This window comes from Legionella sp. 39-23, assembly GCF_001897665.1.
Classification (GTDB): domain Bacteria; phylum Pseudomonadota; class Gammaproteobacteria; order Legionellales; family Legionellaceae; genus Legionella; species Legionella steelei.
This window is the reverse complement of record NZ_MKTO01000045.1, coordinates 1-51,269: the sequence shown is the minus strand read 5'-3', so window position 1 is coordinate 51,269 and position 51,269 is coordinate 1. Positions and strand designations below refer to the sequence as shown.

Here is a 51,269-nt window from a genome sequence, read left to right as displayed (position 1 = left end):
AACTCATGTGTCAAGGATGTCCCCGAACAGTGTCAGGGATGTCCCCGGCTATACAACAGCCCAGCCTACGTCTGTCCTTTTTGTCAGCGAATTAGCTAACCTCTACAATGACAGCAGTTTCATAGACCCCGGATTATGCTGCGCTAACCCAGGCACAAAGCTCAGCTACGTGCCCGACGAACATTTGCTTTTTGACGTCGTTTCTCTTTAGGATCCAAAACCAATGGCCTGTATAGTTCTACCCGGTCACCATCCTGTAAAACCTGTTCCCAAGAAACTTGCTTTGCATAAATACCCACGCACATATCTCGCGTTTCTGGATGAGTATCATAGATTTTGGAGGCATGGAGTGCATCAAGAACGGTTGCTCCGTGTTGAAGATCTAGAGTCATATGAACGACAGCCTTTTCTGCAGTCACGTAAACTAACTCAACTTTAACCATAAATGGCCTTGGCTCTATCGCAAAATGAATCAACCATCTTATCCGTTACTTGTTCAAATACAGGACCAAGCAACATAGAAAACATACGCCCTGCAAATTCAAATTCCAGGTCAAAAGAAACTTTGCATCCATCATCGACTTCATCAAAGCGCCAGAACCCTTCTAAGTGGCTGAAAGGGCCATCAACAAGGCGAATCTCTATCATTTTATTACTTTGAAGTCTGTTGCGTGTAGTAAATGACTTGCTCATACCCGCCGCACCAATAACTAAAGTTGCCTGTACCTCATCTTCATCGCGATGGTGTACTAAGCTTTCTGAGCAATAAGGTAGAAACTCTGCATAACGCTCTACTTCATTCACCAACGAAAACATTTGCTCGCAGCTATAATTAACAGTACGTGACTTTTTCACTATGGGCATTATGCCTCTCCCCGAATTTTATTCTTTAACCAAAGACTCAGATCTTTAATTTCCTCAAAACAAATTGAATGCTCCATAGGATACTTATAATACGAAATGAGGTCATATCCTTTATTCAATAGCCAATCCTTACTTGATTCAGTCCATTGAGGTAATACTAAGGGGTCAAATTGCCCTGCCCCCATGAAAAAAGGTGTACTTTTATCCAGCTTTGCTCTGGTATGTGCTGCTAAGGGTAAATAAGCAGATAAAGCAACCACTCCTGCCAAGCGAGCGGTTGTATGCAGAGCAGTGTGCAATGCCATAGCTCCGCCTTGCGAAAATCCTGCTAAAAAAATCTGATTGTAGGCAAACCCATCGTTTAGCTGTTCATCCATGACTTTACGAATCACTAATTCAGATTGCTCAATACCTTCTTTATCTTCCCTATCAATTAGTTTCATACCTACAATATCATACCAAGCAGGCATAACCATCCCACCATTCAGGGTCACTGGACGCTGGGGGGCATTAATAAACACGTGGCGTAACGCAACATCAGAAACTGTTAGCTGATCGGCTAAGCCCATCATATCGGAAGCATCAGCACCTAGTCCATGCATCCAAATAACGCACGCCTGGGCTGGAGCCTGTGACTCATTTATAAATACATTCAAAACAAATCCCCCACAGACAAAAAAGAGAAATTATCGCTAATGCATTAACACAGTGCAAGTTATACGTTCTCGATATTTTATAGAATCGACACATCAAAAAATAAAACGACACCAATTTGAGCAATTATAAAACAAAAGCACCGCCAAACCTATTTTATTATTAGCCAACATGAATTATAGTGCGCTACTATGGCTTAATTAGCGGCAAAAGCATGATTGAAATTGAAAAAGTAGATTCTAAATCATTTACCCTGACAATGTTGGGGACAGACACATTTTATACGCCTACTTTAAAAAACAAGAAAAAAGTACCGTTACAAGCAGGGGAGAAAATACAAGAGTATTATCCTAAGGGAGAAACTCTAAGTCTTGTTTCTACATTGATTAAAACAGAAAGACCTTTGATTAATAACAAACAACTTGTTCCCTATCAATCAATAGATGTCGCAGTTGTTAATGGGCCTAAGACCGAAGGGACCGATGTTGGCGAAAAAATTGGCATTGGACTTGGGCTTGCTTTAAATGCCATTGTTCGTGGGCAAACAGAACTGAATGATATTGCACACAGCAGAGGTGGGGTTGAATCAATTCTGATAGCCCATGAACTTAATGCGATAAAAGACACCATTAACTCTTGCGAAAATTTCGAACAATTAATCAAAGAGCTAACGCAACAACAAGCAAACAGGAAAAAAGGCCTGCCCTATAATAATACCCCTGACATTATTAAATCGCTGTTAACCCAACTACCGCAATCAGCAACAGACAAACAGTTATGGTTTAATGCTCTAAAAATTAATATTGCCAAGGCGTCAATGAATCTTTTTATTATTGATCCAGTTCCTGGCGACTGCTGGCCTATAACCTGGTACGACCAAAGATTTTATACGCTTCCTCCTATTGTTAAACATGCTGAATTCACCTATTACGAAAATGAACGCTCTGACTGGGGCTTTACACCAATCTATACCGAAGCGTCAACTCCAGAGCAAATAATAGTACGCAGCACCCTGCCTGGACATCATGGCACAGGTTCAGCCGGAACTAATGCATCGCAACAAAATTTTGCCGTTTCTCCTGAGAAAACAAAAGCGACGCATGTGCAAAAATTAATGATTTTCAAATTACTTAAATTTTTGTCATCACATGGAGTCGCCTTTAAAGATGCTCGAGAAATTTTTCATGAGCACACCGCTTTAGGTAGAAAATACATCTCCTTCCTAGAGGAAATGGGAGGCGATGGCTTTGATGTAGCAAAACTTGATTTCCCAACGATATTTCGTAAACTCTATGACAAAATTTATGCCAATAGAGCCGCATACGAAGCATTCAATGCGACGCACTACACATTTATGGGTGTAGCACCACAAAGAAAAATGCTCCGTACTGACCATAAATATGCCCTTTTAACTGAGGCCTTCCCTAAAAACATGGGATATGTGAATGAGGAACACAGTTTATTAATGAAGGAGTATTTCTTCAAAATCCTCCAAGTCGATGCCTATAAAGAGCAAACGATGGTAGAACTCATTCAATCAGCACAAACCGTATTATCTAAAAACATAAAAGCAATTACCAATTTGTCATCATCTCTTGTAGAACATTCAATTGCCCCCGCAGCAATACTTGATAGTGAAAATGCGCGTAAAGATGTTTTGAGTTCATTTGGTACCTTAATTCAAAGAGTAAGCCAACAATATCTTACCGATGACTGGAGTACTGAGGGCAAGCAAAAAGAAAAAGAAGAACTTTTTGCTGCAATCATTGGCATCTTTGCTGAGTTTGAAGAGTTATCAAAAATTGATAATCAAACCATCAAAGAGTTTGTGGCATCACTTATTGCTTTGAGTCTAAAAGGCATAATTCAAACCGTTGCGCAACAGCGTACCAATCTAGAAGAAGAGTTTGAGCGCCTACAAACACCAACTGATACAAACTTACAGTTCTTTTTTAGCAGCCTATTAGCACAGATCAATAAAGATGAAAGTTATACCGGTTCAGAAATAAACCCCGATATTGTCAGGATCTTTGAAAGTCCTGATTTTGCTCAGTTAGCGAATTACCCAATAAGAATAAAAATACAATACATTTGCCAACAACTAAAAGAAAAACTACCTCAAAGCGAAAGTGCAGACAGCCTGGTTTACCAACTGACACAACGATTTGCAGAACATTATGACAGCTCTTTTGAGGAATTTGAAAAACTGTATCGGCAAATCGAAATCTTTACTAATGATACGGCAGCACTAGGTCGACAATTTGTAAGTGAGGAAGCAGTATTCAACAAACATGAACTCTTTCTGCGAAAAAAAGCTGACGCCTTAATCGATGTCGCGGCACAAAAATTTTATCGAGACCGACCGAATGCATTACCTTCGCCCGCAGAAAAAGGAACTTTTCAAGAGTTAGTTGAACGTCACGCCATTAATCAATATGGTGTCGTTGATAGACTCAAACAAGCAAAAAACGCCTTAGAACAAGAAAAGGCGCAATTAGGTACACGCATCCACCAAATGGAACAACAAATAGCCGAGAAAGAGCAGCAAAAAAAACAAACGCTTGCCGCATTAGAAACAGAAAGAGCAAAAAAAACTGAATACCATGCTGCAATGAATGATAACAAAGAAGCAGAGTACTTACTGCTTATTAATAAAAAACTCATTCCATTAACCGAAGAATATTTGGCTTCACTCAGAGCAAAATTGTCCAATAGAGCGCCAGAAGAAGAACAAGATGATGAGATAAAACAAAGGGATGATAAGGTCAAAGCCAAAATCTTAAAAGCGACTAAATTGTACGATATTTTGCAAGATAAAAAGCAAAAACCACACCCTAAAGACCGTTTACGCTCATTTTATACCAAGCTGGATAAGTACGAAGATAAATTCGTAACGCATAATGATCCCGATTGGATACGCTATACCAGAAATACGGTAATTGCCGCAGGAATTCTTTTGAGTTTTATCTTTCCCGGAATAGTTGTACTTGCAATTTATACTCATGTAGGCCTTAGCTCTGTAAAATCATGTTTCTTTTGGCAATCCGCCGGACAAAATGCTGTGGAGTCCTTGAACGAACATAGGCCAGATTTTGCCCTAAGCGATGATGCGAATAGCGAGTCTGCTGAGAATGAACATTTAGCATTTAATGATGCCCTAATCATGTGATTCATTACTGTAGCCCGGGTTAGATATAGTTCATAATCCAGGCTACGTGCAGAAAACAATATCCATGACTTGAATTTTTACATAAATAAATGGATAGTTAGCGTTCTAAAACTTTTAACTACTATTCTAATGAAACAAATTTACTTTTTATTTATGGTTTGTATTGCCATACTCTTAGTAGGTTGTGGGCAAAAAGGTCCACTCTATTTGCCAGAATCAACAAAAAACACCGCAAGTTAGACAGGGCAATTATGAACATTAAATTTACCAAAATGCATGGCTTGGGTAATGATTTCATGGTGATTGATGGAGTGAATCAACAGATTACTCTAAGTCCGCAACAAATAATGACTATGGCTCAACGCAATACCGGCATTGGCTTCGACCAATGCTTGTTGATTGAATCAAGTGTGCAGGATGGTATTGACTTTAATTATCGGATTTTTAATGCCGATGGCCAGGAAGTAGGCCAATGTGGTAATGGAGCACGCTGTCTTGCCTTATTTGCAAAATACTATGGATTAACTGATAAAAATCACTTAACCGTGGCCACTCACACGACACAAATGAGTTTACACATCAACGCAGACTCTAGTGTTAGTGTCGATATGGGAATTCCCCGATTATCCCCATCTGATATCCCATTCATAGCAGAGCAGCAATCTGTTGAATACTCCTTAGAACTTCAACAAAACAAAACGGTTCACTTCAATGCATTAAGCGTGGGCAATCCACATGCAGTATTAGTGGTAGAAGATATAGATAAAGCACCGGTTCATACTTTAGGAAGCGAAATCAGTGTACATCCACGTTTTCCCGCGCAAGTAAATGTTGGCTTCATGCAAATTGTGACTCCAAACCATATCAAATTACGAGTCTATGAACGTGGCTGCGGAGAAACTCAAGCATGTGGAAGTGGTGCTGTTGCAGCAGCTGCTATTGGACGTTTATATCATCAATTGGACAAACAAATAAAAGTGACATTACCTGGTGGTGATTTATTTATTGATTGGCCAGCATTTAATGAATCGCTTATCCTGACTGGCCCCGCTGTTTTTGTTTATGAGGGCATCTTGTTTTAAGCACGGTTCAACCCCTATCCCTATGCAAAATTAACACAAGTATTGAATTTTCTTTACAAAGAGTTATCCTGAAAGAACGCCTCACACTCGCACCGCTCCAAATTTACACTAGACTTTTTTCGAAATTCACTGTGGCTAAGTGCGAAAAAAATGGAGCCTAGACTAAAATATACCCCCAAGTACATGAGGACTAGGTACCGTTTTAATGAAGAGTTCGCCGCTACAGTCGTGTTTCGAAAGAAGTCCATTAGGGAATTGGTGCTTGGCTAAAAGGAGAGAGTGCTATGACAGGAAGCAAAATACAAAGTTTTGAGTTATTCAAAGCGGCTATGGGAAACCAAGAGTATTTAACGGAAATCAATAAGGATATAGTAAGTCAGACGCAATTCTTAGTCACTCTTGAAGAAGGGAAATTAACAATCCCCAATATTCTTGACGCCATTCAAATCGTTAAAAACCTACAAGTAAAATCGCTCTTAATAATTTACTTATTAAGTAAAAAAGAATACTTGTCGTGCTTAAAAGGTGAATCATTATTAAATAGGTTAACCCAGCAAGATCATCATATCCCTTCGCGTCTTAACGCCCTAGTGTACCAATTAGACTTAAAAGTCCTCTCAAATCCATTAATAGGTAAATTAGAACCTGAGGCAGCAGTAAGTATTCTTTGCTCAGTTCCTCATTTTCATCAACTAACTAAAGCTCAAGTAGCGGCCCTGATTGAGCGATGCCCTCTCTATGACCGACACAATGTGATTGCTTATTGGATGAATCATTTTGCGTCAATGCCCAATGCTCATTATATCTTGGCTCATTTTATGGACATTGCAACACCCAATGTGATTGATGTATTAGGGAAAATGGAGCCAACTCGAAAAGAAGCTGCTGTTGTTAGTATCATTGAGAACTTAGGACTATTTCATAACATTCCGAATAAATTTCTCGAGCATGCGGGCAAAGAATCTCATTTGCTGTTGGCAATACGTCTTTATCTAAATGGTCATTATAATAAGGCCTATGCATCTTATATTAATCAATTAACTAAAAAATTATTGGATAAAAATCATTCCTTTTCATTAGCATCAATAGAACTCCTTTTTTTCTTGAATGATAAACTCGCATTTAAGGAGTTGGCCGCGAGAACGGCTTACTTAACCAATCGCTATTTAAGAAATAATGCATTAAAAGGAGATACATCATTATTTTATCAAAATAAGCGGCTCACTATTCAAAGAATGCTACAAGATATTCATTTAAATCTCCCTCTTCCTGGAACGCTAAAAGAACAAAGACAATCAGTGAATTCTAATGAAAGCTCTTTTATAGATGAGTTGATTAAACATGATAAAACAATTAATTGTTTTGAGTATTTTTTAATACATTATAGAGGCAGTCCGGCACCAATCCTTACATTGCTTGATGACTACATGGGCTATTATGAGCGTTCCGTAAATATCCTCATTCGCAACAAAGCAATACACCACCTTGGATTCATGTTAAAACGTTCAGAAGTAGACGGCACAGTAAAAGAAGCGATTTTTTCCGCATTATTAGCTCATCCTGCTTTTTTTGATGAGCAGATTAGTTATCAATTGTTTGTATTTGATGCAAAGAGAGTTATTCGCCATTTTGGCCTCCGAGGAGGAAAAGAAAATTATCAACGCGTTATCAATTTGTGTACCTTCGCACTAAAAAACCTTCATCCTGAAAAAAATCAAGAAATCATTCAAGTGGCGCATAAAGCGCTTAAGGAAGCACAACTTGAATTAAATTTTGCCAATGAACAAGGATTTTTTTCTGTTTTCATTAAATGGATTAAACGTTGTTGGATTTATGGATGGACCGGCTTTTTTAAACCTAACGCGCCCGAGTACATTGCCCCTGAATCATTAGCCCTGGTAGAAAACGATGAACCATCATCTTCAAAACAGACAAAAAGTTCCGGGCCAGTTCAAGAATCAGAACACGATCTGCTGGATTTGTTAAATAAAATGACCCTTCCCCTAACGCATGAAAAACTTGAGGAGATTATTAAAGCATTCGACAAATTCTCGTTACAGACAATTCCTAAAGATGAGTTCATTACACGACAAAAACTTCACCGGTTATATCATTATGCAATCAAGCATAGAGAAGAAAATGAACAAATTTACCATTGGTTAAAAGACAACCAAAACCCATTCATTGTGAATCAATTCCGTCTTTTAGAGCTGATGTTAAAAGAAAAATCTCGTGGTGAGATTGATTCATTGCTGGTACAGGTTGGGGAAGATTCCGATCAATTGCAATATGTTTCTGACGAGCTGGATAATCTCATGCCAGAACTTATAGTCACTCCCAGTAAAGAGCCTTCAAACAGCTCAGAAACAAGTGATTTTGTAGCAAGCGCAGGCAAAATGCTCTCCAAATATACATGCGAAGCAACTGTATATGCACAAAGCGCGTTGAGTTGGGCTGAGGGTTTTTTTACCAAAATGAAACAGCCCACACAAGAGGAGGAGGAAGAACCCTTTGAAGTGGAACATAATGCATCTTTTCAAAAGATAATAAACAGCAAAGGAACGATTACAACTTGAGTTTCCAGCGCTTATGCATCCAATTCCATTGTTCTGGATGGGCTAAAATAATACGCTCTAATGCTTGGTTATAAGCAAGCGTATTATAATAAAGAGACTCTTGAGCATTTTCATAGTCTTTCCATGGAATAGGCTCATAAAACTCTAAAACATGCTTTCCATTTGGCAATCTATATCCTGCAGCTGGAATTACAGGAACTCCCGTATAACGAGACAACGTTGCCAGGCTACGGTAAGTTCCTGCTTTCACCCCAAAAAACTCTACGGCAATCCCGTCACGGTTAACCAATGAGGCATGTTGATCAAGAACAAAAATAACGGCGTGATTTTTTTCCAGAGCAGCACAAACCTTATCCAAAGAGTTTTTTTTAGGGATAACATTCAAGCCAACTTGGTAGTACTGCTTGAATAAACTGCGCTCAATAAATTTAATTGACAAAGTCCGACGAATAAAATGAAACTGCCCTTGAAATTCTTGAAAATTTAAAACACCACCAATTGGTGCCACTTCCCAATTGCCAAAATGCCCTGTTAAAACTAAAACTCCTTTTTGTTGCGCCACAACCGACAACATGTTTTCATGGCCTCGCACCTCGACCATATTGCGTAAATTCTCTTCAGACATAAAACGCAGTTGCATTGCTTCTTTAAAGGATTTAAGTAAATGTGAGTAATATGAGATAGCAAGTCGTTTTTTTTGTGCACCATTCAGTTGCTCACCAAAAACACGATCAATATTTGCCATAACAACTTGTCGCTTATAGGGCAAAAATTTATGTACGAATCGCCCAAACATGCTTATTGGCAATTCATTAATTTTTCGTTCTAATTCAGTCACAAGCTTTGATCACTAAACACGCATTCATACTGGCAAATCCTCGATTGATCGTCAATGCATAAGGGCCTCTTTTTAAAGGTTGATGCTCCGCACTTACGGATAAACCTTTACAACCGGATGCTATATTTTGCAAATTCGCTATCCCAGGTACGCACTTAGATGAAAGTGCATAAGTTGTCATTACTGTGTCAATCAACCCGGAAGCACATATAGAATGCCCTACAGACCATTTAAATGCAGTGACAGGGATTTCCTGTTCAGGAAAAACATTTTGTATTGCCTGAGACTCACTATAGTCCGATTTACTATTACCATTGCCATGAGTCACAATAAAACCTAAATCATTAGGATTTACTTCTACACATTCCAAAGTACGTTGCATCAACTCAGCAAGTTGTTGGCCGCTGGCATCCAGAGAAAATAAGCCTTCAGCTTCAGTGCTTGATAAGCCACCAAGAATCTCACCATAGCACGTTGCTGAGCGCGCACGCATGCTGGCTTCACTTTCCAACACCAAAGCAGCGGCACCATCAGCTAAAATTGTGCCATTATGCGCTGCATCAAAAGGTTTTAAATGTTGATTACTTAATACCCCTAATTGCTCGTAGTAAAATAACGCTTGCGGTTCAACAGCTGCATCATAGGCAACAACTACCGCTCGCTCTGCCTGACCACTACGAATCGCATGGTATGCTTCCAATAATGCTTGTGTTCCACCTACAGCATGATTCGTTACATTATGATTTGGGCCTTTAAACTCATAAGTTATCCCAGTGTATGCAAGAACATTATTTGGCAATATACGTAACAACCACATCGGATGGACTGTTTCAAATAGGTGTTGCGCAAATTGCTGCATATCACCTTGAGTTTTGGCCAACAAAGGCAAAAAATCATATTGTTGAAAATATTTATTTCCTGGTGATCCTACAAAAACAGCAGTTTGCTCATTAAATAAACTAGAGTCGTCAAGCGTATCGCGATAGGCAATCATTTGGCTGTGCTCAATTGCCTGTACTGCAGCATGAATTCCCATCACGTCTTGTCGTGAAATAACTTTCATCAATTTGCGATCTGGTAGCATTTTTGCTGGACTAAATTCTTTTAACTCGCCGCCCAAGCGATACTGCCATTGCGATACATCCCATTGCGTTATTTCACCAATTCCACTCTGGCCAGAAAGAATCGCATCCCACGTTGCATCTGCAGTAGCGCCTGATGCAGTTAATGCGCTTCGCCCTGTAATAAATACTCTGTTGCTTTGACTCATAGCCCGGCTCCTTCAAACTCAGGATGCTTAAATAACAAGCAACTATTGGAGCCGCCAAATCCAAAAGAATTGGAAAGCACCACTCCTAAAGAGCGCTCGCGTGGTCCATCAACTACATAATCTAAATCACATTCTGGATCTGGAGTAGTTAAATTGGCTGTCTTGGGTATCTGTGCCTGCTCTATGGATTTAACTGATAATACAGCCTCAAGTGCTCCTGCCGCGGAAATCAAATGTCCGGTTTGACTTTTAGTCGCACTGACCGGCAAGTTTGCGACAGATTCGCCAAAAACTGCTTTAATTGCATTCGTTTCACTTAAGTCATTCATTTTAGTTGAGGTGCCATGTGCATTAATATAATCCACATCTGAAGCTTGGACTCCTGCATCTTGGAGAGCTCGTTCAATTGCCTGAATGGCACCATCACCATTTGGATGGGAATCAGTAATTCGATAAGAACTTAATGAATTACCTTCACCAGCTAATTCTGCATAAATACGCGCACCTCGAGCTTTGGCCTTATCCCATTCTTCTAGGATTAAAAAAGCAGCACCTTCACCTAAAACAAAACCATTCCGTGTTGCATCAAAAGGTCTGCTCGCTGTTTCGGGGGTACTGTTATAAGTAGATAAGGCGCCTAATAAGCAAAAGCTGGATAATCCCAACGGATTAATCATTGAATCAAAGCCTCCAGCCAGCATAAAATCCGCCTCTCCGCGACGAATTACTTGCATCGCGAGTCCTAAAGCCTGTCCACCTGATGCACAAGCGGTGTGGACGGAGGATGCATATCCTCTAATGTTAAATTGTTGAATCAATAAAGACAGACCAGAGTTTGTAGTTGTTTTACCAAAATCAGATAATTTATAAAATTCTTGTGTACTAGCCTGCAAACGTTCCCAATCTGCTTCACCATTTTGAGCACACGTTTGTTGAAATCGAGATAGATAGTCAAACTCAGAGGTCATCATACCGCTTCCGGTAACAACGCCCCACTGAGTCGCAGTTTGCTCCGTAGGCACGATGCCTGCATCATCAAAAGCTTGTTGGGCAGCTTCAAGTGCATATCGCGTAAAATTGACAGAAAAACGACTGCGTTTTGTGGTTAATTTAGGCGCAAGCGAAAAATTTTTCACCTCAGCTGCAATATAAGTTGGAAACGCACTGGCATCAAATTGCTTGATTTCAGCAATACCTGAACGTCCTTCCAATAAATTGGACCATATAGACTGAACGTCAAGCCCTAAAGGAGAAACGGCTCCCATACCTGTAATCGCAACTCGTCTTTTTTTCACTTTTATTTACCTCTGGGAATAAGCACTACATCCACAACACAAACACGTTTACCTGCAACCTCACTACGATAAGCTAGGATCAACTCGTCTTCCGTTTGCTTTTTGACGGTTACAGAACACTCAAGAATGTCGCCTGGATAGACAAACTCTTTCATTTTTATTTTGCGAAATTCGCTCACTTTATAATCGACTGGGTAGCCTGCACGTCGAATAAATTCCTTCGCCAAATTTAATTTACATTCCAATAATACCGTCAATGGTAATACCGGTTTTTTGGGAAAATGATCCGCAAAATAAAGGGCTGCACGTGATATTCTTTTTTCAGCAGTTAAACTAACTCCTGGTTCACTGGAGCAAATTCTGTCGAAGGTCATGGGCACTACCGGCAATTCCGAGCTCATAATCAAATCGTCATTCAATATTGGTGCACTCTTCTGACTCACAGCAAGCCAATCACCAGGACGATTAATTTCGGAAAATTGCTGTTTCACTTCATCTAAATCAATAAAATCATCCATAGGTAACAATGGACCTAAGGCGCCTTCAAGACTGAAGACACGCTCATTACCTACTCTCGCTTCACTATAGTATTGCATTACTGAATGATCTAAGTGCTCAATAAATGACTCAAGCAATAAAGTCTCACCTACATATGCTGGACGATGCAGGGCGGCACAGGCAACAATCCCGGCTACAGGTCTGTAGGCAAACTCTTGAAGCGCCATCACATTCCACGCAGCCAGTTGGCCTAGTGTTTCACCGATTAACGAAGGGATGAAGCAGGGCCGTCCCTGTTCATCAACTGTGAGGTATGTATCATTCGGGGTAATATGTTTAATTCCCCGGACCACCTGACCAGGAGATGACTCCACGATACGATCAACGAATAAAAATCTCATCAGTATTTATTTAGCCCTATTAACTTGATTTTAAATAACACCTAAATTAAGCCACAGATCCAGCAGTTTGTTGTTCTTTAACCGCAGCAACAACTAACTTGCAAAATGTTTCAATGGTAAATAGCATAGGTATTTCATTGACTTTCATATTCGGCTTGAACTGTTCTGCAGGAATTTCACTCAAATAATTTTGCAATGCCTGCAAACCTCTTTCGGTAATAACGCCACCTTTCTCAAATTCATCTTCTGCCAAATCACCTCGTGCATTTTTTTCTAATTGACCACGGGGAATTTTAATTTTGAATTCTTTTTCTAATTGGAATACCAAATCAAGAAAATCAATAGATTCTGCGCCTAGATCTGCTATCAAACGACTGTTAAGAGATACTTCTTCTACATCAATCACTAGCACATCAGCAACAATTTCCCTAACTTTAGGATAAACGTCTGCTACATTCATATTTTTTCCTCAGAGATAGCTAATTTACAAAGCCCGAAATTATATCATATATTTTTTTAAAGGCATAAAATTAAGAATGACAAGGTATTAACCCACCTGACTGTACCCTGCATCAACAAATAAAGTATGCCCATTAATCATGGCTGCTTCCGGCAAGCACAAGAGATAAATAGCATTGGCCACATCTTGAGTTGTCAATGGCCTATCAGCCAAAGAGTGGGCCTGATATTCATCAAGTAGCTGTTCCCTGTTAGGAAAATGTTTCAATGCATCGGTATCAACTACTCCAGCAGAAACAGTATTCACAGTAATTCCATCGACAGCCAACTCAAGACTCAAAGAACGGACTAAAGCTTCAAGAGCAGCCTTAGACGCGCCAATAAATGCATAGTTAGGAATCGCTCGAGATGCACCAAGGCTTGATAAGGCAACAATTCGGCTCCCTTTAGGCATCGATGAGCGCGCCTCTGTAGCCAAATGATTTAATGCCAAAGCATTTGTTTCTAAGCACCAGCGCCAATGTTTTGTTGACATCTTAAGTGCTGATTTTAAAACACCGCTTGCAGCATTACTAATTAAGAAATCAAGTCGGTTAAAATGCTCACGAAATTGCACAAACATTTCTTTTACCGACTGATGGTCGGCTACATTAGCTTGTAACGCAATCGCTTTGCGCCCCATAGCATGGATTTCTTCAACCAAAGTTTGAGCTTCATCAGAACTGTTGTAATAAACGATGGCAATATCACTTCCTGACTGAGCTAACTTTAATGCAGTCGCCTTACCGATACCTCGAGCACCGCCAGTAATTAATCCAACTTTACCTGCGAAAACCAAACTCATGAAATATTCCTCATTAACTTCATTTATTAAAAACTGTTGATACAATACGATAGTGACAACTCATGCGACACATGGAGCATAATAGCCTACTAGTACTTCTAAACTCAGAAGCATAAGTTGACATTTATTGACCAACAATTACAAAAAACTACATTTTCATTTTTATTGAGCAATAAAGCAATGTTTCATGCATTAAATTTTTAAATATCTTGTTTCTAGATGGCTAACTTTGTACTATCGGCACACAATAAAGATAAACATATATTAATGAATGAAGCATTCTTGGTCTAAAACTGTCTTTCCTATAGCCGCGATTTTTTCTTTCCGCATGTTAGGTTTGTTTTTGCTCATACCCGTATTTAGTATTTATGCAGAAAATTTACAAAACGCAACACCTGCACTAGTAGGGCTTGCTCTAGGAATTTATGGTCTTGCTCAAGGCCTCCTGCAAATGCCTTTTGGTATGCTTTCTGATAAGGTAGGAAGAAAACCCATGATAGCCATAGGGTTACTCCTTTTTGCTTTGGGTAGTTTACTTGGTGCTCTAACCAACTCTATTTATGGGATGATACTTGCAAGATCCTTGCAAGGCACTGGCGCAATTGGTAGTGTTTTAATCGCCTTGCTTGCAGATTTAACCCCTGAGGATCAACGTACTAAATCGATGGCGGTCATTGGCATGACTATAGGGACATCTTTTAGTCTTGCGATGGTTGTTAGTCCAGCCCTTACCCATCATTTTGGCCTATCTGGTATTTTTTACCTAACGACTCTATTAGCAATAGCTGGGATTATCTTGCTTTATTTGGTAATTCCCAAGCCTGTAAATGAACGTTTTCACATTGATAGTGAAACAAATCCTGCTTTATTGAAGAATGTTATTTCTAACGTCCAACTACAACTTCTTAATATCGGTATTTTCTGCCAGCATTTTATTCTCACCGCAACATTTTTTGCTATTCCTTTCATCCTAAAAAAACAAGTGGAACAAGGACATTTATCGCAACAGTGGCATTTTTATCTACCACTGATGATCATTTCATTTATTCTCATGATCCCATTCATTATTCTTGCCGAAAAGAAAAAGCGCATGAAAGGCGTATTTCTTTCATCAGTGCTTATCATGGCAATGGCACAATTATTATTAGCTTATACCTCACAACATTGGGTGAGTCTGTGTGTTCTCATGTTAATTTATTTTGTTGCGTTTAATATTCTAGAGGCGGCATTACCCTCTCTAGTATCTAAACAGGCAAATCCTCACAGTAAGGGGACGGCTATGGGGATTTATTCAACCAGCCAATTTTTAGGCCTTTTTATTGGTGGGGCACTCGCAGGTGTATTGTATCAATGGAATAGCAGCCAGGGTATTTTTGTTACTAATGCAATCATTGGTATTATATGGTTGCTTGTTTCATTTTCAATGAAATCGCAAGCCTCCTTTTCAACACTTGTTTTACCTGCCCCTTGGGCCGAAAAAAATGAGCCGATCATCAACAAATTATTGAATATTAAAGGGGTGATTGAAGTTGCATTTGCAGAAGATGAACGAGTAATTTATTTGCGTGTTGATAGGGAACGTTATCTTGCAGGCAGTGCGGAAAAAATTATTCATCATGGATAACCGTTAATCAAGGAGGCAGTAAATGAAAATTTCTTTGAAACATCAAACGACCGAACACAGTAATGCTCCATCCTGTAAAGTCAGTGAGCATCATCTGAATGATCCAATGATGGATTGTGCTATTGCAAAAATATCAGGCCGATATCCTGAAACGCGACGAGTAGTGAATTTACAATGCAATGAATTAGTTTATGTGTTCCAAGGCGAAGGCAAGGTCGTCGTCAATCATATGGAACATAAATTATCCGCTGGCGATGCAGTATTGATTGAAGCAGGTGAAAAATACTATTGGGAAGGCGATATGCAACTGTTTATTTCTTGCCGTCCGGCGTGGAGTATGGAGCAACATCAATTGGTTGATTAGTCTACATACTACTCGTAGCCTGGTTGAAACGAAGTGTAACCCGGGGTTTTTCTTGCAAAAAACCCGGCTACTCGACTGATATTATCGGCAATACCCAGTAAGTTACTGACGAACCAAGCGCAAATTTTTACCAACAAATGAGCTCTTCTCCGTAGAACGGTATGGATTGATATCTAATCCACCTCGGCGTGTATACCGGCCATATACGGTTAGTTGTTCTGGTTGGCAATAATTCATAATATCGACAAAAATTCGTTCAATACATTGCTCGTGAAATTCATTATGATTACGAAATGAAACAAGATATTTTAATAAACCTTCCCGATTAATTTTTTTACCTTTGTAAGCAATTTGCACGCTTCCCCAATCAGGCTGATTTGTCACCAGACAATTAGATTTCAACAGATTTGAATATAATGATTCTTCTACAAGCTCCTCGCTTACAAAAAGAAATGAAGGTTCTACATGATAAATTGAGCATTCTATATCAAGGTCGTCAAGCAAATCTCCCGCAAATGACGGTTGTATTGCAAACTGATTGGTAGAGTCTAAAAGATGTATGTTAACCCAAACTTCTGCACCAACACGCTCTTGTAAATCTCTTTTAATTGTATTTTCTAACTCACTCACACTGTGAATTCGCGTATTGTTAAATGAATTAAAATAAAGTTTTAACGATTTTGATTCAATTAAATTAGGTGAGTTACACTCATAAAACAACTCAGCAATCGCAACCATGGGTTTGCCTTTCGCATTAAGCCAAGAAACTTCATAATGATTCCAACAATCAAAGCCATAAAAAGGCAATTTTGATGGGTCCACACCAATTTCTTGTCGCTTCCCCGCCCTGGGGATAGGATATAATCGATTGGGATTATACGTATCATCGTAAGCAGATTTCTTACCTAATTCCGACTGCTCCGCTTCAGCTTGATATTTTTGCAAAACTTGATCATTCATTGTATTGAGCTCCAATATTTCTATTATTTTTGCAGTACTTTTCCAATTCACAGATTGATTCATTTCCAGTTGACTGGAAATATACGTAAGAAGAGATGCCGCCTCATTAATTCGCGCTGCTTTTTCAGTCAATTCGCGTGCTTGTATGCCAACGGAAGCCGCTACATCAAAACCTGGACTTTCTATAATCTTCTTTATAGTCGACAAAGAAAATCCCAAAAATTTTAGCGTGGTGATCTGCTGCAATCGAATTAAATCCCTTTCACAATAAAGTCGATAGCCACTGTCTGAACGCTTCGTAGGTTTTAATAAGCCAATTTCATCATAATATTGTAATGACCTAATTGTTAATGAAGTCATTTGGCTAATCTCTTTAATTTGGTAATATTTCATTCAACCCTCTCCTGTACATTGATTTTAAACTATCACGTAACGTGAGAGTCAAGAGAATATGCAATAAAATACACCAAAGGGATAATAAATTATGTCTAAGAAAGATTTAAGTTGGTTAAAATATCTTGCTGAAATTCAAGCAATCGCACAAAATGGACTGACCTATTCAAATAATGAGTTTGATAAAGAACGTTATTTAAGACTTCGCGAAATTGCCTCTGAATTTATGGCGAATTATTCAGACACGCCACTTGCTGAGATAAAACAGATTTTTTCATTAGAAGCAGGATATGCCACACCTAAAGTTGATGTTCGAGCGTTTATTTTAAAGGATAACAAGCTCTTATTGGTTAAGGAGCGTGCCGATGAATTGTGGACTCTACCTGGTGGTTGGGCAGAAACAAACGAGTCGGCCGCCGAATCCGTAATTAGGGAAACTAAGGAAGAAAGTGGATTTGATGTTTCTGTAATTAGGCTGCTCGCTCTATGGGACAAACAGAAGCATGATCATCCATTACAATGGCCTCATACCTATAAATGCTTTTTTCATTGTGAAATTATCTCTGGTGTGGCCAAGGAAAATCTAGAAATTTCTGCGATTGATTTTTTTGATTTAGCACATTTACCACCTCTTTCAACACCAAGAGTCACACAAAAGCAAATTGCGCGCTTATATGAACTTGTTAATAGTTCTGATAAAACTCTTTTTGACTGAGCATGTACTTGACGCAGTACTTACGTCATACTTGGCCGTTACCAACGAAAAGGAAATCGATGGAACAGCAGTGCAAGGGCTATATAAATTAGGTATACTCTTTTCTAACTTTCGCATACAGGAGATCAAAAAATGGCACGTGGTATAAATAAAGTCATCTTAATTGGCAATGTCGGTGTCGACCCTGACGTACGCTATTTACCAAATGGTAATGCTGTAACTACTCTCTCAATAGCAACCAGTGAATCATGGAAAGATAAAGTAACTGGTGAAAAGCAAGATCGTACAGAATGGCATCGCGTGGTGTGCTTTAATCGCTTGGGTGAAATTGCCGGTGAATATGTACGTAAAGGTTCTAAGCTTTATGTAGAAGGCAGCTTAAGAACCAGAAAATGGCAGGATCAACAAGGCCAAGACCGATATACCACTGAAATTGTTGCCAATGACATTCAAATGTTAGACAGCAAAGGGACTGCTTCATCCGGTTTTGATGAGATGCCACAAACCCAATTTTCGCCAAGCAATCAAAGTGCTCCAAGACAACAACCGACTCAAGTGCCACAAGATGCTTTTGATCAATTAGATGATGATGTCCCATTCTAATTTCAACTGAATAGTAGTCCTTACTTCTTACTTTATTGCCCTTACTAATAAGGGCTTTTTTTCATAACGAGTTGTTTTTTCTACTGCGGTGTAAATGCCGTGAAGCAAAACCTGGAGATACTGTATATCGAGGGCAACGCGAATGCTACTTCGCTACCCAAACTACCGACTCCACATTATCATTATTAATTGTGAACTGATATTTTATATACTTGATCATGAAGCAATATTTTCATTCATTAATCCAATTGAGGTTTGTATGGATACAATTAATTTAGTTGAGAAATTCAAACTTTTAGCGAGTATTGGTCACCACGTATTGTTGGAGAGCTTAATGGTCAATATGTCAAACTTGCAAAATTCAAGGGAGAGTTCATCTGGCATAGCCATGCTAATGAAGATGAATTATTTCTAGTTGTGAAGGGCATTCTAAACATTGAGTTCAGGCATAAAAAAATCACCTTAAATGAAGATGAATTTTATATTGTACCAAAAGGCGTAGAACATAAACCGGTTGCACACGAAGAGGTACATGTCCTCCTGTTAGAACCAAAATCTACAGAGCAGACAGGTGGTATTGCGAGTGATTTACTTGTAGAACAGCCGTGGATTTAATTTGTTGATAAAAACAAATAAATCGCTAGTTTAGACCTCATATTTTTTTCAGTAGTGGTAGAATTGAGTTTGTATCAAGTTCCTTTTGATGCATGCTACAGCAAGCACCATCACTTCAATGAAGGAGAAAGTCCCTCATGCTAAAAGTTGGACTAACATCCTAAAAATTCAAGAATTTATTTATATGATTTAGCATTATTTACAGTCAATATAGGCATTTAATGATCGAAAAATACAGCTTTTTTCCTTATCTCAAAAAGCAAAAGTACGTCGTTATATTTAATTATATTCATTATGATGGCATAGGTGATTTTAATCATCTTCTTGATTTTGCAAAAGAATTTTCTCCGCAGGCTGAAAAATTGGGGATAAAAATCATTCTTCTTGTTGTAAGTACTGCACATAGGGAAAAATTAGTAAAACAACGCCTACAAACTATATTACCAGCACTAAAAGCCCATGTCCTGGAGTTGGGGGAAAGCTCAGGAGATAAGGCAATTCAGGAGTTTTCCAATTTCATTCAAAACAACCTCGAATTAAAGAGCGAATTAAGTACCACTTGCAGCATTTTTCAAATCTCCACATCTATGGCCAAAGCACAAAAAGATGCTATATTGAGCTTTTGCCCATCCGAAATACCCGTCATCACTATCCCCGAAATCACAGGGTTACGTACCTCTGCCTTAAATCTGCCGCTTAGTCATATTGATCCGAGAGATGAAATGACTCAGATAGATTTAAAAACCCAAAATATTAATACACGATATCTTGGACTGCAAAAGGTTCCTTATCAGTATGGGTTGAAAATTAGGAGCCACTGTCTTCTAAGTTTGATGGCATTGGAAAATAGAAATTTTTTCAAGCATGTAACAGGTCTAAACGATTCCGCAACAATCACTCCAGAAGACATATCAAAAATGTTAGCTAAAACGCAGTTAGTCCCTGCTTACCTACAAGACTGGGATAGTATCAATCGATTTCTATCTTTTTGTATTCAGAGATTTCAAATATCTAATCAGGAGCACTTGGTAATCTATTTAAATAATATTAGACACAATAATCGAACTGGTGTCTTTAGTGTAGTTCCTCATATTCTACTCGACGCCGAAGAAATTCTATTTCTAGAAGAGAATCAATTTGATGATTTAATCATCAAACGAAAAAACAAACAGTATTTGCCATTTATGGAAGAACAGCTAATATTCGGCTCCTTATTCTTATTCGCAAGAAACTCAAATATTTCTGCTATAGAAATTAATGTAAATGGCAATATTCGTAGAATTAACTACAGTCCCACAACGATTTGCAATCCACCAAAGGTTGTTTCCATTTTAACCGATTTTAATTTGAATGATACTGATTACGATCTCCTGATAGAAAACGCGTCCGACATAGTTGGAGTCTCAGGTGATAATACCATTGAAAAAGCGCTCTCATACAATAAACTACCCTTTTTGCAACCCAACAACAAAGAAAACTTTGAATCGGTCATGAGGTTGCTCGGTCACTTAGCCAAGCTCTATTTACCGATTGACACACCAAATCTGCATAAAGACTTTGAAGCATTTTTTTGTAATAAAATGATGCGATTAGATAAACCTGAGTGTTTTACCAATTTACTAGAGATCGACATTCGATCACTTTATAAGGTATGGCCAACAGTGGTTGAAGGTGTACGCCAGAATTACAATATCTTTAATCAAATTCATGCCATCTTTTATGAACCACTTCTTCACTACAGTGCTCAAACAGGCGATATCGCCTTGTTGCATTTAATTCATAATCATTTTGAAGATATCAATTTTAATATTCCTAATAAACAGGATGAAACGGCATTAACAATTGCTGAAAAAAATAACCACAGATTGTTTATTAAGGAGTTGCAATCTCTTATGCAAAAAAAGGAAGAATCAAAAGATCTTAGAATAAGCAATAAAAACTGTTTATCCAATAACGTTGGTTAAATTATATTAAGCAACTAAAAATTGATTCATTAGACAACGTTAAGCATTAATGCAATGAGGTCTTTATTTTGAATACAGGATAAACATGTCGACTCAATGATTATTCTATGTAGGGATCCGTCATTAAATTCCCCAAACCTAAAGAAAATCACCTTGAGGGGACTCAATGTACTTAAAAAAAACCCGCATAATGCGGGTTTCTTTAATTAATGCGAATACTAAATTTATTCTTCAGCTTCGTCACTAACAGCAGGTCTGTCTAAGAGCTCTACAATGGCCATAGGAGCATTATCACCCTCTCTAAAACCACATTTGATGATACGTACATAACCACCAGGACGCTCCACAAAACGTGGACCTAAATCAGTAAATAATTTACCAACAGCAGACTTAGATCTTAAAATATCAAATGCATGACGACGTGAAGCAACTGAGTCAACTTTTGATACAGTAATTAAAGGTTCAATATAACGTCGCAAATCTTTAGCCTTAGGCAGAGTTGTTTTGATCAACTCATGCTCGATTAAAGAATTACACATGTTTGCAAACATAGCCTTTCTATGGCTACTTGTACGGCCAAAACTTCGACCTGAATTACGGTGACGCATAACCAAAACTCCTAAACTTTATTCGCCAAGATTCGCTGGCGGCCAATTCTCAAGTTTCATACCTAGCGATAATGAACGTGACGCTAAAACATCCTTAATTTCAGTTAAAGATTTCTTACCTAAATTAGGAGTTTTTAAGAGTTCATTTTCAGTTCTTTGTACTAAATCGCCAATATAATGAATATTTTCTGCTTTCAAACAATTTGCAGATCGAACAGTTAATTCTAAATCATCGACAGAACGTAATAGAATAGGATCAAAATCGTTGCGTTCTTTATTATCAGATCGAGACTCTTCAAATTTCATGTCTACAAAAGCATGCAGTTGTCTTTGAAGAATACTAGCAGAAATCCGTATTGATTCTTCAGCATCAATAGTTCCGTTAGTTTCTAACTCAATAGTTAACTTATCAAGGTCAGTTCGATTTTCTACACGAGCACTGTCAACATAATAAGCCACTTTTTTAACTGGAGAGAAACTATTATCAATTTTTAGCTTACCAACTGATTTTCTTTCTACTTCATCATCGAAATGTCTAACGAATGAATCAGTACTGTGGAAACCAATCCCTCGTTCAACTTTTAATGTCATATTTAATTTGCCTTTTTCATTCAAATTAGCAATGACCAGCTCTGGATTAACAATTTCTAATCCATGAGTCAGTTGAATATCACCAGCCGTAACTTGACAAGGACCTTGCTTGTTTAATGTTACAAGAGCTTCTTCACCGACTGTCATTTTTGTCGCAACTAACTTCAGGTTCAGTAAAATGTCTACGACATCTTCCTGTACACCTTCAATTGTGCTGTACTCATGCAAAACACCATCGATTGAAACTTCAGTAATCGCACTTCCAGGCATTGATGATAGTAAAATACGTCTCAAAGCATTGCCGAGAGTATGACCAAAGCCACGCTCCAAAGGCTCTAAAACTATTCTAGCTTTATAGGGCGATTCAGCCTGGACCTTAAGAACATTAGGTGTCAACATTTCATTGATTTCAGTATACATTCAGCTATTTCTCCGAGCTTACTTAGAGTAAAGTTCTACAACCAAGTTTACGTTGTAGTCTGAAGATAAGTCAGTTAACGTTGGTGCTGTAGAGAATGTTCCCTTAAAAGAAGAATTATCTACAGTAATCCAATCACAAGCAGCTCTTTGTTCTGATAAAGCTAAAGCAGCCTGAATACGACCTTGAGCTTTTGCTCTTTGACGAACAGACACAACATCACCTGGTTTAACAAGTAACGATGGAACGTTAACTACTTTATCATTAACAAGTATCGCTTTATGCGTAACTAATTGACGCGCTTCAGCACGTGTACTTGCAAATCCCATACGATAGACAACATTATCTAAACGTCTTTCAAGCAATGACATTAGATTTTCACCTGTTGAGCCTTTCATACGAGCAGCCATTTTGTAATAGCCACGGAATTGCTTTTCAAGAACACCGTACAATCTTCTGATTTTTTGTTTCTCTCTAAGCTGAATTCCATAACCATTCAGACGTGGTTTTTTATCTCCATGTTGTCCAGGTAATTTTTCTGATTTACATTTGGACTTGTGATCACGGACACCACTTTTAAGTAATAAATCACAACCTTCACGACGTGATAACTTACATTTTGGACCAAGATATCTAGCCATTAATTACTCCTGAGTCTTATACACGACGTTTTTTAGGTGGCTTACACCCGTTATGGGGAATACCAGTAACATCGGTGATTTCAACAATTTTAAAATCCTGTGAAATTAATTCACGAATGGTGGATTCTCTTCCAGGGCCAGGACCATGGACAAATACAGCCACAGATTTCATACCGTATTCTTTTGCAACAGCAGCAGCACGCTCAGTAGCAACCTGCGCAGCATAAGGTGTACTTTTTCTTGATCCTCTAAATCCAGAACCACCAGATGTTGCCCAGCATAGAGCATTACCTTGTCTATCAGTAAAGGTCACTATAGTGTTATTAAAAGAAGCATGAACGTGAACGATACCATCTGACACGACACGTTTTGCCTTCTTGCGTACTTTTTGTTGTTTTGACTTAGTTATTGCCATCTTACTTTCCTACATGAAAAATCAACCGGTAGTGCCTTTTCTGCGACCTTTACGTGTACGAGCATTAGTTTTCGTACGTTGTCCGCGTAATGGCAACCCTCTTCTGTGTCTTAGACCACGATAACATCCTAGATCCATAAGGCGCTTAATGTTCATTGTCACAACACGACGCAAATCACCTTCCACTGTAATTTTTGCAATTTCTGTTCTTAAAGACTCAAGTTGAGCATCGGTTAGTTCTGAAACCTTTTTAGAAGGTTCAATACCAACTGCAGAACACAGTTTTAAGGATGTAGGTTTACCAATACCATATATTGCTGTTAAAGCAATCACAACATGTTTGTGATCAGGTATATTTACTCCTGCAATACGAGCCATTAACTTCTCCGAACGTTATTTGTTCTGTCGAAAGGGACAGAAGAATACTATTTTTATAAAATTAAATCAAGCAGATATTAACCTTGCCTTTGTTTATGTCTGGCATCTTTACAAATAACTCGTATAGTGCCACTTCTTTTAATAATCTTGCAATTGCGACAAATTCGCTTTACAGATGCTCTTACTTTCATTCTTAACTCCGATAAAAATCATAAAAGACCAGGTAGTTTGGTACCTTTAAAATTAGCCTTTTTCATTAAAGAATCATATTGCTGAGTCATTAAATGAGCTTGTACCTGAGCTACAAAATCCATAATAACAACCACGATAATCAGCAAAGATGTTCCTCCGAAATAAAAAGGGACATGCCATGTATACATCAAAATCTGTGGCAAAAGACAAACCAGAACTAAATAGATTGCACCAACTAATGTCAAGCGAGTCATTACACCGTCAATATATTTAGTTGTTTGCTCACCGGGTCTAATTCCAGGTATATATGCACCAGATTTCTTCAAATTATCAGCAGTATCTTTGGGGTTAAACACCAGAGCTGCATAGAAGAACGCAAAAAATATAATAGCTACTGCATAAACTATTAAATATAAAGGTTGTCCAGGTGACAAAGCCATTCCGACATCTGCAAGCCAGCCTAAACCTTTTGTATGCGAGAAAAATTGAGCTAAAGTCGCCGGTAACAAAATAATACTGGATGCAAAAATAGGCGGTATTACACCAGACATATTGATTTTTAAAGGCAAATGACTGGTTTGAGCAGCATAAACCTTTCTACCTTGCGTCCTTTGCGCATAATTAACTCTTATACGTCGTTGTGCACGCTCCATAAATACAACAAAACCTGTTACAACTACTACAACCACTGCGATAAGAATCATAGTCAAAGCTTGCATTTGTCCTTCTTTAACTTGTTGAAGAACCGAAGCAATCGCAGTAGGCATACTTGATACAATTCCCGAAAAGATAATTAAAGATATTCCATTACCAACACCTTTTTCAGTAATCTGCTCACCTAACCACATTAAAAACATAGTTCCTGTAACTAAAGTTACAACTGCAGTAAAGTAAAATGAAAAATCAGCTTGAAGCGCAATTTGCTGCCCTGCTAACCAGCGTGCCATTCCTAAAGATTGAAACACTGAAAGCAACAAAGTTAAGTATCGTGTGTACTGATTTATCTTCCTGCGTCCAGACTCACCTTCTTTCTTAAGTTGCTCAAGTTTAGGTGAAACAACTGTAAATAACTGGAGTATAATAGACGCTGAAATATACGGCATGATTCCTATTGCAAAAACCGTAACACGCGATAATGCACCACCAGAAAACATATTGAATAAGCCAAAAATTGTATTCTGTTGCTCGTTAAAAAAATTAGCCAATCGTGCTGGATCCAAACCTGGTACAGGTATGTGAGCACCCAATCGATAAACTAAAATAGCGAGAACAACAAACAATAATCTTGATTTTAGTTCAGCCAATCCACCACGTGATTGGCTCGCATTATGTTTTTGGTTTTTCATAGTCACTCTTCTATGCTGCCGCCTAAACCTTCAATGGCTAAACGAGCTCCTTTAGTGACCCTTAAACCTTTAAGTTTGATGGCAGTAGTTAATTCACCAGATAAAATAACTTTTACATCTTTAATAGAGCCATTAATCAAGCCTGCTTCACGCAAAACATTTAAATCAATTACATCAGCAGATATCTTTGCAAGCTCACTGAGGCATACTTGATCTATAGTTTTTCCAACTCGTGACTTAAAGCCCATTTTTGGTAATCTTCTTTGAATAGGCATTTGACCGCCTTCAAAGTTAATTTTATGAAAACCACCAGCTCTTGCTTTTTGACCTTTATGTCCTTTACCACTTGTTTTACCTAGTCCCGACCCAATACCACGACCTAAACGTTTTTTAGGGCGTCTTGAACCAGGATCTGGTGATAGTGAATTTAAATTCATTATACACTCTCCTCAACCAGCAATAAGTAATCAACTTTATTAATAAGACCACGAATAGCTGGAGTATCATTATGAGATACACTTGAATTAGTTTTACCTAGACCTAATTGTTTTACTATAGAAATATGCTTTGGTTTTCTGCCTATAATGCTTTTTACCAAAGTTATTTTAATTTTCTTTTCCATAATTAGCCCGCCATAACTTCTTCAACAGTTTTACCACGCTTGGCCGCAACATAATCTGGGGTACCGATATTAGTTAAAGCACCGATCGTAGCTCTTACAATATTGCTTGGGTTGGTAGAACCAATACTCTTAGCTAATATGTTTTGTACGCCGAGAACCTCTAATACAGCTCTCATCGCACCACCAGCAATAATTCCAGTACCTTCACTTGCTGGCTTCATAAATACCTTAGAAGCACCATAGTTCCAAGTAATTTCGTGGAATATAGTTGATCCAGAAAGTGGAATATAAACCATATTTTTCTTTGCTTGTTCCATTGCTTTTTGAATTGCAATTGGAACTTCGCGCGCTTTACCTCTACCAAAACCAACTTTACCTTTGCCGTCACCAACAACAACAAGTACTGCGAAACCAAAAACACGGCCACCCTTAACAACTTTAGCGGTACGGTTTACCGATACTAACTTTTCTTGGTAGCCATCTGATTTAGGTGATGAATCATCGAATGCCATAATCGTTCCTTAAAAATCTAATCCAGCTTCGCGTGCACCTTCTGCAAGGGCTTTCACTCGGCCATGATATTTATAACCAGCACGATCGAATGCAACTTGCGTAATACCTTGCTCGCTTGCGCGCTTACCAAGTAGTTTGCCAACTAAGCTAGCTTGCTCTACTTTACATTTACCGGTCAGGCTGGATCGTAATTCTTTATCGTTAGTTGAACATGTTACTAATACTTTATCTCCAAGCTTATCAGCTTGAATGATTTGTGAGTAAATGTGTAAACCACTTCTATAAACGACTAGTCTTGCTCTGCCTGATTTACGAATCAATGCCTTTGCTTTTAATCCACGTCGAGCACGTGAGTTATGTTTATTCATGACTTAAACCTTATTTCTTTTTCGCTTCTTTACGCGCAATATACTCGCCAGCAAGTTTAACACCTTTACCTTTATATGGTTCTGGTGGTCTAAATGCTCTTATTTCAGAAGCTACTTGACCCAAAATTTGTTTATCAACACCTTTCAACAATATTACAGTATTACTTGGTGTTTCGACTAAAACACCTTTAGGTAAATGGTATTCAATAGGATGAGAATAACCTAGAGATAAAGTAATTGAATTATCTTTAGATTGTGCTCTATAACCTACGCCAACCAGTTCCAAGGTAACAACAAAACCTTCAGTTACACCCTTGACCATATTATTTACTAATGCACGCGCTGTTCCAGCTTGAGCCCAAGCTTTAGGATCATTTGCAGCAGGAGCAAACTCAACATGGTTAGAATCTTTATTTTTAGTTACTTTTACTAACCTATTAATTTTTTGGGTTAGTGTTCCTTTAGGCCCTTTTACAGTAACTTCACCATCACCTATTGTTATTTCAACATTTGCTGGTTGAACTACTGGGGCTTTTGCTACTCTAGACATATTATTCCTCGCAAGTATTAAGCCACTTCACAAATGACTTCACCACCAACGCCTTTCATCTTTGCAGATATATGGGTCATTATACCTTGTGATGTAGACAGTATAGCCACACCAAAACCAGGAATAGAAGTTAAATCTTTATAAGACTTATATACTCGCAATCCAGGTCTACTAATTCTCTTAATAAGTTCAATAACAGGTCTGCCATGATAATACTTCAGCTTTATTGTCATTAATTTAAGATTATTATCTAGTGGTTCTACAAAGAAGCTTTCAATATATCCTTCTTCCTTTAAAACACGAGCAATTTCTTCTTTCAATTTAGAAGAAGTTAACGTTATTTGCTGATGTTTTGCTTGTTGACCATTTCTAATTCGGGTCAGCATATCAGCAACTGGATCATGCATACTCACAATCGTTCTCCAATTAAAAAATTACCAGCTGGATTTTCTTCCGCCAGGTATATTACCAACCATTAGTTGTTGTCTTAAGCAAATTCTACAAAGAGCAAATTTACGATATACACCATGTGGACGACCACATTGTTGACATCGTGTTTTGAAACGAACAGGATTAGAATTAACAGGCAATTTAGCTAACTTTAACTGACTATCCATAATTACCTGAAAATCATCAGATGATTTAATCAATTGTTTCAATTCGTTTCTGCGTTTACTGTGTTTATTAACCAGCTTTTTACGCTTTAACTCTCTCATAAGCATTGATTTCTTAGCCACAATTTCACCCTTATTTTTTATCTCTATCTTTCAATGGAAGGTTAAAAGCTTCTAATAAAGCTTTAGCTTCTTCATTTGTTTTAGCAGTTGTAGTGATACAAATGTCTAAACCACGGATACCATCTGTTTTATCGTAATCAATTTCTGGAAATACGATTTGTTCATGTATCCCCATACTATAATTACCAGTTCCATCAAAAGATTTAGGATTTAAACCACGAAAATCTCTTACACGCGGCAAAGTTACGGAAATCAATCTGTCTAAAAACTCATACATACGTTGACGTCTTAGTGTTACTTTACAGCCTATAGGCCATCCTTCTCTAATTTTAAAACCAGCAATAGATTTTCTTGCTTTAGTGACAACAGGTTTTTGTCCAGCAATCAAAGTCATATCTTCAACAGCATGATTCATAACCTTTTTATCACCAACAGCTTCGCCAACACCCATATTTAAGGTGACTTTAAGCAGTTTTGGAACTTCCATAACGCTGGAATAGTTGAACCGTTTCATCATCATTGGGATGATTTCTTTTTTATAAAATTCATTAAGTCTTGCCATTTCAATCACCTAACTAAACACGGTCAATTATTTCATTGTCAGATTTAAAATATCTAACCTTTTTACTTACACCGTTACTCTCAATAAACTTAAATCCTACTTTATCCGCTTTATTTGTATTGGGATTAAACAGAGCAACGTTTGAATCGTGTACCGGAGCTTCAAGGGAGACTATTCCACCCTTATTTTCTGGCTTTTGAGGATTAGGCTTAACATGTTTCTTTATTAAGTTTCCACCTTCGACAACAACGCCATTTTCTGTGACACGTAGGACTTTACCTCTATGACCTTTACTTTTACCGGCGATTATAATCACATCGTCGCCTTTTTGAATACGTTTCATATCTAAATCCTTCTCACAAAACTTCTGCAGCCAGAGATATTATCTTCATAAATCTCTCTCGTAGCTCGCGAGTAACAGGGCCAAATATACGAGTACCTATTGGCTCGTTTTGATTATTTAAAAGTACTGCTGCGTTGCCATCAAAACGAATTAAAGAACCATCGTCTCTACGAACGCCTTGCGCCGTACGAACTACTACAGCTTTCATTACAGCACCCTTTTTCACTTTACTTCTTGGTATTGCATCTTTAATACTTACTTTAATTATATCGCCTACGCGGGCATATCTACGGTGCGACCCGCCAAGCACTTTAATACACATAACTTTACGTGCTCCGCTGTTGTCAGCCACTTCGAGCACTGTCTGCATTTGGATCATTTTTTACTCCAGCTCTGATTTCGACCAGAAAAAGGTTGCTGATTATATCAGGCCTTTTAGGGTTTTAAAAGTAAATCAACAGGGTTGATTAAGAAATTACTTCGACTAATACCCAGCTTTTTGTTTTCGAGAGTGGTCTTGACTCACGGATTTTAACTATATTGCCAATTTTACATACTTGATTTTCATCATGAGCATGTAATTTGGATCTACGTTTCATAATTTTTCCATACTTTGGATGTTTAACAGAACGTTCAATCATCACAACTATGGTCTTATCCATTTTGTCACTAACTACTTTTCCAACCATTGTTCTGGCATTTGATTCACTATTAGACATGTCACTTACCTGCCTTTTCAGTCAATGTTGTTTTAACTCTTGCCACTGACTTACGCACCATTGTGATAAGATGAGTTTTATCTAGTGAGCCACTTGCTTTCTTCATTCGTAAATTTAATTGTTCTTTACGTAATGAAAGCAATTCATTTTGCAGTTCTTCTATAGATAAACTGCGTAATTCTTCAATCTTCTTCATTACATCACCTTCCTTTCTTCAAATATAACTTTGAAAGGAAGTTTTGCTTTAGCCAGATCAAAAGCTTCCATCGCAAGCTCTCTGGATACACCTTCCATTTCAAATAAAACCTTACCTGGTTGTATTTGAGCAACCCAATATTCAACACTACCTTTACCTTTACCTTGTCTTACTTCTAAAGGCTTTTGTGTAATAGGCTTATCTGGGAATACTCGAATCCAAATTTTACCACCACGCTTAATATGACGTGTCATTGCTCTACGAGCTGCTTCAATTTGTCTTGCTGTCAAACGACCACGTTCAAGAGCTTTCAAACCAAATTCACCGAAGCTGATGTTGCTACCGCGTAAAGCTAAGCCTCTATTACGGCCTTTCATTTGTTTGCGGTATTTTGTACGTTTAGGTTGTAACATGATTCTTAATCCTCACTCACTGGGCAACGTCAGATGATCTTTTCTTTTGTGGGAGAATTTCGCCCTTGAAGATCCAGACTTTTACACCAATAATACCGTAGGTAGTTTTAGACTCTGCTGTTCCATAATCAATGTCTGCTCTGAAAGTATGTAATGGTACACGACCTTCTCTATACCATTCGCTACGAGCAATTTCAGCGCCACCAAGTCTTCCGCTAACACAAATTTTAATTCCTTTAGCACCTGCTTTAAGAGCCGCAGTTACAGCACGCTTCATAGCACGTCTAAACATAACACGTTGCTCTAACTGTTGCGCAATTCCTTCAGCAACTAATGTTGAGTCAAGTTCAGGTTTCTTAATCTCTTCAATATTAAGATGAACAGGTACACCTAATCTGCTAGAAATTTCACTACGAAGTGTTTCAATACCACCACCTTTTTTACCGATAATTACACCGGGTCTTGCAGTCAGTATTGTTACTACAGCATTGTTAGCAGGACGCTCAATAAGAATTTTACTTACAGCAGCTGCCATGAGTTTCTTTTTAAGTTCAGTACGTAATTTAATATCTTGAATTAGAAATTCAGCATATTTTTTACCTGCGAACCATTTAGAATTCCAGTCTTTAATAATACCAAGGCGTATGCCTATAGGGTTAACTTTTTGTCCCATTGCTATTCCTCGTCAGACACTTTAATCGTGATATGGCAGGTACGTTTGCAAATTCTATTTGCACGTCCTTTAGCTCTGGGACTAATGCGTTTTAAAGTCATTGCTTCATCAACACAAACCATACCTACTTTTAAATCATCAATATCTGCCCCATTATTGTTTTCAGCATTGGCAATAGCCGACTCCAATAATTTAAGCATCAATTGAGCACCTTTTTTTGGTGTAAACTTGAGGACATCAAGTGCACCAGATACTTTCATATTTCGTATCATATCTGCCACCAATCTGCCCTTTTGAGCGGATAAGGGAGCACCTTTCAACTTTGCTGTAACTTCCATCATATCCTCTTATTTACCTTTTGCCTTTCTGTCACCAGAGTGGCCTTTGAAAGTACGAGTCATGGCAAACTCACCTAATTTATGACCGACCATGTTATCTGTTATGTAAACAGGGACATGATCTTTGCCGTTATGAACGGCAATTGTTAAGTCAATCATTTCAGGAACGATTGTTGATCGTCTTGACCATGTTTTAATTGGTTTCTTAGATTTCGATTCAATTGCAGCTTCTACTTTGGCAATCAAATGATGGTCAACAAACGGACCTTTTCTTATAGAACGAGCCACTTGATATCCTCTCAAAAATTATTTCTTCTTACGTCTTCTGACAATAAAATTATCAGTACGCTTATTACTTCTAGTTTTGTAACCTTTAGTAGGTAAGCCCCATGGTGATACAGGATGACGTCCACCAGAAGTACGACCTTCACCACCACCATGTGGATGGTCAACTGGGTTCATAGCAACCCCACGTACTGTTGGTCGAATACCTCTCCAACGCTTAGCACCTGCTTTACCTAATGCGCGCAAACTATGCTCACTATTGCTTACTTCACCAATTGTTGCTCTACAAAGAACATGAATTTTACGCATTTCGCCTGAACGAAGTCTCAATGTTGCATAGATACCTTCTTTAGCAACTATTTGTCCGCTCGCCCCAGCACTTCTTAAGACCTGTGCACCTTTCCCTGGTTTCATCTCAACACAGTGAATTGTGGTACCAACAGGAATATTTTTTAGTGGAAGACAATTACCTACGCTAATAGGAGAATCAGCACCACTTACAACAGTATCGCCAACATTTAAATTGGCTGGTGCAATAATATATCTTCTTTCACCATCTTTATAAACGATTAGTGCAATCAATGCAGTACGATTTGGATCGTACTCAATACGTTCAACACGAGCCTCGATTCCATCTTTATTACGTTTAAAATCAATGATGCGATATTGATTACGTTGACCGCCACCGATATGTCTTACAGTGATTCTACCTTGGTTATTACGACCCCCAGTTTTCTTCAGTTTTTCAACCAAAGCATCATGTGGTCTACCTTTATGGATATGGTGGTGAACCACGCGTAATTCGCCACGCTTTCCGGGCGAAGTAGGTTTAGATTTTAATAGTGCCATCTTAATCTGCCTTATTCGGTAGCTGTAAAGTCAATATCTTGATCAGCATGAAGAGTTACAAATGCTTTTTTCCAATCACTACGCTTTCCGCTCATTTGTTTAAAACGTTTTGTTTTTCCCTTCACATTGACAACAGACACATTTTTAACTTTAACGTTAAATATATTCTCTACCGCCATTTTAATTTCAGGTTTGGTTGCAGTTTTCAATACTTTGAAAGTGAACTGTTTCAGCTTATCAGCAATAACAGTAGCTTTTTCAGAAGTATGTGGTTCACGTAGAACCATCAACAATCTTTCAGCGTTCATTGTAACTGTTCCTCAATTTTTTTAATTGCAGCTTCTGTAACAACAACTTTCTCAAATCTGAGTAAAGAAACAGGATCTATAGTTGTAACGTCGCAGATATCATAATCAATTAAGTTTCTTGAACCAAAATACTCATTCTCACCCACTTCGCTCATCACGATGAGAGCATTTTTTATATCCAGCTGGTTCATTTTAGTAACAAAATCTTTAGTTTTTTTGCTTTCACATTGGAAATCACTAACTACTACAAGGTTTCCAGTGCGACAAAGTTCGGAGATTATACTACGTAATGCGCGTTTGTACATTTTTTTATTAATTTTTTGTGAATAATCTCTTTTTTTAGAAGCAAACGTCACACCACCGGTTCTCCATAGTGGACTTCTTATGGTACCAGCACGAGCACGACCTGTACCTTTTTGATTCCAAGGCTTTTTACCACCACCCCTAACTTCAGAGCGAGTTTTTTGAGCACTGTTACCACTACGTGCATTATTCATATAAGTTACTACTGCTTGATGAATTAAGCCTTCGTTATAAGAATATGCAAATACTTCTTGGTTCAGTGTTAATTTTGAATTTGTATCTATCGTAGTAATTTCCATCACTCACCTCGCACTTGCTTTTTAACTGAAGGTTTAATTTCAACTCGCGAGCCAGGAGCACCAGGTATAGCACCTTTGATAAGAAGTAAATTTCTTTCGGCATCTACGCGCACTAGTTCAAGGCTTTGAACTGTACAACGAACATTACCCATGTGGCCAGCCATTTTCTTACCTTTGAACACGCGTCCTGGAGTTTGGTTTTGTCCAATTGAACCCGGAACACGATGCGATCTAGAGTTACCATGTGTAGCATCTTGCGTTCTAAAATTATAACGTTTTACTGTTCCAGCAAAACCTTTACCTTTAGTGATTCCAGCAACATCAACAAATTGACCAGCAGCGAATACATCAGCTACTGAAATAACTTGTCCTGCTTTGAATGCATCTTCAGAGTCAACTATAAACTCAACTAGCGTGTCACCTGCTTCAATTTCAGCTTTTGCAAAGTGACCTGTTAAAGCTTTGTTAACTTTACTTGCCTTTTTAGTGCCACCAGTTAATTGAACAGCTGAGTAACCATCAGATTCTTTTGTTTTAACTTGTGAAACTCTATTAGGGTGAACTTCAACAACAGAAACTGGAACTGAAACTCCATCTGCCATGAAGACCCGCGTCATACCGATTTTACGGCCTAATAAACCGATCATCATTCTAACACCTCTTTAATATCCTTCACCCTAATATTTAGTCATCAAGGCTTATCTGAACATCAACCCCAGCAGCCAGATCTAATTTCATCAACGCATCTACTGTTTTCTCAGTTGGATGAACGATAACGACCAGGCGTTTATGAGTACGTAATTCGTATTGATCTCTTGCATCTTTATTAACATGCGGTGAAGTCAATACAGTAAATTTTTCCTTACGGACAGGTAGTGGTATTGGCCCACGAACTTGTGCGCCAGTACGTTTTGCTGTCTCTACAATTTCTCGAGTTGATAAGTCAATCAACCGATGATCAAAGGATTTTAATCTTATTTTAATGTTTTGATTGCTACTCATTCTAATTACTCGATAATTTTAGCGACAACACCGGCGCCAACAGTACGGCCACCTTCCCGAATTGCGAAACGTAAACCTTCGTCCATTGCAATAGGTGCATGCAAGTTGATGGTTAATTGTACGTTATCACCAGGCATTACCATTTCTACTCCAGATGGCAGATCACAAGTACCTGTTACGTCTGTAGTTCTGAAATAAAACTGAGGTCTGTAACCATTAAAGAATGGTGTATGACGTCCGCCTTCTTCTTTTGATAATACGTATACTTCTGCTTCAAACTTTGTGTGTGGCTTAATTGTACCTGGCTTAGCTAATACTTGGCCACGCTCAACCTCATCACGTTTCGTTCCACGTAGTAACACGCCAACGTTATCTCCCGCACGTCCTTCATCCAACAACTTACGGAACATCTCCACGCCTGTACAAGTGGTTTTTTGAGTATCACGGATTCCCACAATCTCAATCTCTTCACCCACTTTAACAATTCCACTCTCGACACGACCAGTTACTACTGTTCCACGTCCAGATATAGAGAATACATCTTCGATTGGTAACAAAAATGCTTTATCAATGTTACGTACTGGTTCTGGTATGTATGAGTCCATTGTCTCAACCAGTTTCTCAATCGCTTTAACTCCGATATCACTCTCGTCGCCTTCCAACGCCTTCAACGCTGAACCAACAATAATAGGAATATCATCACCAGGGAAATCGTAACTGCTTAACAAGTCACGTACTTCCATTTCAACTAATTCTAACAACTCCGGATCATCTACCATATCCGCTTTGTTCATGAACACAACAATATAGGGTACGCCTACCTGACGTGACAACAGAATGTGTTCTCTCGTTTGTGGCATTGGACCATCAGCTGCTGATACTACGAGTATCGCTCCGTCCATTTGCGCCGCACCAGTAATCATGTTCTTAACATAGTCAGCATGTCCTGGGCAATCTACGTGTGCGTAGTGTCTGTTTGCTGATTCATATTCTACGTGTGCTGTAGAAATCGTAATGCCACGCTCTCTCTCTTCTGGAGCCGCATCAATCTGGTCATAAGCTTTTGCTGTACCACCAAACTTCTTCGCCATAATCGTGGTAATCGCCGCTGTTAATGTCGTCTTACCGTGGTCTACGTGACCAATCGTGCCCACATTAACGTGTGGTTTTTTACGTTCAAATTTTTCCTTCGCCATTTCAATAACCTCGTTAACTTTTATTGTTTCTTAATAATTGCATCAGCAATGTTAGTTGGTGCTTCCGCATACTTACTAAATTCCATAGTATATGTTGCTCTTCCTTGAGTCGCAGAACGTAAATCGGTTGAATAACCAAACATCTCTGCTAATGGAACTTCCGCCCTCACAATTTTTCCTGCTGGAGAATCTTCCATTCCTTGAACCAGACCACGTCGTCTGTTAAGGTCACCCATAACATCGCCCATGTAATCTTCAGGGGTTACGACTTCTACACTCATAATAGGCTCAAGCAATACAGGTTTAGCTTTTAACGCACCTTGCTTGAAGCATTGTGAACCAGCGATCTTAAATGCCATCTCACTAGAATCCACTTCGTGGAATGAACCGTCAAATAATGTGACTTTAACATCCACTACTGGATATCCAGCAATAACACCATTTTGCATCTGCTCCTGAACCCCTTTATCAACTGCAGGGATGTATTCTTTAGGAATAACACCACCAACGATCGCATTGACAAATTCATAACCTTTTCCAGGTTCTTGAGGTTCAATCTTCAGCCAAACGTGACCATACTGTCCACGCCCACCTGATTGTCTTACAAATTTACCTTCTTGCTCCACAGCTTGTTTTAGTGTTTCGCGATAGGCAACTTGAGGCTTACCAACATTAGCTTCAACATTAAACTCACGCTTCATACGGTCAACAATAATTTCCAAATGAAGCTCACCCATACCTTCAATAATAGTTTGTCCTGATTCTTCATCAGTATGAACTCTAAATGACGGGTCTTCTTGAGCTAATTTACCAAGAGCAATACCCATTTTTTCTTGGTCAGCTTTAGTTCTTGGTTCAACAGCTACTGCAATTACTGGATCTGGAAAGTCCATTCGTTCTAATATGACAACACTTTCTGTGTCACATAAAGTATCACCAGTCATTACAGTTTTAAGTCCTACAGCTGCAGCAATATCACCCGCTCTTACTTCTTTAATCTCTTCGCGTGAATTGGCATGCATCTGTAATAAACGGCCGATACGTTCTCTTTTTGCTTTCACAGAGTTATAAACAGTATCACCACTTTTCAAGATACCTGAATAGGTTCTAAAATAAGTTAATGTACCAACAAATGGATCAGTAGCAATTTTAAAAGCCAAAGCCGAAAACGGTGCATCATAACTTGTTTTACGAGAAGCTGGCTCACCATCTTCATCAACACCTTGAACGTCAGGGATATCAGTTGGAGAAGGTAAATATTCAATTACTCCATCTAATACTGCTTGAACGCCTTTGTTTTTAAAAGCTGAGCCACAAAAAACAGGTACTATTTGGTTACTAACAGTCAATTGCCGTAATGCTTTTTTAATTTCTGCTTCGGTAAACTCTGCACCTTCAAGATATTTTTCCATAAGTTCTTCAGTTGCTTCTGCAGCAGCTTCAATAAGGAGCGCGCGGTATTCTTCGCATTGCTCTTTAAGATCTTCTGGAACATCTTTGTACTCAAAAGTCATTCCTTTATTGTCTTCATCCCAGTGAATTGCTTTCATTTTAATGAGATCAATGACCCCTTTAAATTCTTCTTCTGCACCAATGGGTAACTGAACAACAATTGGGTTTGCACCTAATCGTTGTTTAATTTGACTCACAACTCTAAGGAAATTGGCACCCATTCTATCCATCTTATTGACGAATACAATGCGAGGCACACCGTATTTATTTGCTTGACGCCAAACCGTTTCAGATTGTGGCTCTACTCCAGATACTGAGTCAAACACTACAATAGCACCATCAAGTACACGTAATGAACGCTCTACTTCAATCATGAAGTCAACGTGCCCTGGGGTATCGATAATATTGATGCGATGAGGCTCAAACTGCTTATCCATACCTGCCCAGTAGCAAGTTGTTGCTGCTGAGGTAATAGTAATACCGCGCTCTTGCTCCTGGACCATCCAGTCCATTGTTGCAGCACCGTCATGAACCTCACCAATTTTATGAGACATACCAGTATAGTACAGTACACGCTCTGTTGTTGTAGTTTTTCCAGCATCAACGTGGGCTGCAATACCTATATTTCTATATAGTTTTAGTGGAGTAGACACGGATTAACCCTCTCTTAGTTCCATCTAAAATGTGCAAACGCCTGGTTGGCTTTTGCCATTTTATGTGTATCTTCGCGTTTTTTCACTGCAGAACCTTTGCTTTCGTAAGCATCCATCAGTTCACCAGCCAAGCGTAACATCATCCCTTTTTCGCCACGAGTACGTGCAGCTTGAACAATCCAGCGCATACCTAATGCAATGCTACGATCATTTCTAACTTCCACTGGAACTTGATATGTAGCACCACCAACGCGACGTGAACGAACTTCAACGCTTGGACGAACATTATCTAAAGCATTTTCAAAGTAGCGAAGAACTGTACCAGAACCACCTGTAGAACCAGATTCGCCTTCTTCATCTGCTTTTTTAAGTTTCTTTACGCGCTCTTCCATAACTGACAAAGCACCGTAAATTATTTTTTCAGCAGTAGATTTCTTACCGCTAACCATTAATACGTTGATGAATTTTGCTAATAATTCACTATGATGTTTAGGATCTGGCAAAATTTCTCTTTTGGGGACTTCTCTTCTTCTAGGCATTTCGATTTCCTACAATCAGTTATTTTTTATCTTTTGGTTTTTTGGTACCGTATTTTGAACGACCTTGTTTACGATCGTTAACACCAGAGGTATCCAAGCTACCGCGTACAGTGTGATAACGCACACCAGGTAAGTCTTTTACACGACCACCTCTAATTAGAACAACTGAGTGCTCCTGGAGGTTATGGCCTTCTCCACCAATGTATGATGAAACTTCAAATCCGTTCGTCAAACGTACACGAGCAACCTTACGCATAGCTGAGTTAGGTTTCTTAGGTGTAGTAGTGTAAACGCGTGTACACACACCGCGTCGCTGTGGACATGACTCTAGTGCAGGTACGTTACTTTTCTTCTTTACGTCCACACGAGGCTTTCTTACTAACTGATTAATAGTAGCCATTTATACTTAACTCCGATCTGTCTCTTTTGATTATTTCGAATGCATAAGGAGGCCGGATTCTATATAGCTACGGCAGATTTGTCAAGTTTAATCTGCCGTTTTCGAATCCGAACTTAGTGCTCTTGATTATCTGCGTTTAATGCTTCACTTAACGCATGCTCAACATCACTTGCAGTAACGGTATGCACTGGGTGCTCACCGGCTGCAGCCTTAGCTCTTTTTGCCTTACGGCTTTGATGATACGCGTAACCTGTTCCAGCAGGAATCAAGCGACCAACCATCACGTTTTCTTTTAACCCACGTAAATCATCAACTTTACCACTCACAGCAGCTTCAGTTAGAACTCTTGTTGTTTCCTGGAATGAAGCAGCTGAAATAAATGACTCAGTTGCCAAAGATGCCTTTGTAATACCCAGTAATATAGGTGTCCCTCTGGCAGTTTGTTTTCCATCAGCAATAAGTTTGTCATTTTCTTGCAACAAGACGCTTTCTTCAATCTGCTCCCCTGCTAAGAATTTTGAATCCCCAGCAAAAGTAATCACACGCTTACGTAGCATTTGTCGTACAATTGTTTCGATGTGTTTGTCATTAATTTTTACACCTTGTAAACGATATACGTCTTGTACCTCATTTACAATGTAATTAGCTAATGCACCAACACCAAGTAATCGTAAGATATCATGCGGATTGAGTGCACCTTCAGCGATAATTTCACCGCGCTCAACATGCTCTCCCTCGAAGACGGAAATATGTCTCCACTTAGGAATCAATTCTTCATGACATTGGTCTTCAGAAACATTAATAATTAATCTTCTCTTACCTTTTGTTTCCTTACCAAAGCTAACCATTCCTGAAACTTCAGCCATAACCGCTGAATCTTTAGGCTTACGTGCTTCAAACAAGTCGGCTACCCTTGGTAGACCCCCTGTAATATCACGTGTCTTAGAACGCTCTTGAGGAATACGTGCAATAACATCTCCAATGCCCACGTGATTGCCATCTTCAAAATTAACGATCGCATCCACAGGTAGATAATATTGGGCAGGAACATTGGTACCAGCCAGATAAATATCATCACCATTCTCAGCAACAAGTTTTACCATAGGACGTAAATCACGACCCGCAGCACTTCGTTGTTTTGCGTCAATAACTACAATATTACTCAAACCTGTTAATTCGTCAGTTTGTCGATTCATGGTAATACCATCAATTAAATCGACAAATTTCAGATGTCCAGTTACCTCAGAAATTACTGGGTGCGTATGCGGATCCCAAGTAGCAATAACTTGTCCAGCATCTACAGCTGAATTATCGTGAACTGAGATTACAGCACCATAAGGTAACTTATAACGTTCGCGCTCACGTCCAAACTCATCCACAATAGTAACTTCACCAGAGCGTGATACTGCAACCAGGTTTTTGTTTTCATGAGTTACCGTTTTAATGTTATGTAAACGAATAACCCCTTTTGTTTTAATCTGAATATTATTCGCCGCTGTTGCTCTAGATGCAGCTCCTCCAATATGGAAGGTACGCATTGTTAGCTGTGTTCCAGGCTCACCAATTGATTGAGCTGCAATAATACCCACAGCTTCCCCCGTATTAACGAGGTGGCCTCTTGCTAAATCACGACCATAACACTTAGCACATAATCCAAAGCGAGTTTGACAGGTAATTGGTGAACGAACCAGGATTTGGTCCACACCCTGTTTTTCCAGCTTTTCAACCCACTCTTCATCTAACAATGTACCAGCAGTTACAACCGGCTCACTTTGATTAGGAATATAAACATCAGATGCAACGACTCGTCCTAATACACGTTCATGTAACGGTTCAACGATATCACCACCTTCAATCAGTGGTTGCATTAAAACACCCGTATCGACACCACAATCGTCTTCAGTAATCACTACATCTTGTGCCACATCTACTAAGCGTCGTGTTAAGTAACCAGAGTTAGCAGTTTTTAGCGCGGTATCCGCCAATCCTTTTCGAGCTCCGTGAGTTGAAATAAAGTATTGGAATACGTTCAAACCTTCACGGAAGTTCGCAGTAATTGGTGTTTCAATGATTGAGCCATCTGGTGCTGCCATCAATCCACGCATACCAGCAAGCTGTCTAATTTGTGCTGCAGAACCCCTAGCGCCTGAGTCAGCCATCATGAAAATTGGGTTAAAGGATTCTTGTCTTACTTGCTTACCTTGTGCATCAACAGCTTCTTCTGTTGCTATCTTACTCATCATTGATTTAGCAACTAATTCATTCGTTCTGGACCAAATATCGATTACTTTGTTGTAACGTTCGCCATTGGTTACCAAACCCGAACGGAATTGAGATTCAATTTCCCGAACTTCGTTGTCTGCATGCTCAATAATGCTGGCTTTGTCATCAGGTATTTCCATATCCTCAATACCTATTGATATACCAGAACGTGTTGCATACTTGAAGCCAGTGTACATTAACTTATCAGCAAAAATTACAGTTTCTTTCAAACCAAAATTTCTATAACAGGTATCAATAACCTTAGTAATTACTTTTTTGGTCATGGTACGGTTTATCTGCGCAAAGGTCATACCTTTAGGTAAAACCTCAGCAAGAATTGCACGACCAACTGTTGTTTCTACCAAATGGTGCCCTGGTCCGTCTTCTTTTGCCATACGGATTTTAATTTTAGCATGGATATCAAGATGACCTGACTCGTAAAAATTCTGCGCTTCTTGAGCACTAACAAAAATCTTACCTTCGCCTAATGCATTAACTTTTTCACGAGTTAAATAATACAAACCAAGTACAACGTCCTGGCTGGGAACAATAATTGGCTCACCGCTCGCGGGTGACAAAATATTGTTAGTCGACATCATTAAGGAACGAGCTTCTAATTGTGCTTCCAAAGTCAATGGCACGTGAACCGCCATTTGGTCACCATCGAAGTCAGCGTTATACGCGGTACAAACTAAAGGATGCAGTTGAATCGCCTTACCTTCAATTAATACCGGTTCAAATGCCTGAATACCGAGTCTATGTAGCGTAGGAGCACGGTTTAACAAAATCGGATGTTCACGAATCACATCGTCTAGGATATCCCAAACAACTGACTCTTCACGCTCAACCATTTTCTTGGCAGCTTTAATTGTTGTAGCCAAACCACGGAATTCAAGTTTGCTGAATATGAATGGCTTAAATAATTCAAGAGCCATTTTCTTTGGAAGACCGCATTGATGCAGTTTCAAAGTTGGTCCCACGACAATTACAGAACGACCCGAATAATCAACACGTTTACCCAATAGGTTTTGACGGAAACGACCTTGTTTCCCTTTAATCATATCTGCTAAGGATTTGAGTGGTCTCTTGTTAGTACCCGTAATCGCACGACCACGACGGCCGTTATCCAATAGCGCATCAACTGATTCTTGTAGCATTCTCTTTTCGTTACGCACGATAATATCAGGTGCATTTAGATCCAGAAGTCTCTTCAGGCGATTGTTTCTATTGATAACACGACGGTACAAGTCATTAAGATCTGACGTGGCAAAACGTCCACCATCTAATGGTACTAGCGGTCTTAAATCAGGTGGAAGAACAGGCAATACATCCATAATCATCCACTCTGGCTTATTACCAGACTCATAAAATGCTTCGAGCAGTTTTAATCTTTTAGTGATTTTTTTAATTTTTGTTTCTGAACTGGTAGTTGGTAACTCTTCGCGTAAACTCTTGATTTCCTCTTCCAAATCAACTTGGCGCAGCAAATCACGAATTGCTTCAGCACCCATACGTGCATCAAACTCATCACCATATTGTTCCATTGCATCAAGATATACTTCATCATTGAGCAATTGACCACGCTCTAGTTCAGTCATTCCTGGATCAACAACAACAAACGCTTCAAAATAAAGAACACGTTCAATGTCTCTTAATGTCATATCCAGTAATAAGCCGATTCTGGAAGGTAATGACTTCAAGAACCAGATATGTGCTACAGGGCTCGCAAGCTCAATGTGCCCCATACGTTCACGACGTACTTTGGCCAGCGCAAGTTCAACACCGCATTTTTCACAAATAACGCCGCGATGCTTAAGTCGTTTGTATTTCCCACATAAGCACTCATAATCTTTTACTGGGCCAAATGTTTTGGCACAGAATAAACCATCTCGTTCAGGTTTGAATGTACGATAATTGATTGTTTCTGGTTTTTTTACTTCACCATATGACCAAGAGCGAATTAATTCGGGTGAGGCCAACGCGATTTTAATCGCGTCAAACTCTTCGCTTTGTCCTTGTTGCTTAAGGATACCAAGCAGGTCGCTCATCACAGGAGCTTTTCTCATTGGTTCATTCATTGGATCGTCGTTTAGAGTACTCAAGTCTATGCCTCCAAAAATTTGTTAATCAGTATTAAACGCTGAAAATTAATCGTGGTCGAGTTCGATATCTATTCCCAATGCACGGATTTCTTTCAACAATACATTGAAAGATTCAGGCATTCCTGGGTCCATACGATGATCGCCATCGACAATATTTTTGTAGATCTTTGTTCTACCACCAACGTCATCTGATTTCACAGTCAACATTTCCTGTAATGTATAAGCTGCACCATATGCTTCGAGAGCCCATACTTCCATCTCCCCAAAGCGTTGTCCCCCAAACTGAGCTTTACCACCTAGCGGTTGTTGTGTTACTAGGCTATATGAGCCAGTTGAACGAGCATGCATCTTATCGTCAACTAAATGGTTTAGTTTTAACATGTACATGTAACCTACAGTAACTGGGTTATCAAATTTGCTTCCGGTTCTACCATCAACTAAGAAGGTTTTACCATCAGAAGACAAATCTGCGAGCTGTAGCATGCTTTTTATTTCTTCTTCAGAAGCGCCATCAAACACAGGCGTTGCCATTGGGACACCTGCACGTAGATTGTCCGCCAATCTGAATAGCTCTTCATCATTAAGAGATTCTAAATGAACTCTTTGGACACCGTCATGGTTGTAAATCTTACTCAAGAAAGATTTAATTTCAGCTGCACTTTGTCGTGAATCTAACATTTGTGCAATCTTATTACCTAAACCTTTAGCAGCCAAACCAAGGTGAGTTTCCAGTACTTGTCCAATGTTCATACGCGAAGGTACGCCCAATGGGTTAAGAACGATATCTACTGATGTACCATCTTCCATATGTGGCATATCTTCGACAGGAACAACAATAGAAATAACCCCTTTGTTTCCATGTCGACCAGCCATCTTATCGCCAGGTTGGATGCGTCTTTTTACAGCAAGATATACTTTAACAATCTTTAAAACACCCGGAGCAAGATCATCACCCTGAATAATTTTTTTACGACTGTCATTAAAGCGTTTTTCCATTTCTTTAGACAACATTTCAAGTTGTTTTGAAAGTTGTTCTAATTGTTGGCTTAAAACATCATTTTCAAGACGAATATCAAACCACTTATCTCTGCCAATTTTATCCAAGTATTCTTGATTTATTTTAGAACCTGGTTTCAGATTTCCTGGACCACCTGTTGCTACTTTATCAACAATAATATTAGCCACACGATGGTAGATGTCTTCTTCACGAATACGTCGCTCATCAACTAAGTCTTTACGGACTCGCGCTAGATGTTCCTCTTCAATACTTTTTGCACGTGCGTCTTTTTCTAAGCCATCGCGTGTAAATACTTGTACATCAATAACAGTACCGTTCATTCCTGATGGAACGCGAAGCGAAGAGTCTTTAACATCAGAAGCTTTTTCTCCGAAAATAGCGCGTAACAACTTCTCTTCAGGAGTAAGTTGTGTTTCACCTTTTGGAGTCACTTTTCCAACAAGGATATCGCCTGCTTTAACTTCTGCACCAATAAACACTACTCCAGACTCATCTAAATTAGAAAGTGCTGATTCACCAACATTGGGAATATCTGCAGTGATTTCTTCAGTACCTAATTTAGTATCACGAGCAATACATGTTAGTTCTTCTATATGAATTGTAGTGAATCGGTCATCTTGTACGATACGCTCAGATATGAGAATGGAGTCCTCAAAGTTATATCCATTCCAAGGCATGAAGGCAACCAGTAAGTTCTGACCTAACGCCAACTCACCCATATCAGTACAAGGACCATCTGCTAAAATGTCGCCTCGTTGAATGAGATCACCGGTATTAACTATAGGACGTTGGTTAATACAAGTATCTTGGTTGGAGCGAAAATACTTCGTTAGGTTATAAATATCAACCCCAGTTTCACCGGCTGTAGTCTCATCATCATTCACGCGAACTACGATACGTGATGCATCAACAAGATCAATAATTCCACCACGTTTTGCAACAACAGAAACCCCTGAATCTGAAGCAACGATACGTTCCATTCCAGTACCTACTAGAGGTTTTTCAGAACGCAAAGTGGGTACTGCTTGGCGCTGCATGTTTGATCCCATCAAAGCACGGTTCGCATCATCATGTTCTAAGAATGGAATTAAGGACGCCGCTACAGATACGATCTGCTTTGGAGAAATATCCATGTAGTTAATGTTATCCGGTGTAGTTAACGAAAATTCGTTTTGATGTCTACATGGAACTAAGTCTGCAAGTATGTTTCCATCTTTATCAAGAGCTACACTTGATTGCGCAATATATTGATCAACTTCTTCAATAGCAGATAAATACTCGATCTCGTCAGTTACACGACCATTAATTACTTTACGACATGGAGTTTCAATAAATCCATAATCATTCGTTCTAGCATAAACAGACAATGAGTTGATCAAACCAATGTTCGGACCTTCAGGAGTTTCAATTGGACAAACACGACCATAGTGTGTTGTATGTACGTCACGAACCTCAAAACCTGCTCGCTCACGTGTTAAACCACCTGGGCCTAATGCAGAAACCCTTCTCTTATGAGTAACACCAGATAGTGGGTTAACCTGATCCATAAACTGTGATAACTGACTTGAGCCGAAAAATTCTTTAATTGCAGCAGAAACAGGTTTGGCATTAATTAAATCTTGTGGCATAAGGTTTTCGGATTCAACCAAACTCAGACGCTCTTTCACCGCTCTTTCAACACGTACAAGGCCAACTCTGAATTGGTTTTCAGTCATCTCACCAACGCTTCGAACACGTCGGTTACCAAGATGGTCGATATCATCAACCATACCAATACCATTTCTAATGTCGATCAAGGTCTTGATAACAGCCAGGATGTCTTCTTTAGTCAAAGTTCCAGGGCCATCATCATTTTTTCTTCCAACTCGTCGGTTAAACTTCATTCTACCGACAGCTGATAAATCATAACGCTCATCAACAAAAAATAAATTTTTAAATAACGCTTCGGCAGCTTCTTTAGTTGGTGGCTCACCAGGACGCATCATACGATAAATTTCAACAAGTGCTTCAAGTTGACTTGAAGTAGGATCAATTTTCAATGTATCTGATATGTAAGAACCATGGTCAAGATCATTTGTATAAATCATATCTAATTCATGGATTCCATTTGAAGCCATTAGATCAAGCAACTCATCAGTTACCTCATCATTTGCTTGAGCAATAAACTCTCCAGTAGAAGTGTCAATTACATTTTTTGCTAATGTTTTTCCTATCAAGTAGTCACGTGGCACGATCAGATCTTTCATCTGAGACTTTTCCATTTGTTTAATATGGCGTGCAGTGATTCTTCTACCTTGTTCTACAATAAGTTCCCCAGTTTCAGGAACATGAATATCAAATGAAGCAATTTCACCTCGTAAACGCTGAGGAATAAGATCAATATGATATTCGCCATTTTTAAGATGGCAGCTAGTCATTTCAAAAAATTCATTAAGGATATCTTCTGTTTCATATCCTAAAGCTCTTAAAAGGATACTAACAGGAAGTTTACGTCTTCTATCAATTCGCACATAAACACAATCTTTTGGATCGAATTCAAAATCTAACCAAGAACCACGATAGGGTATAATGCGTGCGGAATATAATAACTTACCAGATGAATGGGTTTTGCCCTTATCATGTTCGAATATAACACCTGGAGAACGATGTAATTGAGAAACAACAACTCTCTCGGTACCATTTACTACAAATGTACCTACATCAGTCATTAAGGGAATTTCACCCATAAAAACATCTTGTTCTCTAATGTCTTTGATTGGCTTAGGATCTTCGCTTGCATCTTTATCAAGAACAACAAGTCTAATTTTAACCCTTAGTGGAGCAGAATAAGTTAAGCCTCTCAATTTGCATTCACGGACGTCAAATGCTGGTTCACCTAATTTGTAACCAACATATTCTAATCGTGCATTGCCAGAAAAACTTTCGATGGGGAACACAGAAGAAAATGCAGCATGCAATCCTGTATTAAAGTGTTCGTTTGACTTGCTATCAGCCTGAAGAAAATCTCTGTAAGATTTTAATTGAATTTCAAGCAGATTTGGTATTGCCATTTTATCGGCCTGCGTACCAAAGCTTTTGCGAAATCGTTTTTTCTCAGCATGCGAATATTGAGGTTTAGCTTCTGCAACGGCCATGGTGTTTCCTCTGTAAATTATTGATGACTTCAAACACGTAAACCCAGCCATGAAACCATGGCTGGGTCCTATCTCACTGATATAACTTTATTATTTAACTTCTACTGAAGCACCAGCTTCTTCAAGTTCTTTCTTGATGTTAGCAGCTTCGTCTTTAGATACAGCTTCTTTAATAGTTGAAGGAGCACCTTCTACTAAGTCTTTAGCTTCTTTCAAGCCAAGACCAGTAATGCCACGAACTGCTTTAATTACGTTTACTTTGTTTGCACCAAAGCTGGTCATAACAACTGTAAACTCAGTTTGTTCTTCAGCAGCGGCAGCAGCAGCAGCTGGAGCAGCAACTGCAACAGCAGCAGCGGCAGCAGAAACATTGAATTTTTCTTCCATTGCTTCAATTAACTCAACAACTTCCATAACAGACATGTTTGCTATGGTTTCTAAAATATCATTTTTTGACACAGCCATTACTAGCTCCTGATTTAAAATTAATTTAATGATTAAATGAGATTTAACCTGCTTTTTTATCTTTTACTGCTGCTAAGGTTCTAACTAATTTAGCATGTGGCTCAGCAAGAGTTCTGACAAATTTCTCAACTGGCGCTTTCATCACATACATCAACTTGGCAATCGCTTCATCACGAGTCGGCAAGCTTGCAACAGCATCAATTTGATCTGCTTTATATACTTTTCCGCCTACTGATAATGCTTTGACTTCAAGTTTATCAAATGTTTTAGTGAATTCTTTAAGTAGTCTTGCAGCATCACTAGGTGCTTCCAGTGATAGCGCAATGAACAACGGGCCAACAAGCAAGTCGTTCAAGCATTCAAATTCAGTGTTTTTAAAAGCTCTTCTTGTTAAAGTGTTTCTTACAACACGAAGATAAACACCAGATTTACGTGCTTCACTACGTAAATGCGTCATTTGATTAACAGTTAAACCACGATAATCAGCAACTACTGCCGAAATAGCCTTTGAGGCGACCGCAGTCACTTCTTCAACAACAGCTTTCTTTTCAGCTAAATTTAATGTCACGTTACTGACCTCCTAATGTATACAAATCGCAAGGATTTGCCAGTTATGGTGGCCGTCTCTTTTATTAAATTGGAGCCGGTTCACCGTCTGCGCAGGAAATTAAGCGTTAGCACCTGCGGTCTTCGACGGCATGGAACCAAATCTATGCCGTGAATTCCTAAAAAATGGGTGGATATGTTACACAGGTATTGACGAAATATCAATAGCTATACCAGGTCCCATTGTTGTAGATAAAGATATTTTCTTTAAATATTGGCCTTTTGACGAAGTAGGCTTCGCTTTCTTCAGGTCATTAATTAAAGCAATCATGTTTTCAATGATGTCTTCAGCAGCAAAATCAACCTTTCCTACTGTGCAATGAATGATACCATTCTTATCAGTTCTATAACGTACCTGACCTGATTTTGCATCTTTAACAGCTGCTTCAACGTTAGTTGTAACTGTTCCAACTTTTGGGTTTGGCATCAAGCCTCTTGGGCCTAAAACCTGACCTAACTGACCAACTATGCGCATTGCATCAGGTGTAGCAATGACCACATCAAAGTCCATCACACCACCTTTGATTTTATCAGCAAGATCTTCAAAACCAACAATATCAGCACCAGCATCTTTGGCTTTAGTTGCATTTTCACCTTGTGCAAATACAGCTACACGTACCACTTTTCCAGTACCTTTAGGCAAGTTAGTTGATGAACGAACTACTTGATCTGACTTACGAGGATCAACGCCCAAATTAACGCTTATATCTAAACTTTCACGAAATTTAGTTGAAGCAAATTGCTTTAAAAGATTGATTGCTTCACTAGCACTATATAAATGGTTTTGTTTAATTGTCTCTAAAATCTTTTTTTGTTTCTTAGATACTCTAGCCATGGCAACCCCCTTATTCTAAACCTTCAACGTCAATACCCATACTGCGTGCAGTACCTGCAATACTTCTCACTGCGGCTGCTAAACTTGCTGCAGTTAAATCAGGTTCCTTAATCTTCGCAATTTCTTCAAGTTGCTTGACGTTAAGTTTTGCCACTTTCTTAGTGTTAGGTGTACCACTTCCACTTTGAATACCAGCAGCTTTTTTCAGAAGAACTGAAGCTGGTGGTGTTTTAGTAATAAAGGTGAAGCTACGATCACTATATACAGTAATTACAACTGGAGTAGGTAATCCTTGCTCCATTTGTTGTGTAGCGGCGTTAAACGCTTTACAGAATTCCATAATGTTAACACCACGTTGTCCCAAAGCTGGGCCTACCGGTGGGCTTGGGTTTGCTTTACCCGCTGGAATTTGTAACTTAATATATGCTTCTACTTTTTTTGCCATGTTTACTCCTTATGGGTCATACGCTTAGCATGATAAAGAACATATAAATTTCTTTATTCGCTTTAGCTCCCCTTTTACACAAAATAGCCCTGAGTAAATCTTTATAAACTTTTATGTTTAGAAAAATTTACTCAGGGCACCTTAGCGAACTAAGTTTTCTCTACTTGACTAAATTCAAGTTCTACTGGAGTAGAGCGTCCGAAAATCAACACCGCTACTCTTAATCTGTTTTTCTCATAATTGACTTCTTCAACGACTCCATTAAAGTCAACAAATGGTCCTTCCTTGACGCGAACCACTTCACCTGGTTCAAAGAGAATTTTTGGTCTTGGTTTGGTAACACCATCTTCAACGCGCTGCATAATCGCACGAGCTTCTTTATCAGTAATAGGTGTGGGAGTCTGGCTGGTTCCGCCAATAAAACCTAAAACCCTAGGAATTGCTCTTATCATATGCCAAGTTTGATCATCCATAACCATGTTTACTAGAACATAGCCAGGAAAAAATTTACGTGTGCTCTTGCGCTTTTGGCCCGAACGCATTTCAACAACTTCTTCTGAAGGGACCACAACCTCACCAATTCTATCTTCTAAATTATGGTGCTGTGCACGAGATTTGATTTCACGCATAACGAAATTTTCATAACCTGAATAGGCATGTACAACGTACCATTGTTTCGATTTGTGCTCTTCCACCGAATTCACCCTAAATGCGTTATTTTAGCAATTGCCCACATCATCACCGAATCTACTCCCCAGAGTATAAATCCGGTTACTGCGACCATAACAATTACAATGGTTGTAGTTTGTATCGTTTCTTGCCGGGTAGGCCAAACGACTTTTAACAATTCAACTTTTGACTCTTGAGCAAATTTAAATACTTGCTTGCCTGCTGATGTCATATAGGCAAAGAATAAAGACAACAAAAACCACGCAAGCCATATTATCGACTGAATGGGACCTGAAAAAGAATAGTAATATGTGCAAAAAAATGCCGCTGCAGTTATAAGAACTACAGACATCCATGATAATATATCTTTAGTATTACCCTGATTTTCGTTAGAACTTTTCATATTCACTTGTATGTTGGCAGGCCAGGAGGGAATCGAACCCCCAACCTGCGGTTTTGGAGACCGCCACTCTGCCAATTGAGCTACTGGCCTAAATTAGTTGGCATGAATTTATCTAATTCATGCCAAAACAATTTAACTTACTACTCGATAATTTTCGCAACAACACCGGCGCCAACAGTACGGCCACCTTCCCGAATTGCGAAACGTAAACCTTCGTCCATTGCAATAGGTGC

The 51,269-nt window shown here is 38.9% G+C and carries 61 protein-coding genes, 1 tRNA gene and 1 pseudogene; 10 read left to right on the top strand and 53 right to left on the bottom strand.

Annotated elements, in window-relative coordinates:
• Positions 1-161: 161 nt before the first annotated feature.
• The 3 genes from BGO44_RS17245 to BGO44_RS17235 are packed head-to-tail and all read right to left on the bottom strand — an operon-like array spanning position 162 to position 1,520.
• Positions 162-443 carry an RnfH family protein gene (locus tag BGO44_RS17245; RefSeq protein ID WP_273201402.1) on the bottom strand — a complete coding sequence of 94 codons (282 nt, stop codon included), beginning with the start codon at positions 441-443 and terminating at the stop codon, positions 162-164.
• Complete coding sequence (locus BGO44_RS17240) at positions 436-864, bottom strand: type II toxin-antitoxin system RatA family toxin (protein WP_058509784.1); 429 nt, start codon at positions 862-864, stop codon at positions 436-438. Before BGO44_RS17240 ends, BGO44_RS17245 begins: the two co-directional genes overlap by 8 nt.
• Positions 864-1,520 carry an alpha/beta hydrolase gene (locus tag BGO44_RS17235; RefSeq protein WP_273201403.1) on the bottom strand — a complete coding sequence of 219 codons (657 nt, stop codon included), beginning with the start codon at positions 1,518-1,520 and terminating at the stop codon, positions 864-866. Before BGO44_RS17235 ends, BGO44_RS17240 begins: the two co-directional genes overlap by 1 nt.
• A gap of 212 nt (positions 1,521-1,732) precedes the next feature.
• Here BGO44_RS17235 and BGO44_RS17230 point away from each other — a divergent pair, with 212 nt between their 5' ends.
• The 4 genes from BGO44_RS17230 to BGO44_RS17215 all read left to right on the top strand — a co-directional run bounded on the left by BGO44_RS17230 (position 1,733) and on the right by BGO44_RS17215 (position 8,345).
• Entirely contained in the window at positions 1,733-4,687 is a 2,955-nt protein-coding gene (locus BGO44_RS17230) for an AAA family ATPase (protein ID WP_273201404.1), read from the top strand.
• Positions 4,688-4,816: 129 nt separating this feature from the next.
• The gene (gene lptM / locus BGO44_RS17225) at positions 4,817-4,927 is read left to right on the top strand and encodes an LPS translocon maturation chaperone LptM (protein WP_083503900.1); all 111 of its coding nucleotides are present in this window, start codon (positions 4,817-4,819) and stop codon (positions 4,925-4,927) included.
• A gap of 11 nt (positions 4,928-4,938) precedes the next feature.
• Positions 4,939-5,769 carry a diaminopimelate epimerase gene (gene dapF / locus BGO44_RS17220; protein ID WP_273201406.1) on the top strand — a complete coding sequence of 277 codons (831 nt, stop codon included), beginning with the start codon at positions 4,939-4,941 and terminating at the stop codon, positions 5,767-5,769.
• 284 nt (positions 5,770-6,053) lie between these two features.
• The gene (locus BGO44_RS17215) at positions 6,054-8,345 is read left to right on the top strand and encodes a hypothetical protein (protein WP_273201407.1); all 2,292 of its coding nucleotides are present in this window, start codon (positions 6,054-6,056) and stop codon (positions 8,343-8,345) included.
• Here the strand turns inward: BGO44_RS17215 and BGO44_RS17210 are convergent.
• The 6 genes from BGO44_RS17210 to fabL form a co-directional block, all read right to left on the bottom strand.
• On the bottom strand, positions 8,335-9,141 hold the full coding sequence (locus tag BGO44_RS17210; RefSeq protein ID WP_416338575.1) for a lysophospholipid acyltransferase family protein: 807 nt from the start codon (positions 9,139-9,141) through the stop codon (positions 8,335-8,337). The two genes, BGO44_RS17215 and BGO44_RS17210, sit on opposite strands and share 11 nt — an antisense overlap.
• Positions 9,142-9,175: 34 nt before the next feature.
• Entirely contained in the window at positions 9,176-10,453 is a 1,278-nt protein-coding gene (locus BGO44_RS17205; protein WP_058509789.1) for a beta-ketoacyl-[acyl-carrier-protein] synthase family protein, read from the bottom strand.
• Positions 10,450-11,748, bottom strand: coding sequence for a beta-ketoacyl-[acyl-carrier-protein] synthase family protein (locus BGO44_RS17200; RefSeq protein ID WP_058509790.1), 1,299 nt, complete (start codon positions 11,746-11,748; stop codon positions 10,450-10,452). Before BGO44_RS17200 ends, BGO44_RS17205 begins: the two co-directional genes overlap by 4 nt.
• Before the next feature lie 2 nt (positions 11,749-11,750).
• Complete coding sequence (locus BGO44_RS17195) at positions 11,751-12,647, bottom strand: ApeI family dehydratase (protein WP_058509791.1); 897 nt, start codon at positions 12,645-12,647, stop codon at positions 11,751-11,753.
• Positions 12,648-12,693: 46 nt separating this feature from the next.
• Positions 12,694-13,107: an acyl carrier protein gene (locus BGO44_RS17190; RefSeq protein ID WP_058509792.1), complete on the bottom strand. Its 414-nt coding sequence runs from the start codon at positions 13,105-13,107 to the stop codon at positions 12,694-12,696.
• A gap of 87 nt (positions 13,108-13,194) precedes the next feature.
• Complete coding sequence (gene fabL, locus BGO44_RS17185; protein WP_058509793.1) at positions 13,195-13,950, bottom strand: enoyl-[acyl-carrier-protein] reductase FabL; 756 nt, start codon at positions 13,948-13,950, stop codon at positions 13,195-13,197.
• Between the two features lie 271 nt (positions 13,951-14,221).
• On the opposite strand from fabL, the gene BGO44_RS17180 reads away from it, so the two are divergent.
• Together BGO44_RS17180 and BGO44_RS17175 are read left to right on the top strand one after the other, a co-directional pair.
• Positions 14,222-15,574 (top strand): MFS transporter, encoded by a 1,353-nt coding sequence (locus BGO44_RS17180; protein ID WP_273201411.1) that lies wholly within the window; start codon positions 14,222-14,224, stop codon positions 15,572-15,574.
• A gap of 22 nt (positions 15,575-15,596) precedes the next feature.
• Complete coding sequence (locus tag BGO44_RS17175) at positions 15,597-15,938, top strand: cupin domain-containing protein (protein WP_058509795.1); 342 nt, start codon at positions 15,597-15,599, stop codon at positions 15,936-15,938.
• Positions 15,939-16,040: 102 nt separating this feature from the next.
• On the opposite strand, the gene queF is transcribed toward BGO44_RS17175, so the two are convergent.
• Entirely contained in the window at positions 16,041-16,898 is an 858-nt protein-coding gene (gene queF / locus BGO44_RS17170; protein ID WP_058509830.1) for an NADPH-dependent 7-cyano-7-deazaguanine reductase QueF, read from the bottom strand.
• Between the two features lie 240 nt (positions 16,899-17,138).
• A pseudogene (locus BGO44_RS18640) lies at positions 17,139-17,258 on the bottom strand (MerR family DNA-binding transcriptional regulator); the annotation flags it as partial.
• Between the two features lie 124 nt (positions 17,259-17,382).
• On the opposite strand from BGO44_RS18640, the gene BGO44_RS17165 reads away from it, so the two are divergent.
• The 4 genes from BGO44_RS17165 to BGO44_RS17150 all read left to right on the top strand — a co-directional run bounded on the left by BGO44_RS17165 (position 17,383) and on the right by BGO44_RS17150 (position 21,188).
• Complete coding sequence (locus BGO44_RS17165; protein ID WP_273201414.1) at positions 17,383-18,006, top strand: NUDIX hydrolase; 624 nt, start codon at positions 17,383-17,385, stop codon at positions 18,004-18,006.
• Between the two features lie 132 nt (positions 18,007-18,138).
• Positions 18,139-18,609, top strand: a complete 471-nt coding sequence (gene ssb, locus BGO44_RS17160) for a single-stranded DNA-binding protein (RefSeq protein ID WP_273201417.1) — start codon at positions 18,139-18,141, stop codon at positions 18,607-18,609.
• A 417-nt stretch (positions 18,610-19,026) separates the two neighbouring features.
• Positions 19,027-19,224: a cupin domain-containing protein gene (locus BGO44_RS17155; RefSeq protein ID WP_273201419.1), complete on the top strand. Its 198-nt coding sequence runs from the start codon at positions 19,027-19,029 to the stop codon at positions 19,222-19,224.
• 221 nt (positions 19,225-19,445) lie between these two features.
• Entirely contained in the window at positions 19,446-21,188 is a 1,743-nt protein-coding gene (locus tag BGO44_RS17150; RefSeq protein WP_273201422.1) for a hypothetical protein, read from the top strand.
• Between the two features lie 224 nt (positions 21,189-21,412).
• Here BGO44_RS17150 and rplQ read toward each other — a convergent pair whose 3' ends face one another.
• The 42 genes from rplQ to BGO44_RS16940 all read right to left on the bottom strand — a co-directional run.
• On the bottom strand, positions 21,413-21,796 hold the full coding sequence (rplQ, locus tag BGO44_RS17145; RefSeq protein ID WP_058509799.1) for a 50S ribosomal protein L17: 384 nt from the start codon (positions 21,794-21,796) through the stop codon (positions 21,413-21,415).
• Between the two features lie 18 nt (positions 21,797-21,814).
• On the bottom strand, positions 21,815-22,807 hold the full coding sequence (locus tag BGO44_RS17140; protein WP_058509800.1) for a DNA-directed RNA polymerase subunit alpha: 993 nt from the start codon (positions 22,805-22,807) through the stop codon (positions 21,815-21,817).
• A gap of 18 nt (positions 22,808-22,825) precedes the next feature.
• A complete protein-coding gene (gene rpsD / locus BGO44_RS17135; protein ID WP_058509801.1) occupies positions 22,826-23,446 on the bottom strand; it encodes a 30S ribosomal protein S4 in 621 nt (206 codons plus the stop codon).
• Positions 23,447-23,462: 16 nt separating this feature from the next.
• Complete coding sequence (gene rpsK / locus BGO44_RS17130; RefSeq protein WP_003633055.1) at positions 23,463-23,861, bottom strand: 30S ribosomal protein S11; 399 nt, start codon at positions 23,859-23,861, stop codon at positions 23,463-23,465.
• Between the two features lie 21 nt (positions 23,862-23,882).
• The gene (gene rpsM / locus BGO44_RS17125; protein WP_273201443.1) at positions 23,883-24,239 is read right to left on the bottom strand and encodes a 30S ribosomal protein S13; all 357 of its coding nucleotides are present in this window, start codon (positions 24,237-24,239) and stop codon (positions 23,883-23,885) included.
• A 77-nt stretch (positions 24,240-24,316) separates the two neighbouring features.
• Positions 24,317-24,430, bottom strand: a complete 114-nt coding sequence (gene rpmJ / locus BGO44_RS17120) for a 50S ribosomal protein L36 (protein WP_083503902.1) — start codon at positions 24,428-24,430, stop codon at positions 24,317-24,319.
• An 18-nt stretch (positions 24,431-24,448) separates the two neighbouring features.
• Complete coding sequence (secY, locus tag BGO44_RS17115; protein ID WP_058509803.1) at positions 24,449-25,777, bottom strand: preprotein translocase subunit SecY; 1,329 nt, start codon at positions 25,775-25,777, stop codon at positions 24,449-24,451.
• 2 nt (positions 25,778-25,779) lie between these two features.
• Entirely contained in the window at positions 25,780-26,214 is a 435-nt protein-coding gene (gene rplO / locus BGO44_RS17110; RefSeq protein WP_058509804.1) for a 50S ribosomal protein L15, read from the bottom strand.
• Positions 26,214-26,399 (bottom strand): 50S ribosomal protein L30, encoded by a 186-nt coding sequence (gene rpmD / locus BGO44_RS17105; RefSeq protein ID WP_019233377.1) that lies wholly within the window; start codon positions 26,397-26,399, stop codon positions 26,214-26,216. The genes rplO and rpmD overlap by 1 nt, the downstream gene beginning before the upstream one ends.
• 2 nt (positions 26,400-26,401) lie before the next feature.
• The gene (gene rpsE, locus BGO44_RS17100) at positions 26,402-26,911 is read right to left on the bottom strand and encodes a 30S ribosomal protein S5 (protein ID WP_058509805.1); all 510 of its coding nucleotides are present in this window, start codon (positions 26,909-26,911) and stop codon (positions 26,402-26,404) included.
• Between the two features lie 9 nt (positions 26,912-26,920).
• Positions 26,921-27,280, bottom strand: coding sequence for a 50S ribosomal protein L18 (rplR, locus tag BGO44_RS17095; protein WP_058509806.1), 360 nt, complete (start codon positions 27,278-27,280; stop codon positions 26,921-26,923).
• A gap of 10 nt (positions 27,281-27,290) precedes the next feature.
• Complete coding sequence (rplF, locus tag BGO44_RS17090; RefSeq protein WP_058509807.1) at positions 27,291-27,830, bottom strand: 50S ribosomal protein L6; 540 nt, start codon at positions 27,828-27,830, stop codon at positions 27,291-27,293.
• A 17-nt stretch (positions 27,831-27,847) separates the two neighbouring features.
• Complete coding sequence (gene rpsH / locus BGO44_RS17085; protein ID WP_463673245.1) at positions 27,848-28,237, bottom strand: 30S ribosomal protein S8; 390 nt, start codon at positions 28,235-28,237, stop codon at positions 27,848-27,850.
• Between the two features lie 27 nt (positions 28,238-28,264).
• Positions 28,265-28,567: a 30S ribosomal protein S14 gene (gene rpsN, locus BGO44_RS17080; RefSeq protein ID WP_058509809.1), complete on the bottom strand. Its 303-nt coding sequence runs from the start codon at positions 28,565-28,567 to the stop codon at positions 28,265-28,267.
• Between the two features lie 10 nt (positions 28,568-28,577).
• Entirely contained in the window at positions 28,578-29,129 is a 552-nt protein-coding gene (rplE, locus tag BGO44_RS17075) for a 50S ribosomal protein L5 (RefSeq protein WP_058509810.1), read from the bottom strand.
• Positions 29,130-29,142: 13 nt separating this feature from the next.
• Positions 29,143-29,472: a 50S ribosomal protein L24 gene (gene rplX / locus BGO44_RS17070; RefSeq protein WP_058509811.1), complete on the bottom strand. Its 330-nt coding sequence runs from the start codon at positions 29,470-29,472 to the stop codon at positions 29,143-29,145.
• A gap of 13 nt (positions 29,473-29,485) precedes the next feature.
• Entirely contained in the window at positions 29,486-29,851 is a 366-nt protein-coding gene (gene rplN / locus BGO44_RS17065; protein WP_003633077.1) for a 50S ribosomal protein L14, read from the bottom strand.
• 88 nt (positions 29,852-29,939) lie between these two features.
• Entirely contained in the window at positions 29,940-30,191 is a 252-nt protein-coding gene (gene rpsQ, locus BGO44_RS17060; protein WP_019233369.1) for a 30S ribosomal protein S17, read from the bottom strand.
• A 1-nt stretch (position 30,192) separates the two neighbouring features.
• Positions 30,193-30,387 carry a 50S ribosomal protein L29 gene (gene rpmC / locus BGO44_RS17055; RefSeq protein WP_058509812.1) on the bottom strand — a complete coding sequence of 65 codons (195 nt, stop codon included), beginning with the start codon at positions 30,385-30,387 and terminating at the stop codon, positions 30,193-30,195.
• A complete protein-coding gene (gene rplP, locus BGO44_RS17050; protein WP_003633085.1) occupies positions 30,387-30,800 on the bottom strand; it encodes a 50S ribosomal protein L16 in 414 nt (137 codons plus the stop codon). The genes rpmC and rplP overlap by 1 nt, the downstream gene beginning before the upstream one ends.
• 16 nt (positions 30,801-30,816) lie before the next feature.
• On the bottom strand, positions 30,817-31,473 hold the full coding sequence (rpsC, locus tag BGO44_RS17045) for a 30S ribosomal protein S3 (protein ID WP_058509813.1): 657 nt from the start codon (positions 31,471-31,473) through the stop codon (positions 30,817-30,819).
• A gap of 2 nt (positions 31,474-31,475) precedes the next feature.
• Positions 31,476-31,811 (bottom strand): 50S ribosomal protein L22, encoded by a 336-nt coding sequence (gene rplV, locus BGO44_RS17040; protein WP_003633087.1) that lies wholly within the window; start codon positions 31,809-31,811, stop codon positions 31,476-31,478.
• 9 nt (positions 31,812-31,820) lie between these two features.
• Positions 31,821-32,099, bottom strand: a complete 279-nt coding sequence (gene rpsS, locus BGO44_RS17035; protein ID WP_058509814.1) for a 30S ribosomal protein S19 — start codon at positions 32,097-32,099, stop codon at positions 31,821-31,823.
• Between the two features lie 18 nt (positions 32,100-32,117).
• Complete coding sequence (gene rplB / locus BGO44_RS17030; RefSeq protein WP_058509815.1) at positions 32,118-32,945, bottom strand: 50S ribosomal protein L2; 828 nt, start codon at positions 32,943-32,945, stop codon at positions 32,118-32,120.
• An 11-nt stretch (positions 32,946-32,956) separates the two neighbouring features.
• Positions 32,957-33,253, bottom strand: coding sequence for a 50S ribosomal protein L23 (rplW, locus tag BGO44_RS17025; protein ID WP_058509816.1), 297 nt, complete (start codon positions 33,251-33,253; stop codon positions 32,957-32,959).
• Positions 33,250-33,855: a 50S ribosomal protein L4 gene (gene rplD, locus BGO44_RS17020; protein ID WP_058509817.1), complete on the bottom strand. Its 606-nt coding sequence runs from the start codon at positions 33,853-33,855 to the stop codon at positions 33,250-33,252. The genes rplW and rplD overlap by 4 nt, the downstream gene beginning before the upstream one ends.
• Entirely contained in the window at positions 33,855-34,505 is a 651-nt protein-coding gene (rplC, locus tag BGO44_RS17015; RefSeq protein WP_463673244.1) for a 50S ribosomal protein L3, read from the bottom strand. Before rplC ends, rplD begins: the two co-directional genes overlap by 1 nt.
• 34 nt (positions 34,506-34,539) lie before the next feature.
• Complete coding sequence (gene rpsJ / locus BGO44_RS17010) at positions 34,540-34,857, bottom strand: 30S ribosomal protein S10 (protein WP_010654833.1); 318 nt, start codon at positions 34,855-34,857, stop codon at positions 34,540-34,542.
• Positions 34,858-34,862: 5 nt separating this feature from the next.
• On the bottom strand, positions 34,863-36,053 hold the full coding sequence (gene tuf / locus BGO44_RS17005) for an elongation factor Tu (protein WP_058509819.1): 1,191 nt from the start codon (positions 36,051-36,053) through the stop codon (positions 34,863-34,865).
• 20 nt (positions 36,054-36,073) lie between these two features.
• Positions 36,074-38,158 carry an elongation factor G gene (fusA, locus tag BGO44_RS17000; protein ID WP_058509526.1) on the bottom strand — a complete coding sequence of 695 codons (2,085 nt, stop codon included), beginning with the start codon at positions 38,156-38,158 and terminating at the stop codon, positions 36,074-36,076.
• A gap of 14 nt (positions 38,159-38,172) precedes the next feature.
• Positions 38,173-38,697, bottom strand: a complete 525-nt coding sequence (rpsG, locus tag BGO44_RS16995) for a 30S ribosomal protein S7 (RefSeq protein WP_058509525.1) — start codon at positions 38,695-38,697, stop codon at positions 38,173-38,175.
• Between the two features lie 19 nt (positions 38,698-38,716).
• Complete coding sequence (rpsL, locus tag BGO44_RS16990) at positions 38,717-39,097, bottom strand: 30S ribosomal protein S12 (protein ID WP_010654837.1); 381 nt, start codon at positions 39,095-39,097, stop codon at positions 38,717-38,719.
• A gap of 113 nt (positions 39,098-39,210) precedes the next feature.
• Complete coding sequence (gene rpoC, locus BGO44_RS16985; RefSeq protein ID WP_273201627.1) at positions 39,211-43,407, bottom strand: DNA-directed RNA polymerase subunit beta'; 4,197 nt, start codon at positions 43,405-43,407, stop codon at positions 39,211-39,213.
• Positions 43,408-43,506: 99 nt separating this feature from the next.
• Complete coding sequence (rpoB, locus tag BGO44_RS16980) at positions 43,507-47,613, bottom strand: DNA-directed RNA polymerase subunit beta (RefSeq protein WP_058509524.1); 4,107 nt, start codon at positions 47,611-47,613, stop codon at positions 43,507-43,509.
• Positions 47,614-47,703: 90 nt separating this feature from the next.
• Positions 47,704-48,078 (bottom strand): 50S ribosomal protein L7/L12, encoded by a 375-nt coding sequence (rplL, locus tag BGO44_RS16975; RefSeq protein ID WP_058509523.1) that lies wholly within the window; start codon positions 48,076-48,078, stop codon positions 47,704-47,706.
• Positions 48,079-48,121: 43 nt separating this feature from the next.
• Positions 48,122-48,646 carry a 50S ribosomal protein L10 gene (rplJ, locus tag BGO44_RS16970; protein ID WP_058509522.1) on the bottom strand — a complete coding sequence of 175 codons (525 nt, stop codon included), beginning with the start codon at positions 48,644-48,646 and terminating at the stop codon, positions 48,122-48,124.
• Positions 48,647-48,823: 177 nt separating this feature from the next.
• Positions 48,824-49,519: a 50S ribosomal protein L1 gene (gene rplA, locus BGO44_RS16965; RefSeq protein ID WP_058509521.1), complete on the bottom strand. Its 696-nt coding sequence runs from the start codon at positions 49,517-49,519 to the stop codon at positions 48,824-48,826.
• A 10-nt stretch (positions 49,520-49,529) separates the two neighbouring features.
• The gene (gene rplK, locus BGO44_RS16960) at positions 49,530-49,964 is read right to left on the bottom strand and encodes a 50S ribosomal protein L11 (protein ID WP_010654844.1); all 435 of its coding nucleotides are present in this window, start codon (positions 49,962-49,964) and stop codon (positions 49,530-49,532) included.
• 149 nt (positions 49,965-50,113) lie between these two features.
• Positions 50,114-50,659 carry a transcription termination/antitermination protein NusG gene (nusG, locus tag BGO44_RS16955; protein ID WP_058509520.1) on the bottom strand — a complete coding sequence of 182 codons (546 nt, stop codon included), beginning with the start codon at positions 50,657-50,659 and terminating at the stop codon, positions 50,114-50,116.
• Positions 50,660-50,664: 5 nt separating this feature from the next.
• Positions 50,665-51,036, bottom strand: a complete 372-nt coding sequence (gene secE / locus BGO44_RS16950; RefSeq protein WP_058509519.1) for a preprotein translocase subunit SecE — start codon at positions 51,034-51,036, stop codon at positions 50,665-50,667.
• A gap of 14 nt (positions 51,037-51,050) precedes the next feature.
• Positions 51,051-51,126 (bottom strand) — tRNA-Trp (locus BGO44_RS16945).
• A 50-nt stretch (positions 51,127-51,176) separates the two neighbouring features.
• Positions 51,177-51,269 (bottom strand): EF-Tu C-terminal domain-related protein (locus BGO44_RS16940; RefSeq protein WP_076547599.1); only part of this gene is annotated, 93 nt, incomplete at its 5' end.

Excerpts from the sequence above, each read along its gene's own strand:
- BGO44_RS17245 (WP_273201402.1), bottom strand. The coding sequence starts at position 443 with ATGGTTAAAGTTGAGTTAGTTTACGTGACTGCAGAAAAGGCTGTCGTT.
- BGO44_RS17240 (WP_058509784.1), bottom strand. The coding sequence starts at position 864 with ATGCCCATAGTGAAAAAGTCACGTACTGTTAATTATAGCTGCGAGCAA.
- BGO44_RS17230 (WP_273201404.1), top strand. The coding sequence starts at position 1,733 with ATGATTGAAATTGAAAAAGTAGATTCTAAATCATTTACCCTGACAATG.
- lptM (WP_083503900.1), top strand. The coding sequence starts at position 4,817 with ATGAAACAAATTTACTTTTTATTTATGGTTTGTATTGCCATACTCTTA.
- dapF (WP_273201406.1), top strand. The coding sequence starts at position 4,939 with ATGAACATTAAATTTACCAAAATGCATGGCTTGGGTAATGATTTCATG.
- BGO44_RS17215 (WP_273201407.1), top strand. The coding sequence starts at position 6,054 with ATGACAGGAAGCAAAATACAAAGTTTTGAGTTATTCAAAGCGGCTATG.
- BGO44_RS17210 (WP_416338575.1), bottom strand. The coding sequence starts at position 9,141 with ATGTTTGGGCGATTCGTACATAAATTTTTGCCCTATAAGCGACAAGTT.
- BGO44_RS17205 (WP_058509789.1), bottom strand. The coding sequence starts at position 10,453 with ATGAGTCAAAGCAACAGAGTATTTATTACAGGGCGAAGCGCATTAACT.
- BGO44_RS17195 (WP_058509791.1), bottom strand. The coding sequence starts at position 12,647 with ATGAGATTTTTATTCGTTGATCGTATCGTGGAGTCATCTCCTGGTCAG.
- BGO44_RS17190 (WP_058509792.1), bottom strand. The coding sequence starts at position 13,107 with ATGAATGTAGCAGACGTTTATCCTAAAGTTAGGGAAATTGTTGCTGAT.
- fabL (WP_058509793.1), bottom strand. The coding sequence starts at position 13,950 with ATGAGTTTGGTTTTCGCAGGTAAAGTTGGATTAATTACTGGCGGTGCT.
- BGO44_RS17180 (WP_273201411.1), top strand. The coding sequence starts at position 14,222 with ATGAAGCATTCTTGGTCTAAAACTGTCTTTCCTATAGCCGCGATTTTT.
- BGO44_RS17175 (WP_058509795.1), top strand. The coding sequence starts at position 15,597 with ATGAAAATTTCTTTGAAACATCAAACGACCGAACACAGTAATGCTCCA.
- queF (WP_058509830.1), bottom strand. The coding sequence starts at position 16,898 with ATGAATGATCAAGTTTTGCAAAAATATCAAGCTGAAGCGGAGCAGTCG.
- BGO44_RS17165 (WP_273201414.1), top strand. The coding sequence starts at position 17,383 with ATGTCTAAGAAAGATTTAAGTTGGTTAAAATATCTTGCTGAAATTCAA.
- ssb (WP_273201417.1), top strand. The coding sequence starts at position 18,139 with ATGGCACGTGGTATAAATAAAGTCATCTTAATTGGCAATGTCGGTGTC.
- BGO44_RS17150 (WP_273201422.1), top strand. The coding sequence starts at position 19,446 with ATGATCGAAAAATACAGCTTTTTTCCTTATCTCAAAAAGCAAAAGTAC.
- rplQ (WP_058509799.1), bottom strand. The coding sequence starts at position 21,796 with ATGCGTCACCGTAATTCAGGTCGAAGTTTTGGCCGTACAAGTAGCCAT.
- BGO44_RS17140 (WP_058509800.1), bottom strand. The coding sequence starts at position 22,807 with ATGTATACTGAAATCAATGAAATGTTGACACCTAATGTTCTTAAGGTC.
- rpsD (WP_058509801.1), bottom strand. The coding sequence starts at position 23,446 with ATGGCTAGATATCTTGGTCCAAAATGTAAGTTATCACGTCGTGAAGGT.
- rpsK (WP_003633055.1), bottom strand. The coding sequence starts at position 23,861 with ATGGCAATAACTAAGTCAAAACAACAAAAAGTACGCAAGAAGGCAAAA.
- rpsM (WP_273201443.1), bottom strand. The coding sequence starts at position 24,239 with ATGGCTCGTATTGCAGGAGTAAATATACCTGATCACAAACATGTTGTG.
- rpmJ (WP_083503902.1), bottom strand. The coding sequence starts at position 24,430 with ATGAAAGTAAGAGCATCTGTAAAGCGAATTTGTCGCAATTGCAAGATT.
- secY (WP_058509803.1), bottom strand. The coding sequence starts at position 25,777 with ATGAAAAACCAAAAACATAATGCGAGCCAATCACGTGGTGGATTGGCT.
- rplO (WP_058509804.1), bottom strand. The coding sequence starts at position 26,214 with ATGAATTTAAATTCACTATCACCAGATCCTGGTTCAAGACGCCCTAAA.
- rpmD (WP_019233377.1), bottom strand. The coding sequence starts at position 26,399 with ATGGAAAAGAAAATTAAAATAACTTTGGTAAAAAGCATTATAGGCAGA.
- rpsE (WP_058509805.1), bottom strand. The coding sequence starts at position 26,911 with ATGGCATTCGATGATTCATCACCTAAATCAGATGGCTACCAAGAAAAG.
- rplR (WP_058509806.1), bottom strand. The coding sequence starts at position 27,280 with ATGAATAAACATAACTCACGTGCTCGACGTGGATTAAAAGCAAAGGCA.
- rplF (WP_058509807.1), bottom strand. The coding sequence starts at position 27,830 with ATGTCTAGAGTAGCAAAAGCCCCAGTAGTTCAACCAGCAAATGTTGAA.
- rpsH (WP_463673245.1), bottom strand. The coding sequence starts at position 28,237 with ATGCATGATCCAGTTGCTGATATGCTGACCCGAATTAGAAATGGTCAA.
- rplE (WP_058509810.1), bottom strand. The coding sequence starts at position 29,129 with ATGGCAAGACTTAATGAATTTTATAAAAAAGAAATCATCCCAATGATG.
- rplX (WP_058509811.1), bottom strand. The coding sequence starts at position 29,472 with ATGAAACGTATTCAAAAAGGCGACGATGTGATTATAATCGCCGGTAAA.
- rplN (WP_003633077.1), bottom strand. The coding sequence starts at position 29,851 with ATGATCCAAATGCAGACAGTGCTCGAAGTGGCTGACAACAGCGGAGCA.
- rpsQ (WP_019233369.1), bottom strand. The coding sequence starts at position 30,191 with ATGTCTAATAGTGAATCAAATGCCAGAACAATGGTTGGAAAAGTAGTT.
- rpmC (WP_058509812.1), bottom strand. The coding sequence starts at position 30,387 with ATGAAGAAGATTGAAGAATTACGCAGTTTATCTATAGAAGAACTGCAA.
- rplP (WP_003633085.1), bottom strand. The coding sequence starts at position 30,800 with ATGTTACAACCTAAACGTACAAAATACCGCAAACAAATGAAAGGCCGT.
- rpsC (WP_058509813.1), bottom strand. The coding sequence starts at position 31,473 with ATGGGACAAAAAGTTAACCCTATAGGCATACGCCTTGGTATTATTAAA.
- rplV (WP_003633087.1), bottom strand. The coding sequence starts at position 31,811 with ATGGAAGTTACAGCAAAGTTGAAAGGTGCTCCCTTATCCGCTCAAAAG.
- rplB (WP_058509815.1), bottom strand. The coding sequence starts at position 32,945 with ATGGCACTATTAAAATCTAAACCTACTTCGCCCGGAAAGCGTGGCGAA.
- rplW (WP_058509816.1), bottom strand. The coding sequence starts at position 33,253 with ATGAACGCTGAAAGATTGTTGATGGTTCTACGTGAACCACATACTTCT.
- rplD (WP_058509817.1), bottom strand. The coding sequence starts at position 33,855 with ATGGAAATTACTACGATAGATACAAATTCAAAATTAACACTGAACCAA.
- rplC (WP_463673244.1), bottom strand. The coding sequence starts at position 34,505 with ATGATGATCGGTTTATTAGGCCGTAAAATCGGTATGACGCGGGTCTTC.
- rpsJ (WP_010654833.1), bottom strand. The coding sequence starts at position 34,857 with ATGAGTAGCAATCAAAACATTAAAATAAGATTAAAATCCTTTGATCAT.
- tuf (WP_058509819.1), bottom strand. The coding sequence starts at position 36,053 with ATGGCGAAGGAAAAATTTGAACGTAAAAAACCACACGTTAATGTGGGC.
- rpsG (WP_058509525.1), bottom strand. The coding sequence starts at position 38,697 with ATGCCTAGAAGAAGAGAAGTCCCCAAAAGAGAAATTTTGCCAGATCCT.
- rpsL (WP_010654837.1), bottom strand. The coding sequence starts at position 39,097 with ATGGCTACTATTAATCAGTTAGTAAGAAAGCCTCGTGTGGACGTAAAG.
- rpoC (WP_273201627.1), bottom strand. The coding sequence starts at position 43,407 with ATGAGCGACCTGCTTGGTATCCTTAAGCAACAAGGACAAAGCGAAGAG.
- rpoB (WP_058509524.1), bottom strand. The coding sequence starts at position 47,613 with ATGGCCGTTGCAGAAGCTAAACCTCAATATTCGCATGCTGAGAAAAAA.
- rplL (WP_058509523.1), bottom strand. The coding sequence starts at position 48,078 with ATGGCTGTGTCAAAAAATGATATTTTAGAAACCATAGCAAACATGTCT.
- rplA (WP_058509521.1), bottom strand. The coding sequence starts at position 49,519 with ATGGCTAGAGTATCTAAGAAACAAAAAAAGATTTTAGAGACAATTAAA.
- rplK (WP_010654844.1), bottom strand. The coding sequence starts at position 49,964 with ATGGCAAAAAAAGTAGAAGCATATATTAAGTTACAAATTCCAGCGGGT.
- secE (WP_058509519.1), bottom strand. The coding sequence starts at position 51,036 with ATGAAAAGTTCTAACGAAAATCAGGGTAATACTAAAGATATATTATCA.